Genomic DNA, 42,700 nt, shown 5'->3' with positions numbered 1-42,700 from the left:
CGACCCCCACAACTACCCCCACAGAGCAGCGTCTAAGTCCAGTGTTGAAGCTATTACTGGGTTTCCGGGAGGTTTTTATAGACCAAACAGGTCCCTCTCGGAGACACCCATGACTGCAACCACATTCAACGCACCCACCGGCCTGGTCACCCATGATGCTGAAGGGCATGAGAATGTTTATGCCAAAGAGCCCCCTATCCAAATTGCTGAAGCGGAGGCTGGCTGGGGCTTCCACCAGCGAGCCGAACAGCTGAACGGCAGATGCGCCATGCTTGGATTCATGGCCGCAATCGTGACAGAGCTGGCAACAGGCGAAGGACTACTTCACCTGATCGGACTGTAATCCCAAGCAGACCATTCTAGGTGGTGGCCACTCCACCACCTCCGCCGAAGCCGAGAGCTCAAGCTGAATTGATATCTGTCTCTAATCTGCCAAAACCACGTACTCACCCTCCCAGCCAAAAGCCCGCCCAGCCAACCGAGCTGAGCGGGCTTGTCAGACTTAGACAAACTTACGGGGATAGGGAGTATTACCTGCGAGTTCCACGTTAATTTCCCGGCAAATATTCATGAAGGCACCGAGGCCAAAATCGGGGCCATGAGGTCCATCAATGAAATCCTGAAACTGCTCATCAGTGATTCCCTCCTGCACTTCCCAGATACAAAAAGCGGGGCCTTCCGGAGCAATGGGATTGAATGAATGATTAAAAAAACCAGCCTGCAGATTCTTCGATACGGCTTCATCCCAACCTCCACCTGGAGCCATCGCTTTCTGAGCAGCATCCCACCACTGCTGACTCTTACCAGCTCGAAACTCGTGCTGGACATGAAAGAAGCGGGAGGCCATGGAAAAGAAGCAAAGAAACACCAGAGCGAACTTAGCTCTAATTTCTTCACTGAGCACACACAACAGCTCCACTCCACTGCAAAACAACAAGACACTGTTTGCCTTCGATTCCTTAGGGATTTCACTCCGTCCCTTACCAAGTGGAAACAGCAGTGTTTGAGCTGATCCTGTACAATCAAAAAATCGTTGGCCTGCAATGTGCAGGTGCAGTTCGATTCAGGCCAAGCAACGGGGGCCTGAACGCTGTGGAGACGACTGATGTCCCCCCTCTCATTGATCCAGAAGCAGCTGCAACGTGAGCAATTACGTGATGCAGCGAAGCGGCACAACGCCATGCAGCCTGTCTCGGCCGACTACACCTCGGCCCACCAGGCGCCTCGCATCGGCTCGCCCACAAGGTCTTGCACCTACCGCGGAGTGACCTACACCCGCTAACGCGCTTGATCCAGCACCCTCCAAGATCTGGCCCCAATCCGGGGCGTTTGTCTTAGGTGGAACACCCATTGACCTCGCCACCATCCGGCGAGGTCATCGACACACCATTCCAGGCATCACCCGTCACAGACGCAGCGTTCATCGATCAGCGAGCAAACAATCATTGCTGTAGCTTTTCTCTCCGCGTCGAACGACAGTGTTTTCAGCTCAAGGGGGGCGCCTCTTGGGTCTCTTCGGGAGTACAGGGAGAGGGGCTGCCAGCGTCTTCTCTCTGTACCTCTCCATCGGTGTTGGGCTGGTGAGGGCTTGGAAAGTGATTCACCAGCACAACCACTGAACAGAATTCCCCAACAGATCAATCAAGATCGAGGCCAAAGGCAATAAGGACGGCCCTGAAGCAAATAATCAAGCTCTACCAATCCGGCTGAACCCGAACTCGCCCAGAGGAATTGGGCGTTGCATCAACTGAATCAAGGGCAGCAGCATCCGTAACATGCGGACAGCAGCTCTCGGCACCCGGCTGCGGATCATTCTCTTAAGAGCACCGCCACACAATCGATGAAAGTAATGGGGACTCGGAAGAGACGCTGAGTCGATCCGGTCAGCAGAGAAGGGTTCCGTTTCTCCCTTTTCTGCTTTCCCCGGGCAATGGGGTTGTCCTGGTGCTCCACGGGAGGAGTCACCAGCGCAACTTCCAGATGTGCACCTTGCCGCAAAGAGCCTCCTCGGCTTGAGGGAATGTGTGTTATCGGCACAACCTTGACCTGTTCAACACGAGGGGACGAAAGGCCTGAACAAGTTGAGTGAATGGAGTGAGTACTCAACCCGAAGGCGGCACAAGGCTTCGGCATCTCCAACGCCAATCGGTAGCAAGCTGACCCATCGATTCCATGAACACCTCAATCCAAAGACTGTCGCTTTGGCTTCAGACGTTCGGCTTGCAGCCTGAAGAGCGGTGCTCAAAATCATTTGCCACACAGCAGCCTGGCCTCGTGGGTTATGCCTGTGCGGTGTAGTGCAGTAAGAGGCACCCGTGACAGAGCCAAAAATTCTCAAGAGGTTGCAACTTTTGGATTACATCAATAGCTCCGGAGATGAGCTAGTTGGTCTTTCTGTGGAAATGGCCGAAGACCCCAAAGGCGGGGTGCAAGTACGAGTCCTGATGGATGCCAATGTCGTCAGTGGCGTCAGCGTGTTCCCGCTGCAACAGGGTGACAACTGTGCTTGACCAGATCACATCCCGGCGACCTTAAGGGGGCGCAGGGATGCAAAATCTCTGCACGAGAAGGGCTCAGAGGTGTTCCGTCAGACCCGATCACATTGATCTCTCAAACCCATCCAGGCTTCAAGCCAGCATTTCAGCTGTGGCTTGCCGAAAATCAAATCCAGGATTGGGGATGGGTGATGACTTTCGGGGTGAAATAGCTGTGAATTCAAGCAAAGAGAAAACAACATCACGAGCCAGCCGCCCACTCCCATCAGCCAATGCATAAGCCACACCGATCACACAGGTCGGCTCTCCTGATCTTGCTTGCCAAAGGCCACCATTCCTGAATAGTTTAATTTCAGGAAAATGCTTCGAGCTGTCACGAGGGGTGATGGCTCTTTTTTTTGAGAGTTCTTCCCAGCTCAGGCTGGCCACAGACACTGCAGCTCCGATCGGAAGCGACAGCCTGGCTTGGATGAACAACCATCCATTCAGAGCCCATCAAACACGAGCAAGCTTGAGATCAGGTGGTTGTGCTGGTGAAATCCATCCCTAGTCCTCACCAGCTCAACCCCGTTACCCGGGGAAAGTAGAGAAGGGGCGCGGTTCCCCTCCTCTACTCACCGGATCAACTCAAATGCCGTCAGCCACCTGAGTCGACCTCACTCTCAGGCTTAGACCGCTGCCAGTACCTGAGGAATGATGCTCTGCCATGTGCTGAGAGATGCCACTCCCATGTTTCAGATGCTGCGCACAAATCAGGCCATCAGCGCGAGCTCATGCGGGGAGAGGTCCATTGAGCATGCATCGAGGACACGAGCTGCGACCCAGGCAACAGGCACGACTCAGCGCACTCATCAGTGCCCAGGCATGGCCACGATCGAAATGCAAGCCTGCGCTGCCGAGCAGCGGAATCAATCCCTGAAAGCGCTGAAACATAAACTGCCGACACCCGATCTGGCGCAGTGGGAAGCGATCACCTCGAAGGTTTGCAAACAAGCTTTCACACCATCTAAAAATGGTTCGATCTACTCCCAGCTAGTAGTTGTCTGCACAGATCAATTCAATCGATCCTCACTCGATCAGTTCACGCCACTGGGAGATTCATCGCCAACACCCCCCTGATTAGGAAGAAGGTGATCGCCTCCCATCACCACAACCAAGTTTCAGATTTTGCACGATCAAGACCTACGCTGACACAACCATGCTGCCAGCAGCATCAAGCAACAAAAAACCTGAATGAATGTGTGCTAATAGGACACAAGGAATAAATGCATCAAAACTTGCCAATACAAGAGTGTGGCTGACAGATTTCTTCGTTAATCAAGGGGTTCGCCTGGATCAAAGCCCTGGCTCCAGAGCAAAATGGGGGCTAATACCTATCGCGCAAAGCAAGGTGGACTTCTTAGAACAACAGTGATCCAGGCATCCCAATGAAACTCGACAGTTCCAACGCGCAACCGATGGGAAGCCTTGTCCATGATGGGAGTCATGCCCCCTTCCATGCCTTGGCTTGTCCACTGAATCCACGAACCATTCGCATCGGCAAGAAAAAGTAAGTGTCTCCACAAACACCCGCAGCGCCTTGATCCAAGCAGGAGTCACTGGGATGACTGAAGTGTTACGACCCACAGACGGGATGACTCTCCAGTGACTCTCCACAGGCCGACAGCCCTGGACAGGAAGACGGGGAGCCTGCCAACAACTCCGCGTCCATCGAGAACTGAAACAGGCTGCTAGCTGATCAAAGCTTCTCCTCGCCCCCGCGAAGTCTCCGCGAAGATGCTGAGCCAAGACCGATTACCGCCAAAGGAGCATGGATCATTGGGACCCCGAACCGCGATGGGTGGTGATGGCACCAACGGACACGGAAGGGATCTACCGAGAAGTGGCGATGTTTGCCTCTGAGGAGGATGCAATCGAGTTCTGCGATCAGGAAGGTGAGCCTGAGTGGCAGGTCTTGGATGCAAGCGACATGGATGTTGAGTAGCTGCAGAGTGACACGGTTTCAATTGGCCTGAAGAGGAAATCGATCAACCCTCCACTTCACTGACTGGCCTATTTTTCCCTAAGGGATTTTGCATGGCTTTCAGAGATTAAGAATCAAGCTCCCCGGCATTCGCTCAATGTCAGATCATCCCAATGAACTGCATTGAATAGCAGCTATCACGACCTTGGAGTCATCTCGACCAAGGCATGAGGTCGATGAAAGCAATGAGTCCGCCAGGAAGCTGAGTGGCTTGTTGCGCGCGTTGCCCCCTCACTCCGATGCACACACCATCTACCGCATTCGATGTGCGACCTGATGGCTTGGCTCAAGCGTGCCTGTGGCCTTGTTCGCAAGCACCAAAACTCTTGTGAACCCTATTGCCAACAAGCTGGATCTAGAAACACAACCCTTCCAGAGCGGACAAGAGACGTTCAGACGTTGCAGCACTCAATCCCAGCGGACAGCGGGCTCGAACGCTGCTATGACGATTCAAATCAAGCCTGAAGAAAGCGCGGCCACGATGTCTTCGAATAAAATCTCCCAGCTGATTGCGCTCATGGTTTTGTTCATGGCCGCGACGGGCCCAGGCTTCGCCAACATCAAGGATGAGTTTGAAAGATCTCAAGCTTGCTCGTATTTCGATGCAGAGTTTGTGAGCGATGTCGGAGTCTTCGACGATATCAAGGTTCGATTCTGCATCAGTGATGACAAAACCGAAGTCATCTATGTTTTAGACAATGGCACATCTTGGGTTGTGCCATTCGAGCGAGAATATAGAGAAAATGGTGTACTTAGCCTGAACACTCTGGAAGATGGGGAGCTGATCCGGTATCAAAAGAGCAAAGGCGTCGTGAAGCGCAAAGTGCTCGGCCGAAAACGTTCATTCCAGGCCGATCAAACGATCGAGGATTTCACCCGAAATTGATCAAGTTTTGACATCGCCTCTCCCTGCCCCCATCCAGAACCCCGATCAAGTGGGTTCGGTGGGGAACAACTTCCATTCACTATCTTCTGGGATCACGGGTGGTTGATTGAGATCCTGAGGCTCCTCAAACACCACACGCCAATCCGGACAGCGACAAGGCACGTAATCACTGTGCTCAATCCTGATTCCACCGAGAACAGAGGGAGCTCCATACCAGCCCCCCCGCCAATGGGACGGCTCATTCAAGCCTCCCTTGAACCAAACCCAGCAACGGGCATTCGGTTGCGTTGTGGACTTAGCAGCCATGGATCAGTTGTTCAGGCTCCGTTTGTAGCACCACAGCTAGCGGGGAGAGAACCGTGCTTGCCCTAGGCAATGTTTCCACGACCGTTGATCCAGACCATGATCTTGACCAAAGACAGCCGGCAGCAACGGCTTCGGATTAGGCGTTGTGTTCAGCTTCGTCGTAACCGTCATCGACCACATCATTGAAACGGGCAACACCAGCCTCCTTAAACGTGAAGACTCGATGGGGCTTCTCCGCTCTCTCCTTGGTGTCGCACCAGCCCTCGCGATAGTCCTGATCATCGTTCCAATCGACCACAATGACCCATCGATCCTCAGAGACAACCTAACGCTGGTACATCGAAGGGCGTTGAGACCATCGATAGCGGAGATGGAGATCAATCGCTGCTGCCCCAACAGTGACGATCACTTGATCAGATTCATACCCAAGAATCCCTTGCCAAGCCCCCAACTAGGCCGTTTGTCCTGGAGGAAGGTGATGGCCACCTCCACATCCAACAGTCCCGCTTGATCCAACACCTCAAGAGGTACTTTTCCCACACTGCTGCGTTCGTAATTGCAGTGGATATCGTCTTTGCGAGCCCCAAGGAAACTCACCACTTCCTGGAGCAAGAAATCCCTCCACTCATCCTTCTGCAGCTGCGAAACAGCCATCATTCCCATCTCCAAGGAGCCTGGTCAACGCTAATGGGGCTCGAGCAATCCTCTGAAACTCAGTTCCAGAGTTCACGTCTGGTTGCCCCCCAGCATGTCTTCATATCCCTCATAAGGATCGTATTCAGCCCAACCTGGACTGGCCTGATCCATCAGACCGTATTCCCCATCAATCATGTTCATACGGGTGTTGCCATAGGGAACGGTGTTGCAGGTGATGCCGCCGCCAGAAATCGGCTGACAATCATCGAAACGAACCTGGGCCCTAACCGGACCGATCCCCCCGACCAACGCGATCAGCACACCAGCCGTCCAAGGAAGGACAGGGGACGTCTTTACTGCTCCCATGCTGCTGCTCCTGACCGTGAGATGCCTCGCGCTCAAGCTAGAGACCTCTGCAGCGTTGACGCACCGCATTGAGAGTTTCATAAGCAAGCTTGCCCCTCCCGGCCTGCAGCTGCACCATCACCACCTCGGCCTGCACTCCCAGCACCATGCTCTGGCAGGGGTAGCGATCTTGGTCAGCGGCTCGCTGCTGCAGAGCCTCAGATTGCAAGAGCGCTTGCTCACAGGCGCTCGGCCTCTGGGTTGAGAAGCAGTCCTGAACCAGGGGAATCAGACGCCCAACGCTACTGGCCAAAACAGGGGCTAGCGGCACGAAAGCAGCCATGGGCAAAAACAGAGCAACGGCAGAACTCACTGCTGCCAAACGCATGACTCAGGATCAAAGAACAACATGGTCATCACCAACCCAAGCATCGTGCTTGAAAGCCGATCAGAAAAGCGACAATTCGACGCGACAGAGAACCTGAGCAATCGCGTCCGCGGCCGAAATGAGCTGGTCCACTGTTGACAATCTCCGTCAAGTGGAGTGGTGAGAGACCAACATCAGCGCTCAGCTGAGATGATGCACTTGCTTTGTTTGTTTGCGGATGTACACCGACTGGACCGCTGTCGCCTTACTGCTGTTCACCACCGTGCCCCTGCTGGCGGTGGTTGTCACCGCAGTCTTTTTCATCTGGCAGCAAAGGAAGAAGCAGCTGCGCTGACCTGAACGGCCCGATCCGGATCGGATCTTGGCGTTTCCGGCTCTGGACTCACAGAGCCGGAAACAAGAATCACACCCTGTCCCAGACAGTCCTGACAGGTGCGGAAACGTTGATCAGCAACCCGCTGAATACCGCTCCCGCCGCAACGTGGACAGATCATCGGCCCTCCCTCAAACTCCCCATCGCCAGTGTGGGGCGTCTAAACGGCAGCAATCCCGAAGTTTTTACAAAGAATCAGGCCTCGAGCACAGCCTCGAGGCCTTCTGGATTGCTTCGCACACTCTCCAAAAGCTCCTGAAGCGACAGCACTGTGGATTGAGGAACAAGATCCAGTTGCTCTGCGAGGAGACCAATCACCTGCTCTGCGCGAGCCCCTCTCTCCCGCCATGCCGCAAGGCCTTCACTGGCTTCTCGCTTCGACAGTTTCTCGCCTGAGCCATCCAAAAGCAGGGGAACATGGCAATAGCGCGGTGCCCCCTGATCCAAGGCGGCCATCACCGCCATCTGGGCCGCTCGGGCTGGAGCCAGATCGGCCCCTCGCACCACCTCAGTGATCCCGCAGACCAATTCATCCACAGCCGTCGCGAGGTGATAAGCGATGAATCCATCTGCTCGGCGCACCACCACATCCCCGCAGGTCTGAGAGGCAGCAGCCGCAACTCGCAATCTCCACGCAGGTAATCGCTGCTGTTCCCAGCCCCAACCATGGGTCTTGTCGCGGCAGGTGCCTGGATAAATCCGACTCGCAGCGAGCTCACGCCGGCTGCAGCGACAAGGGAAGAGGTCTCCTTGACGACGCAAGTGGGATAGCACTCCGCTATAGATCCCTCGCCGATGGCTCTGAAACAGCACTGGTCCATCCCAGTCGAGACCCAACCAGCGCAGATCTTCCAAAACAGAGGCGATGGAACCTGATCGAATCCGTGGAGTATCGAGATCATCGATTCGCAACAGCCAGCGACCGCCAGCCCGCCTGGCCACCAACCAAGACATCAAGGCTGTGCGCAGATTGCCAAGATGCAGTGGCCCGGAAGGAGTGGGTGCAAAACGGCCCCTGTAGCCCTGCCGCCGAAGATCATCACCCAGAGCAAATCGCTTCTGGAGATGATCAGGCAAGCCGTTAGGAGCTAAGAAGCGGCGCATGAGCCTGGCAAAAGAAAAGGTGGCCCAAACGGACCACCCAGTAGCTACCGCCGTTGAGAGGCGGAGCAATGATCATCTGAATCAGCCCTGGACGCGATCCTTGAACATCTTGCCGGCTGTGAAAGCAGGCACGCGTTTCGCGGGGATCTTGATCTTTTCGCCGGTCTTGGGGTTCAGGCCCTGACGAGCAGAGCGCTCGCGAGGCTCAAACGAACCGAAGCCGAGGATCGACACCTTTTTGCCTTCAACGACGGAATCGATGATGGTCTCAATGGCGGCATCCACCACTAGGGAGACATCGGTCTTGGTGAGCTCAGTGCGAGCAGCGACGAGATTGACGAGGTCAGCTTTGTTCATGGAAAGGGAGTGAGTTGCGGAAGCGGCTGATTGACGATGCGGAGGTCGACATCCGCTAGGGCTTCCCTGAGCGCGCCAATCGTATGGAGGCTGAGCCGTTGGGGCAAGCGAAATGTCTGATGCAGCAATGCTTTACGTCGGAGTCTCCTGATGGGGCGCTTGATGAAAGCCATCAGCCCATGCGCTCCAAGGCGCCAAGCGCTCACCACGAAGCGCGCCAAGCCCTGCGCCAGAAGCCAGTGATGGCAATGGATCTGAGCCAACCCAATCACGTAGACGTTCCAGGCTGCGCTGCTGGCGAGGCCAGTGAAATGTGCGTCGATGCTGCAATCCGGCCAGAACCCCTACTGCCACAGGCACCAGCAGACGTCCGCAGAACAACACGTTCCAAGGGGCCGGTGCATGCACCACACAGCTGCCCGGAGTGGGCCCTGGCGTCCAGAGCAGACGAAGGCCCGAGGCCGTGCGGTGGGTCTGTGCAAATGTTTCCAAGGGATCAACCCCAGGCAGCAAATAGGCCTCCTGCTCCTGCACCAGCACTGGCCAGCCCAGGCGTTCCTGCAAGCGCCGCACCCGGCCATGCCCTTCCCTGTTCGTGAGCAACAGCCTGGGGATCCTTCCAGCGGCAAGCCTCTCCAGCGCTTGAAGCGTCGCCTCAGTCAGGGGAGGGCAATCGATCAGAACCGGTTCCGGTACACAGTCAAGCCACCAAGAGGACCCTCCAAGGCAGTCGCGGTTTGGCGGAAACAGCCAAAGATCCTCTCGAATCTGTTGAGGCGGTCGGCCTTGTTCCAAAGAAGAAGTCAGTGTCATGACATGGTCACTGGGGCCGCAACCTTCAGTGTGGGCACCCCTCTAGCTTGTGGACAGTTCGTCCTGCGTTCCGCGGGCAGGATCATTGGCCACGATCCACCGCGGTACCCCCTGGCCGATGGGCAGTTCGATCACGCCAAGGGGCGTGAACTTCTCACTGGCCGCACCGACCGCCAACCGGGTGGAGCTGCTGCTCTTCACCGATGCTGATGCTGCTCAAGCTGAGCGGATTATCGAGCTTGACAGCAACCATCGTTCTGGTGACTACTGGCACGTGGAGGTGGAAGGACTCGAAGCCGGATGTTGCTATGGCTATCGCGTGTTTGGCCCCCTACAGCCAGGGGGGCATGGATTTCTGCCCGCAAAGGTCCTGCTCGACCCCTGTGCCCGAGCGATCGCCGGATGGAACGTGTACCGGCGTGGTGCAGCCACAGGCGCCTCCCCTAATACGGATGCCTGCCTAAAGGCTGTGGTGTGCGAACGCGACAGGTTCGATTTTGACGCCCACCCCCGGCCCCGCCACAGCTGGACCAGCAGCGTCATCTACGAGCTGCATGTGGGAAGCTTCACGCGCCGGGACGACTCAGGCGTTGAGCCCTCACAGAGGGGCACCCTGCGCGGGCTGATCACCAAGCTCCCCTACCTAGCGAATCTGGGGGTCACAGCGATCGAACTCCTGCCGATCCAGGCCTTTGATCTCCAGGACGCGCCACCAGGCCGAGACAACGTTTGGGGATATAGCCCCCTGAGCTGGTTTGCACCACATCAAGGTTTCATCGAAGGCGATGATCCGCTCTCGGCCCGGCTCCAGGTACGCGAACTGGTAGCCGCCTGCCATGACGCCGGCATTGAAGTGCTACTTGACGTCGTCTACAACCACACCACCGAAGGCAACCATCAAGGCCCGACCTTGAGCTGGCGCGGAATTGCCGACAAGCTCTACTACCACCAAAGTGCCAAAGGCGACTATCAGGATGTCAGCGGCTGTGGCAACAGCATTGCCGCCAATCGCCCCTTGGTGCGACAGCTCATCCTGGAATCAATGCGTTGCTGGGCCCTTGAGCTAGGCATCGATGGATTCCGATTCGATCTGGGCATTGCCCTCAGCCGCGGCGAGAACCTCAAACCACTCGACCGTCCGCCTCTGTTTGAAGCCATTGATGCCGATCCGCACCTGAGCGACTTGAAGCTCGTGAGCGAACCCTGGGACTGCGGCGGGCTTTATCGCCTCAGTGATTTTCCTGCCAAGCGGATCGGAGCCTGGAACGGCCGTTTTCGAGACGACCTGCGCGGCTTCTGGAAAGGCGATGAGAACAGCACTTGGAAGCTGGGTCAGCGCCTGCGCGGCAGCCCAGATCTCAACGACGGTAAGCCGCTCAAACTTGATCGCTCTGTGAATTTCATCACCGCCCACGACGGCTTCACCCTGGCAGACCTGGTCAGCTTCAACCGAAAACACAACCTGGCCAATGGCGAAGACAACCGCGACGGAGAGAACCACAACAGCAGCTGGAACCATGGAGTAGAGGGGCCCTGCACCGACCTGGCCGTTCAGGCCCTGCGCCGTCGGCAGCAACGCAACCTGCTCACAAGCCTGCTGCTCAGCCGTGGCGTCCCGATGCTCCTGATGGGCGACGAAGTGGGACGCAGCCAAGGCGGCAACAACAACACCTGGTGCCAGGACAGCCCACTGAGTTGGATGACCTGGCGGCAGGATCAATGTGATCAAGACCTGTTCTGCTTCCTTCAGCGGCTGCTGCACGCGAGACGGGAACTGACAGACCTCCTCAACTCAGAAACAGCCATCAGCGAAATTGCGCCGAAGTGCGGAGAGGAACCAGATCGACTCTGGCGCCAGTGGCATGGGGTGGAACTGCAAAAACCCGACTGGGCCAGCTGGTCACACTGCCTGGCCACCAGCCTTCATCAAGGCGAACGGGGTGCGGTGCTGTGGGTGGGCTTCAACAGCTATTTCAAGGCCATGCATTTCGACCTGCCACCAGCCGCCTCAGCCTGGCATCGCCTGATCGACACTGCCCTTCCCCCAGGTCAAGACCTACCCGAACACCCTGAACCTTGGAGCCCGAACAGCGTGCCCCTCGAAAGCCGCAGCATGGTGGTGATGGTGGCAAAGGAATGGCTGCCCAACTGATCGGCATTGGGCCAGATGCCAGTGTTCATTTCCAATCAGGCAGTTCGGCACCCGATCCAAGGCGCAATCTTTAAAAGGAGCCTTTGGAAGCGGGCGGCGGGAATCGAACCCGCATCATCAGCTTGGAAGGCTGAGGTTTTACCACTAAACTACGCCCGCACTGGTACAAACCAACTGGTCAGAAGTTGACCCAGTTGACTGAGTACCAAAGCATTATGACCATGCGCCGTCCACTGTTCGCCGCTTGACCCGCTCTGACACGCTTCCCGGAGGCAGTCGCCGCCGTCTGATGGTGGCCTACGGCCTCGGCGATGCCGGCACAGGGCTTGCCGCCACCGTGCTTGGCTTCTATCTCTTTCCGTTCTTCACTTGTGCTGCTGGGCTACCAGCCTTGATCGCTGGCTCTCTGTTCACGGTGATCAAGGTCTGGGATGCGATCAACGATCCTCTGATTGGCTGGATGAGTGATCACACCCGCAGCCGTTGGGGTCCTCGTTTGCCCTGGATGCTCGGAGCAGCATTGCCGCTCGGCATCAGCCTTGCAGCGATGTGGTGGGTACCGGAAGGAAGCGTCAGCGAGCGCACCATCTACTACGTGGTGATGGCCATCCTGCTCATGACCACTTACACCAGTGTCAACCTGCCCTATGCAGCGCTGTCCACTGAGTTAACACCCGATACAGCGATCCGCACCCGGCTCAATGCAGCCCGTTTCACCGGCTCGATTATTGCCGGCCTCAGCGGGCTCATAGTCGGTGCCATGGTACTCAGCAACGGCTCTGAGGGTTACCTGGTCATGGGGCGCATCACCGGATCAGTAGCCGCCACCGCCACCCTGGCCTGCTGCTGGGGCCTTGCCCCCTTCGCCAAACGAGCCCAGCGACCAAGCGGCGATAGCGAACCAGTCCTGCAACAACTGGGGCGAATTCGCTCCAATCCACGCTTCCTGATGGTGCTCGGGCTCTACCTACTGCTCTGGTTTGCCCTTCAACTGATGCAAGTGGTGGCCCTGATGTGGCTGGTACAGGTGATTCACGTACCCTCCGGAATCGCCACCTGGATTTTGCTTCCCTTCCAGATCAGTGCCCTAGTAGGTCTTCAGGTCTGGAGCCTGGTCTCGAACCGGCGCGGCCGCTTGGTCGCCCTGCGATGGGGAGGGGGGATCTGGATTGCCGCCTGTCTGCTTTCGATGCTGTTTTCGCCTTTGGCCGCCGGCATCAGCGGCCTTGGTCTGGCCCCACTGATCGGATTGATCATGCTGGTGGGCTTCGGCGCCTCGACGGCCTACCTGATCCCCTGGTCGCTTCTGCCCGACGCCATCGATGCCGACCCTTCACACCCTGCCGGCATGTACACCGCTTGGATGGTGCTGGTCCAAAAGCTGATCATCGGTCTAAGCATGTCGTTGTTCGGCGGACTTCTCGCCCTGACTGGCTACATCTCCAGCCAGGAATGCAACAGTGCCCTCACGTTCATCGAACAACCAGAGACAGCCCTGCTTGCCATCCGTCTCTGCATGGGCTTGATTCCAGCTGTAATGGTGGCTCTTGGCCTCGTCCTGATGCGACGCTGGCCTGACAGAGGCGCCCACCTCCAGTACCCGTGACACGCGGCCACCACCGATGAGAGCCCCCCGCTGGTTACGACGCTTGGGCAGCAGCTTGCTGATCGGTGGTCAGGCCGTTTCCGCCACCGCTCGCGGCCGGATCAACACAATCGACCTGTTTGATCAGCTGATGGAGGCCGGTCCTGGCAGCTTTTTAATCGTGCTGATCACTGGAGTAGCCGCAGGCTCGGTCTTCAATATTCAGGTCGCCGCCGAACTCAGCAGCATGGGGGCAGGCTCGACCGTGGGTGGTGTGCTGGCGATCGGCCTGGCGCGGGAGATCGCACCCCTGCTCACCGCCACGCTGCTCACCGGAAAAGTAGCCACCGCCTACGCAGCCCAGCTCGGCACGATGAAGGTGACCGAACAGATCGATGCGATCACCATGTTGCGGACCGACCCAGTGGAATACCTGGTGGTTCCCCGCTTGATCGCCATGGTGGTGATGGCCCCCGTGCAGTGCCTGCTGTTCTTCGCGGTTGCTGTCTGGAGCGGCCAAGTCACCAGCACAGAGTTTTACAGCATTCCTCCGGAAGTGTTCTGGAACTCGGTGCGCACTTGGCTGCAGCCAGATGACCTCCCTTTCATGCTGATCAAAGCTGTTGTATTCGGCCTGCAAATCGCTGTGCTGTCTTGTGGCTGGGGCCTCACGACGTCTGGTGGACCGAAGGAAGTCGGCACCAGCACCACTGGCTCAGTGGTGATGATCCTCGTCACGGTGGCCCTGATGGATGTGCTGCTCACCCAACTCCTTTTCGGTTGACGCGAACGCGTCATTTGTCTGATCCATGCCCAACCCAAGCCCCGACCAAACCAGCGGCGTGAGCATTGCTCCGAGCCCGCGTCTACCGCTAGTCATTCTGCTGCTCGGTCCAGGCCTACTACCCCTGCCGCTCCACCCCTGGCCCACCCTGATCAACAGCCTGATTGGCCTGGCCCTGCTTGTGCAGAGCTACAGCCTGCGCCTGGATTTTCAAGACAGTGCTCTGATCGTGTGGCGGGGTGAACAGCAACTTCGCAACTTCCCATATGAAGACTGGATCAGCTGGCGAGTGTTCTGGCCGGGATTCCCCACCGTTCTTTATTTCCGGGAATCCAAAAGCCCACATCTGATCCCAGTGATCTTTAACGCCGAGCAACTACAGGAGCAATTACGCACGCGAGTTGGCAATCTGGAACACAACGCCCCCCCAAGCAGCGATCCGTCCTGAACCGTTCCATGGCTGACGAACTCCAGAGCAAGGGCATCGGCGACAGCAACGACGCCGCGCCGGGCAACACCTCCGAAACAGCTGCAGCTGAGAGCACTGCAGCGGAAAACACCGCCGATGAAAGCACTGCCGCTGAATCTGCTCGATCCGAGAGCAACAAAGACGCCGGTTCCAATCCAGCATCCCCTGCCTCGGGAGGGTCGAGTCAGACGGTTCCAGGACCCGAATCCCCTAGTTGGCAGACGCTCGCCACCGCAGAGCTCGTCGAGCGACGCGACACGCTCCAGAAAGAGATCCAGGAATTAAGCCAACGCAAGCAGCAGTTAGAGCAAGACCTGCGCCAGTCCTTCGCTGGACAGTCGGATGCAATCGCACGACGGGTGAAAGGGTTCCAGGAGTATCTGGGCGGTGCCCTTCAGGACTTGGCCCAATCGGTGGAAAGTCTGGAGCTGGTCGTGCAACCGATGGTGGTACAGCCGTCCCCTCTCGATCATCAGAACAGCAACAGCAATGAACCATCTGTTGAGAACGTTCCAACCCCAGCCATTGCCGACACGTTCAAACCCGATGAAGAGCTGATCCGTGCAAGCCTGCAGGGCTTCCTTGAGCAGCCTGACTTCTACGCAGGTCCCTGGAAACTTCGGCGCAGCCTCGATAGCAGCGATGTGGCCCTACTCGAAGACTGGTTCTTCAACCAGGGAGGTCGAGGTGCCCAAGCCAGCAGAGGCAGTCGTCCCCGCAATGTTCTTTTGGCCTCCGGTCTGATCGCGATCATCGGTGAGCTCTATGGCGATCAGTTTCAGACCCTGGTCCTGGCTGGACAGCCAGAACGACTCGGGGACTGGCGACGTGGTCTGCAGGATTGCCTCGGGCTCGGCCGCGAGGACTTCGGTCCTAACAGTGGCATCGTGCTGTTCGATCGCGCTGATGCCCTGGTGGAACGGGCCGATCGCCTGGAAGAACGCGGTGAGGTGCCCCTGATCCTGATCGATGCCGCAGAACGCGCTGTGGACATCCCTGTGCTTCAGTTCCCCCTCTGGCTGGCCTTCGCTGCCCAGCCAGAGGAATTACTCATCGACGACGACCTGCTCTGATGGCCCTCCTCTCCCTGCTTCTGGGCTACCTGCTTGGCTCGATTCCCAGCGGCTATCTGGCCGGACGCTGGTGCAAGGGTCTGGACCTACGTGAACTCGGCTCCGGCTCCACGGGTGCCACCAATGTGCTTCGCCAGGTCGGTAAAGGTCCTGCCCTGGTGGTGTTTGTGATTGATGTGGGCAAAGGCGCCGCCGCTGTGGTTCTGGCCAGCGCGATCACCCAAGGCCATACGTTTGGCGACTGGGTGGAGGTGATGGCGGGGCTGACGGCACTAACAGGTCATATCTGGCCGGTGTGGCTTGGCTTCAAAGGTGGCAAAGCAGTGGCCACAGGCTTCGGGATGTTCCTTGGACTGGCCTGGCCAGTGGGCCTGGCCTGTTTCGGGGTCTTCCTTGCGACCTTGTCGCTTTCCAGGATGGTGTCGCTCTCCAGTGTGGTCGGAGCCATCAGTCTGCCGCTACTGATGGCAGCCGGTGATGGCAGCAACGCTGATCTAACGGTGGCACTTCTGGCGATGGCCCTGGTGATCTGGCGTCACCGCAGCAACCTGCAGCGAATCATGGCTGGCACCGAGCCACGCCTGGGCCAGAAAGACTGACGCCTCGAGAAGAGGGCCTGCTGCGCGCAAACCGCAGCAGCGATACCGCCGGTCCACGCGGTTGACAGCCAAGATCTTGGGATTGCCGTCCTCACCAATGCGCGTGACAACCCCGTGATTGATCCTGAGATCTCGCAAGCTCCAGAGAGTTTGACCAGGTCACGGATCGGCAGCGAACACCACTGGCTAACGGCTCGGCTGCCGAGGGAAGGCTCAGGCCGCCAGTTCCTGGCAGCAATGCGCGAATGCTGCGTTGGGATCGGCCGCCTTGGTGATTGGCCGGCCAATCACCAGCTGGGAGGATCCCGCAGCCATTGCCTCGGCAGGCCCCATCACCCGGGCCTGATCACCGGAGACGCTGCCCGCTGGACGGATCCCAGGCGTGACCAACGCAAATGGCTCAGCGTGCGCGGCACGCAAGCTGGCCACCTCCAGAGGGGAGCACACACAACCGCCGATACCGGCTGCCTCTGCGAGCTGAGCCAAGGACGACACTCGCTCATCCATGCACTGGGTCAGAGCGAGTTCTCGTTGCATTCGCCACTCCTCCCAACTGGTGAGCACCGTCACTGCAAGCAGCGTTGGCTTTCGCCGACCGGCACTTTCAGCACCCTCTGACACCGCATCCTGCGCGGCTTGCAAGGCCACACTGCCAGCGCAGGCATGCACAGTGATCAACTCCGCTCCAAGCGCGGAGGCGCGTCGACAGGCACCGGCCATCGTTGCCGGGATGTCGTGGAACTTCAGATCCAAGAACACCCGCAGCCCCTGGTCGCACAACTGTGTCACCACCTCCGGCCCCGCCTGTACAAACAGCTCCAGACCTACCTTCACCCAGCGCAGCCCTTTCACCTGCCGACTCAAGGCGGTGGCCTGCTCGAGGCTCATGCCATCAAGGGCAACAATGATCCGATCGGCAGGATCAGCGGAGAGCAACGGGGCCAAGGCAACGCAGCGATCTCTCCCCATCCTGAAGGGTTCCCGTCAGACCACTAGTGCCCTGCCTTCGTTGATCGCAAGTGCCCCAGAGAATGCGACAGAACCTCGACCGCTCCAGGACTCTGCAGCAACCCTCACTCCAACAGGTGAACAGATGGAACATCGATCGACTCGCGATCCCATCACTCACAGGCCAAAGCCAGCATTAACCATGGGCCGCAAGACCCAAGAACAAAGGGTCTTGGTATCCGGCAACTGTGCCGGGAAATGTTCAATCAGTCACCCCATCATTCGAGGATAAAGTGTTCGAACCGGTGGTGAGTCTGAGACGAGATCAGAGCGAAGAACAGGCAGCCACCCTGTCAAGCGAGAGTCGCTTTGGCCTCGGCGCAGCCATCGTCACAGCGAACATTCGCAAGGCTCGCAACCTTGCAGAACAGAGAATTAAACCGGATCAAGGGCAATCAATACTTTCGTGAGAAGGAATCCACCTATTCCCTTCGATGGCTGAGAAGAGAGTGGCTTCAGCCGTGAACTTGGCGCACTAGGCATTCACGAATCACAAAAGCATTGTGTTTCCAACTTAAGCCTCGTTACCCAACCAAACGCCGGAACGTTTTCTTGCCGAGCTGCAACACCTTTCCTTCCAGCTCAGCGGCAGAAGCGAATTCTTGATTGGGGTCAGTGAGCTTCTCGCCCTCCAGGCGCGCGGCACCGCCTTTGATCTGGCGTCGGGCCTCGCTGCTACTGGCACAAATGCCCACAGCACTCAGCAAATAAAATGCTTTAGCGGGGAAATTCACCTCCGCCAACGACGCCTCAGGGACATCAGCACCGGCATCGCCGCCGCCACCCACCAGAGTGGCTGCATCCGCCTGAGCCTTCAGGGCAACCGCTTGGCCATAGCGACTGGCAGTCACGGCCAGAGCCATCACCTTTTGCTTCTCGCGCGGATTCTCCGGCAACGTCTCCAGATCCAGGTCCGTCAACAAGGTCACGTAGTCGTTGATGGCGGCATCGCCAACCTTCTCAAGCTTGGAATACATCGAGAGCGGGTCTTCTTCAAGACCGACGGTGTTGGCGAGGCTCTTGCTCATCTTCTGCACCCCATCAAGGCCGACGAGAATCGGAAGCAACATTCCGAACTGAGTGCGCTGATCGAAATGGCGCTGCAGATCACGCCCCATCGCCACATTGAATTTCTGATCGGTTCCTCCCAGCTCCACATCGGCATCAACCGCCACTGAGTCGTAACCCTGCAACAACGGATAGAGGAACTCATGCAGCGCAATCGGTGACCCGCTGCCATAGCGCTTCGAGAAGTCGTCTTTCGCCAACATCTGACCCACGGTGGCCGTACCCAGAAGAGCAATCACCTGAGGGAGGTCCAGCTCCTCCAGCCATTCACTGTTCCGACGGACTTCCAACCGTCCAGGGGTTTCAAAATCCAAGAGTGCACTGTCCTTGGGCTGCCCCTGACCAAGCTGCTTGAGATAGGTGGTGGCGTTCGCTTCCACCTGCTCCTTGGTGAGCTGAACTCGAGTGGTGCTTTTGCCGGTGGGATCTCCGATCCGCGCCGTGAAATCGCCGATGATCAGAACTGCCGTATGACCAGCATCCTGGAAGGCCCTCAACTTGCGGAACAGGATGCTGTGGCCGAGATGAATGTCGCTACCTGTGGGATCGATGCCCAACTTGATGCGCAACGGCCGATTGTGCTGCTCAGCATCCGCCAACCTGGCGGCTAAAGCCTGATCGGCATCAGCAGGGTCGCCTGCAGGGAACAGATCCGCCATGCCGCGGACCAGCCAGCTCGGCAGGGAATGCGGCGAAGACGACATAGGGGCCGGATCAGCGACGTGCAGTGCGGATCGTACGGGGGCCGCCGTCAGTCTTGGTTCAGGAAGGCGTTTGATCCAGCTGGCTCTTCATGCGCTCCAGCGTCTGATTCATCTGCTCAAACATCTGTTCAGGCGTGATCCCGAACTGGCCCAGCTGAGTGCGTAATTGCTCAACAGTGAGCTTGGCCTGGAAATCTTCCGACAGTTCGAAGCGCTTCATGAACACGCGGTAACGACTCATGAGCTCCTCCATGGTGTGGATGAACTTCTTTTTGCCCTCACGATCGAACTTGCCGTAGTCGGACCCGAGCTGCATCAGCTGCTGATAGTCGCTGAACAAGCGCTTGGCTTCCTCCTGGACGATTTCAGACTCAAAGAAAGCCATCGGTGCTCATGCGGCTTGAACAAATTCTGACCAATTCGACCGATCCTTAACAGTGCGGATCCACGCCCTCCCATCGCAGCCAAGATGCAGGGGGCCGTTCAATTGCTTGCGGTGCCGTGGACTTCACCAGCCAAATCCCACTGCTGCAGGAACGTCGTCGTCAAGGCCATGGTCTGCTGCGCAGAAGCCGCACCCTGATCGGCAGTCGAGATCGCGTCTTGCTGGCGTCTCTAGTGGGATGGATGGAGGGGGTGTCTCCCTTGGTGGGAGCAGCCACCACTGAAACTGAACTGCTGCTTCACGTCCGCCAGCACCATCCAGACCTTCTCATCTGCACCGACGGCCTGGAACAGGGTTCAGGTGTCAGCCTTCTGCGTCAAGCGCGTCATGAGCACCCCGCGATCAAGACCCTGCTGCTGGTGCAACGACCTCTCGTCCGCACGATCCTTGATGCCATTGACAGCGGCTGCGACGGTATCTGCGCCGCCGAACTCACCGGCAATGGTTCAGTGCACGCAGCACTCAACGCCATGGAAAGCGACAACCAATACATCGACCGTGTGGCAGCAGGCGTCCTCAGTCATGGCCGACTACGACGGAGCGCCAGCGGAGCCCCCCCAGGCTCCGCCACAGAACAGGCCACCGCAACCGGGCTGGCGCCCCTCAGCCTGCGTGAGGAAGACGTGCTCCATGGCCTCTGCAAGGGAATGACCAATCAAGACATTGCTGACGCGCTCACGGTCTCAATCGACACCGTGAAAAGCCATGTGAGCAGCGTGCTGCGCAAGTTGGATGTGAACGATCGCACCCAGGCCGTCGTGATGGCATTCCAGACAGGCCTGGTTGATCTACCCAGCAGTCCTCCTGCCTGGACCAACTGAGAGAGTGGCGCCTACGCGGGGGTTCGGCAATCAATGGTGGCTTTCGCAAGGGTGATGCAGAGCAGGCTCCCAGTGATGCTCGCTTCCCTGATCGTGATCAGCAGCGGCCCCAGCACAGCCCAGGGCGATCCCGATCCCAGCACGGTGCTGGTCACCGTGGCCCAAGCCAATGCCATCTGCCTAATCGAAACCGAGACCCTCCCCGCCGAGCAAGCCATGGCGATCGCCAAAGCCTTTCTCACCCAGCAAGGGATCACAGCCACCCGCAGCAATGCAGTGCAGCGCAACGAAGACTTCAACACCTTGATGCTGACTTATATCCAGCAGCGCGGCGGCTGCGAGCAGCTGGTCCAAGAGCTCAAACAGTGACGCCTGCCGGCTGCAGTCGTTAATGTCAGCCCACCCACATGAGCGTGATGGCCCGCGGTCACTGGTTGGATCCACTGGCCCGGAAAGTCCTCCAGGCAGTCGGAGAGTTACCACCCGACCCTCCGAATCAGGGGGCGAGCCCCAGCCCGGCACCGGTGACGCCATCGGTTCCGAGCTGGGTGATTGATGTGAATCGAGCCACCGCGGAGCATTGGCGGCAGCTACCTGGATGCAGTGAGGAGATGATCGATCTCTTGCTACGGCTCCAGCGGGGCGGCGTTCAGTTCAGCCAAGCCGACGATCTCTTTCAGTTGCTCGACCTGCCCGCCCATAAGGCTGAAGAGTGGCGACCCCATCTGATTTTTCACTGGTATGGCGATGCACCACCCCTCCCAGAGACCACCAACCTCGATCTGAATGCTGCCTCCGCCCAGGAACTCGAACAAAGCCTCGATTGGCCTGAACAACGCCTCACCCTGTTACTGAAGGAACGCATTCGCCGGCCTTTTCACAACCTGGCCGATCTACAAGAGCGGCTTTGCCTTCCCCCAGAAACCGTTGAACAACTGCTAGGCAAAGTACGGTTTGGCGACCGCCGCCCGGGTCCAAGCTTGCCTCCACGGCACTAAGCATGTCCGCACGCCAAGGTGATCTCTTTAGCGGAAGCGACGCCGCTGATCCGACGAATGATGGACACGGCCGTAAGGCGCAGCTCCCAGATCAACTGATCATCAGTGCCGTGGTTCTGCGCGACTGGCAGACGCGAATCCATCGACATCAGGCCCCCCTATTTGAACCCGGTCAAGCCAGAGCCGAGCAAGCGAGGCTTGTAGGGCTTTCGCACAAGACCAGCCGCGAACACAGCGCCTCTGATGACCCGCTCAGGCGCTTGAAGCCCCTGGTTTTGCGGCCCTTGCCCCTGAGCTTCTGGCGCTGGCCCAATAGCCCCCATCAGGGGGCGGCGATCTATTTAGTGATGGACCGACCCGCTCACCTATCGACGCCGATCCTGCTTTATGTGGGGGAGACCATCGCCGCTGACCGTCGATGGAAAGGCGAACACGACTGCAAGGCCTACCTGTCCGCCTATGGCGAAGCTCTCAGCAACGCCGGCCTCAGCTCCAGCCCCAGTATTCGCTTCTGGGGGGATGTCCCCAAGGCCACCATGGCCAGGCGAAGACTGGAACAGCAACTGATCCAGACGTGGCTGCCACCCTTCAACAAGGAGACCCGCGAACGTTGGGCTACGCCCTTCAATGCCGACTGACTTGAATGCCGACTGATGCGTTGTTCGCTCCGTAGCATCAGGGCCAAGACAATCCGATGTGATGAAGTTTTCCCATTCGCCAGCAACGTTGCAGACGTGGACAGGAAGCGTGTTGGCCGTGGGCGTGTTGGAAGGCGATCCCCAGGGTGTCGTGGCCCAGCTAGAAACCCGCTTTGAACGGAAGATCACCCCCTGGCTGGAGCAACGCAAATTCAGGGGTAAGACCGGTGAGGTCGCCAGCCTTCAGCTGCTCACCTCAGGCCTCTCAAGCCTTGTGATCGTGGGGGTAGGAGCCGCTGATGGCGTGAGCCTGCCTGTTCTGCGCCTTGCAGCCGCTAGTGCCACCAAGGCAAGCCTTGGCAATGGGGACAGCCTTGGCATGATCCTGCCCTGGGGTGAGCTTGGAGTCGCGGGTGCCACCGCCGTGGCAGAGGCCGTACGCCTTGCCTCGTTCAAAGATCAGCGCTTCCGCAGTGAACAGGAATCCCAAGAACTGCCCGAACGTGTGGAGCTGCTTGGCGCACTGCCGGCCGAGACCAACTCGGCATTAGCCACCGTGGCACCCGTCTGCGCTGGCGTGGAACTCGCCAGGGAGCTCGTGGCCGCCCCACCCAACAAGCTGACGCCAGAAGTGATGGCGGCCACTGCATCAACCATGGCCCAAGAGCATGGTCTTGAACTCCAGGTGCTGGAGCGCAGTGACTGCGAAGCTCTCAACATGGGTGCGTATCTGGCCGTCAGCCAGGGCTCGGACCTCGCCCCCAAGTTCATCCATCTCACCTACCGCGGAGAAGGGCCAATCCAGCGGCGGCTGGTCCTGGTAGGCAAGGGGCTCACCTTCGATTCAGGCGGCTACAACCTCAAGGTGGGTGCTGCCCAGATCCACATGATGAAGTACGACATGGGAGGCAGCGCCGCCGTGTTGGGGGCCATGCGCAGCATTGCCGAGCTGAAGCCCAAGGGCGTGGAGGTGCACATGATTGTGGCCTCCTGCGAAAACATGGTGAATGGATCCGCCGTTCACCCCGGAGACATTGTCACCGCCTCCAACGGCACCACAATCGAGATCAACAACACCGACGCGGAAGGGCGCTTAACCCTGGCTGATGCCCTCGTCTACGCCAGCAAACTCAAACCAGACGCAATCGTCGATCTCGCCACTCTCACCGGTGCCTGTGTGATCGCGCTCGGCGAGGAAATCGCGGGTTTATGGAGCCCTGACGACCAGCTGGCAACAGACCTCTGCAACGCTGCCGAACAGGCTGGAGAAGGCCTCTGGCGGATGCCCCTACAGAGCAGTTATCGCGAAGGGCTCAAATCGCTGCTGGCGGATCTCAAGAACACAGGGCCACGCCCCGGAGGCTCGATCACCGCTGCGCTGTTCTTAAAGGAGTTCGTCGATGCAGGCCTCCCCTGGGCCCATCTCGACATCGCGGGCACAGTCTGGAGCGACAAGGGACGTGGCTTTGACCCAGCCGGTGCAACTGGTTACGGGGTGCGGACGCTGGTGAATTGGATTGTGAGCAACGCCACAACCACCGCCAACTAAATTTCAGCAACAACGAAGCAAGCCCCCATGTCATCCAGCCCCTTCCGCTGGTACGTGAGAGCCCAACTAGGCATTCTTCTTCTTCCTGCTGGGCTGTGCCTGTTTGGAGAGGCTGTGAGCCGCCGGACTCTGCAGCTTGTAGGTGGCGATGGCGGCCCTTGGTGGTGGTACGGCACGCTCAGCCTGATCTTGATCAACGCCGGGGTAGGCCTGATGATCGAGAGTGGGCTTCTACGTGGCTATCCAAGCCGAAGACTGGATCAAGACCGGCCCTGAAATCAAGACGCAGCGGCCGTCATTGAACGTTGATCCGATTCGAGCCCCTGGGCAAAACGAAGATCACCAGGGCATTCCAACGAATGAATCTGCCAGCGTGCACGGTCAGTACAGGACGCGAGCACCCGATCGAGATCATCGGAAGCTTGCTTTGGAGATGGGTATGGCCCAACGTGCCGTGTCACCAGACCATCTCGAATGGTCAGCAGATACATACATCTCTCCCTCAATTCACATCATGATGGTAATAAACACCTCTGAGGGCAAAAAAGGGGGGAAACCCGCATCTTCACTGAGAAGTCACTGAGCAGGAGCCCATCGAGCCCTTCAGGTTTTCCTCATATTCTCCAATAAGAGCCCTGCATCAGTAGGTGATCGCTCACCTCCAGGGACTCCCCTGCCGGGCATTGTCGTTCCAAACCGCATCCAATCTGCGATCGCGGCCGCAGGCCCAGCGGTAGTAGTTGTACTGAATCGGATTGCGATCAGCGTAATTCTGGTGATAAGGCTCGGCGGACCAGAAACGCACAGCAGGACGGATCTGGACCTTGACCTTTTCGATCGAAACACCCAATTCCTTTGCGGCAGCCAAAGCGCTGACCTTGGCCTCCTCCTCCTGCGCTGGCCCAGCCGTGAAGATCACCGGTCGATAGGAATCACCCCGATCGCAAAACTGCCCTTCACCATCGAGAGGGTCGATATTGCGCCAGTACTGCCGCAAAAGCGTGGCATACGTGATCTGTCCGGGATCGAAGCGCACACGCACTGTCTCCTGGTGACCTGTGGTCTCGCCACTGACCTGCTGATAGGTGGGGTTGTTGACATGACCGCCGCTGTAACCGCTTTCAGCGGAGATCACACCGGGGAGCGTCTCCAAGTCATGCTCCAAACACCAAAAGCACCCGCCTGAAAGCACAGCCTCCTGTGTGGATCCGGCCCAGGCAGCAGGCACCGGCGCCAACAGGCCCACAAGCAGCAGAGCTCCTATCAGCACTCGCGACAGGAACACAGCAAACACTCTGGTCATTGCTGAATCGAATCGAGGATGGCCGATGCAGCCCGATCCGTCACTCCAGGGGTACCAAGCGTCTGCCTCAGCCGCCGATACCCATCAAGCATGCACTGACGGCACTGGTGATCTTCCAGCAAGGGCACGGCCTGAGCCATGAACTCGTCCACCGTGAACGAATCCTGCAGCAGCTCCGGGACTAGCCGTTCATCGAGCAGCAGATTCACGGGGGAGATGTGATCCACCTGAAAGCTCAGCAGATGGCGAGCCACCCAAGCCGTTAGGCGACTGACCTTGTAGCCCACCACTTGGGGCACCCCGTGCAAAGCCAACTCAATATTGACCGTGCCGGACTTACCGAGAGCCAGATCCGCGGCAGCAAACAGAGAGGGTTTCAGACCATCCGCCTCGGCCGCTGGAATCACACGCCCGCGCACTCCAGCGGCCTGCAGGGCATCAGCAAGGGGTTGCTCAAAGCGCTGAAGACCTGCCGGCACCATCACCGAAAGGGATGGATCCCTGGCCTGCAAGCGCGCAGCCACTTGAGCCAGGACCGGCATCAGGTAGCGAAGCTCCTGCGGCCGCGAGGCGGGCAGCAGCAACAGCAGACGTCCATCAGGATCCAACCCCAGGTGTCGACAAGCCTCGGTGCGATCAGGACGGGAAGCTGTCAGATCCAGCAGAGGGTGGCCAACCCACGTGACATCAGCGCCATGGGAGGCATAGAAGGACGCCTCCTCAGGGAAGATCGCCAAAATACGATCAGTGAACTGAAGCAGGCTGCTGGTGCCGTCGTCGTTCATGCGCCAGGCCCATTCCTGGGGGGCGATGTAATACGTGATCGGCACCTGGGGCAGCTTCCTACGCAGACGCTGTCCCAGGCGCACATTGGCCCCCATGTAATCAATCAGCACAACCGCATCTGGTGGACGTTCAAGCAGCTCACGGTTCACCCTGGCCTGCAGCTTCAGCGTCGGGATCACCAAAGGCAACGCTTCCCAAAGCCCGATAGCGCCCATCGGTGCAGTGTCCGCTAAAAGCTCCGCACCAGCAGCACGCATGCGTGGCCCTCCAAGGGCCAAGACCTCCAGCGATAGTCCTCGCAGAGCGGCCTGTCGGTGCAGAGCCTCTACGAGCAAGCCGCCCTGTAAATCACCGGAGACCTCGCCGGTGCTGATCAGCAGGCGCACCATCAGCGGCCTGCTGGTGGCATCGGGCCCCTGCGACCTTTGGAGATCGAACCCTCAAGGAACGTGCAGAGGTGGTCAGAAGCGGGCAACAGCTCATGGGCCTGAGCCAACCTCAATCCCTCTGAAATCACATGGTCAGAGCGATAGATCAACGACCAGATCTCCTGCAGCTGCTGCAGCTCACGGCCCTCATGCTGCTCTGCAAGTCCACTACGACGCAGGCCGACCCGGTTCAAACCCCTCACTCTGCCGGGATGGCCCTCCACCAGACAGTAAGGAGGCACATCGCGATCCACTCTGGTCATGCCGCCCACCATGGCCATGCGCCCGATATGCACGAACTGGTGAATGCCAAGGCAGCCACCGATCACTGCCCGGTCTTCAATCACCACATGGCCAGCCACCTGAATTGCATTCGACATCACAATCCCATTCCCAAGAATGCAGTGATGGCCAAGATGGCAATAGGCCATCAAAAGATTGCCATTACCAATCCTTGTCACCTCCCCCTCATCGGTTCCACGGTTGATGGTGACGCACTCCCGGATGGTGTTGTTGTCGCCGATGGCCACCTCCGTGAGGGCCCCTTTGTATTTGAGATCCTGAGGTTCCTGACCCAGGCAAGCGCCGGGGAAAATGCGGTTATGCCGTCCGATGGTCACCTTGCCGTCCAGCACGACATTCGGACCAATCCAGGTATGGGCACCAATGCATACCTGCGGACCCACCACCGCACCTGGACTGATGACCACTCCCTCAGCCAGCTCAGCCTTGGGGTCGACACAAGCAAGGGGATGGATCTGCACAGATCGGTCGTTAATGGTCGCTGGTGCTGCGTTCTCACTCATGGCCCTCAGTCCATCATCGAGAACATCAGGTCACCGGAACAGACCAGCTGACCATCCACCGTTGCTTCAGCCTTCACCTTGCCGAAACGCTTCCTCTTAATGCTCACCAACTCGCAGCTGATCCTTAACTGATCACCGGGAACCACCGGCCGGCGAAATCGCACACCATCGATGCCGGCAAACACGAAGAGCCCCTTGGGGAGATCAGGCATCTGTTTCACGATTAGACCACCCACCTGGGCCATCGCTTCAACGATCAGGACCCCAGGCATCAATGGCCGCTCCGGGAAATGTCCCTGGAACTGGGGCTCATTCAGGGTGATGTTCTTGATCGCCACCGCGCGCAACCCTGGCTCGTGCTCTAGCACGCGATCCACCAAGGCAAAGGGATAACGGTGCGGAAGCAGGCCCATGATCTGCTCACTGTTGAGCATCGGTTCCGCGGGGGCAGTGGAGTCCAGGGTCAAGGGAGGTTCAGCTTGGGGAGTGAGGGGAGTCGACAAGGGCCGAGGCCAGATCGGTATGAAGCCCATGGGAGCCTCGATAGACCAGCACCTGCGCCGTAGGGAAACCAACCAAAGCCAGATCCCCAATCAGGTCCAAGAGCTTATGGCGCACCGGTTCATCATCAAACCTCAGGGGCGGATTCAGCCAGTGATCCCCATCACAGACCAGAGCGTTGTCGAGGGCACCGCCCTGGATCAGCCCTGCTTCGCGCAGCTGTTCCACCTGATCACGGAAACCGAAGGTTCGAGCCGGAGCAATCTCCTTGACGAACAGCTCGGGAGTAAGCGTGAGAGACAGTTGCTGACGACCGATCGCACCCTGGGGAAAATCAATCACACCGACCAGACTGAAATGCTCTGCAGGAACGGCAGTAATCACGCTGCTGCCTCGATGCCTGACCAAGGGCTGATCCAAGTGCGGGCGTGGGGGACGAGCAGTCGACGCAGGGGAGAGACCGACTTCGCCGATCGCCTCAACCCATCCTTGGGCAGACCCATCGAGAAGCGGTACTTCGACACCACTGGCTCGGATTTCAGCATGGGTGATCCCTGTACCAGCAAGAGCTGCCAACAGATGTTCCACGGTCTTGAGACGACGCCCAGCACCAAACTCCAGGGTGGTGCAGAGCGGACTGTCACGAACCTGACTGGGATGCAGCTCCACTAGCTCTGAATCAGCAGAGCAGTCGTGCCACGACACCCAGAAGCCGGCTCGATCGCATGGAAGAAGGGTGACGGAGACGGACTCACCGCTGTGAAGGCCCACACCGGAACGTGTCACGGGCCCGGCAAGAGTCCAAGCCCCCTCATAATCCGCCGGCCAGGACGTCATCAGAACTTCCAGCCCACACCCAGATTGAAACGCCAGTCACCAGTGAAGTCTTGGCTTGCCACCTCCAGGCGAAGGGGACCGACGGGAGTGGTAACAATCACACCAGTACCCACCGAGAAACCGGAGCCCGGCTTGTCCAGCAGCTGACCAGGTTTACCGGGCACATTCGCCTGAGATCCAAAGTCGGTGCCGGCATCAGCAAAGATTTCACCCGCGAAGATGCTGATGATCGGGAAGCGATATTCGATCGTGGCTTCACCAAAGCTCCGTCCGACTGCAAGATCACAGTCGTACCAGCCACGCACGGAATTGGAGCCCCCCAGGCAGAACGCTTCATAGGGAGGGAGCTGACCAAGCACAGTGCCGGCCTTGAGCTGAATACCAATGGCCTGAGGGCAATTGGCCTTTTCTCCGGGCTTAGGGCGGCAGCCCTTAGCCAGCTTGAGGAAATTGACAGGAATGAAGTGGGTATAACTCGCTCTCACCCGGTTGAAGGTCGGAGAGTTCTCACCAACGGAGACGAACTGCTCGGTTCCAAAACTGAAGAAGTTGCCTGATGTGGGATTGCGAGGATCGTTGAGATTGCTGTAAGTAGCAGCAAAGCGCAGGCCAGCAAGATTGTTCTCGGTGGCGCAGTTAAAGGCGATGCAGATGACGTCGTCATTCGGAATCCGGTGATCCTTAATCCGGTCATTCGGCAAGGCATAGGAACGGGTGTCGCCAGCGAAGTTGATCGGCCGAACATTTTGAACATTGAGACCAACAAGCACGTTCCACGGAACGAACTTGTAAGGATCACCACCATTGAGAGGTCGGGCGAAAATGACGTTGCCGCCAACGCGCTGCAAGGCCACCGAATCACCTTCGTATTCAAACCAACTGGTGTTTGGGAACTCCTTGCTGGCCTGGCCGACACTCTTGAAATTGTCTGTATTAAACGAGCTGGGGGGATTGTTGATCGAATAGGCGTAGCCACCGCCGTTGTCGTCGTAATCACTCAGCGTCAGGATGTTGCCATTGTTCTGGCTCTGGAACACCTGGGGCACTTCCCGACTGAGGAAGAGCGAGGTACGGAAGGAGGTGCGGTGCTTGTCACCCTTGATCCAAGGGTCTGTGAAGGTGAAATTAGCCAGTCCGCCGTACTGGCCATAGGTGAGGTTCAGAGCAAGATTCCAAGCCCGTCCAAACAGGTTGCTGTCGGAGAGCTGCACCTGACCGAAAACACCCTGACTCTGGCTGTAGCCCAGACCACCGGAGAGGGAACCGGTGGACTGTTCGACGATGCCCAGGATGATGGTGACGTTGCCGGGTTCCCCAGCCACCGGCTTCAGCGTGACCTTGACATCACTGAAGAGAGAAGTGCCATAAAGCCTCTTGAGATCTCCCTCGAGCTGGGTCCGATTGAAAGGCTCTCCTGCCTGGATTGAAATCTCTCGGGTCACCACCCAGGGACGGGTCTTGCCTTTGATGGGTTCGCCCTTGTCGTTTGTCGTTTCACCATCCTTATTGAGGAACTGAACCTCAACGCCGGCGACGGTGCCGATCACCACCTTGAGTTGCACCACACCGTCGGGACTCACCCGGCTTGGCCCTGAGACCCGCGCCAGGGAATAACCCTCCTTGCTGTACCAGCCCTGCAACTCCTTCATGCGCAGCTGCAGCTCGCTGAGATTCAGCGTGCGGCCGTAATCGGAGCTGAAGGTGTCGGCGATCACACTGTCAGGGATCTTGGAGTCCGAAGGCTCAAGCTCCACCTTGGTGAGCACGGGGTTGGGCACCACCTGCACCACAAGCTGCACACCCAGGGGGCCGTTGACCGGCTCGATGCGCACATCTGAGAACCATCCAGATGCATAAATCGCATCCAGATCCAGCTTGAGTTCATCGCGGGTGACGCGACTCCCTGGCCTCACCGCCATCGCGTCATAGGCGGCCAGTTCAAGCCGCTCCTGTTCGGGATGACCGGCAATCCCTTCGATCACCACCTCGCTGATCAAAACCCGAGGCTGTTGAGGCTGCTGGTCCTCAATCGGTTGGCTGATAGGCACTGGATTGGTTGCTGGTGCCTGCTCAACGTCAATCGTCTCCACCTCAGAGGCTTCAACCTCCAACTCCTCGACCTCACCCGTCTCTGTCGTGCCTTCCAGCACATCCACGGTGACAGCCTCGGTCTCTGAGACAGTCTCCGTCTGCGCTCTTGCAGGAACAGTGGTGAGAAGCGGGAGGGCCAGTGCAAGGCCTAGCGCCCCCTGCCGAACGGCGTCCTTGGTCCGGCTGGAGGTGAAGTTGACCATGGAGGGGCAGCAATCGGCCCAATGGCCGCAGAATCACCGAGACCTTACCGGTAGTTGCGGGGGTTCGGGCAGGCCCCTTGGACCCGTTTGCAGACCTCCCCGTAGGCCTCGATCAAACCGCCGAGGTCCTGACGGAACCGATCCTTGTCGAGAATGCGCTGCTTGGGATCAGTGGTACGCAGATCCCAGAGCCTGCAAGTGTCAGGGCTGATCTCATCAGCCACCAGCAATTCTCCGGATGGATTACATCCCAACTCCAGCTTGAAATCCACCAGCTGCAGATCTAGACCGCGGAAAAAAGGCACCAAAACGGCGTTCACACGTCGGGCAAGAACTTCAATGGCCTGACGCTGCTCAGCACTCACCAGCTGAAGCAATTCCAAGCGTGATTCGGTGAGGAGCGGATCACCAAAAGCATCATCCTTGTAATAGAGGTCAAGCAGTGCTGGCTCCAGGCTGGTGCCCTGAACGATCGGAGTCTGTTTGCAAAGCGAGCCCGTGGCCACATTGCGCAGCACGACCTCCAAGGGAATGACCTGCACTTTCTGAACCGCCATCCAGGTCTCATCCACCAGACCGAGGAAATGAGTCGGAATGCCCTCCTGTTCAAGGAGCTCAAACAACCGCGCTGAGATCTGACAATTCAAACGTCCCTTATCGGCGATCTGTTCGCGTTTGAGGGCATTGAACGCCGTGGCATCGTTTTTGTACTCGACCAAGACCCAGTCGTCCTGATCAGCGGCATAAACACGCTTGGCCTTGCCTTCATACAGCAGGGGACCGTGGGAATTGGTCATGAAATCGCAATCGAGACGAGGGCGAACGGCCCTTCCTAATCCGATTCTCCCAGGGAGGAGCTCCCCCCAAGTCCCCGAGGAGATCTGAGTTGTCGTTCCAGCTCCAAGCGCCTTTCCTCAATCGCCGTTCTGTCTGAATCCTCCCGAATCAGTTGCCAGAGGGTGTAGCGATCATCCAGACGAGTGGCCAGACGCTCAAGCCTGGCTCGAGGCCTGGCGCCATCACCCCCCGCTTTCCGTTCCAGCCTCAGCTGGATCTTGAGCAAATCCTCCGCCAACGACCAGGCCTCGGCCGCCGCTGCTTGATCGAGGGCTGTTTCCAAGAGGTTGGTCGCGTCGTTCTGACCCAACTCCTCAAGCCAGAGCGCGGCCCGAGCAAGACGAGCGGCCCCCTCACGACCAAAACTTGGGGCCGACAGTGCCACTGCTGCAGCACGGTCAATCCGTCCGGCCGCCGCCTCGTGTTCCGCCAACTGATCCAGAGCGAGACGGGTGATGGTTAAACCGGTAGCTGTTTCAACCAGCGGTAACTGCACCCTCTCCAGTCGCGAGAGATCACCCTCTGCCAGACGTCGAAGGGCAAGAATCGCGCGCTGGTGATCGAGAGCCGCGGCCGCCGCACGCCATGACAGCACCAGCCACTCCTGGCGCTCCAGAGCCGAGCCAGGTCCATACCGACTGAGCACCCTCTGAGCACTCTCTGGTGCCTTACAAGCCAAAAGGGCGCTGGTATTGGCGGTCACCACAGCAAAGGGCTGGGGCGCTGGTGCGACCAGCATCAGGCGATCGCGCAAGTCCTGCAGCCGTTGCTTCAACCCAAAGCGAGCCGCATCACGACAAGCCTGCTGCAACTGGGCAAGGTCATCGCTTTGCAGCATCCGTAGGTAGTGAACCTCGGCGATCGGCTCGGCATCGACAGGGGAAGAGACCGGTTGCACCGCCAAGGGAGTGGCCGCCAGCAGCAGGGAGAGAGAGAGGGAGGAAATCCCCATGGGGCAGCCGTTCAACAAAAATGGACGCAGATCGACCGTGGCGATCCGCCTCACGATCCGTTCAAACCTAAGGGCCCTGCCCCGCAAGTTCCGCTGCCATGGCCAACTCAGCTTCCGGTCTTCAGTCGCTTCCCCCTCTGCAGAGAGTGCTTGTGGTGGGGAGTGGCGGGCGGGAACATTCTCTCGGTTGGGCCCTCAGCCGTTGCCCTGGGATCGAGCAGGTCTGGGTTAGTCCAGGGAACGGTGGCATTCCAGAACGGACGGAAGGACAAACGCAGACCTTCAGCAAACTGCCTCTGAGTGAAGGAGATCGAGACGGTCTGCTCCAGCATTGCCGCAGCGCATCGGTGGACCTTGTGGTGGTCGGTCCGGAGGCACCTCTCGCTGCAGGGCTGGCGGATCACCTTCGGGCCGCCGGGCTCGCCGTGTTTGGCCCCGGTGCCGATGGCGCCCAACTTGAAGCCAGCAAAGCCTGGGCCAAACAGCTGATGGATGAGGCAGGTATCCCGACTGCAGGTCACTGGGCAATCAGCAGTGCAAACGAGGGGCTGGCCCTGCTTGAGCAACTGCAGCGGCCGCTTGTGGTGAAAGCCGATGGACTGGCCGCTGGCAAGGGCGTCACCGTTGCCACCAGCGTTACGGACACTGCAAGCGCGATCCGTGAGGCCTTCGGGGGGCGCTTCGGCAGCGCTGGTGATCGGGTGGTTCTAGAGGAATGTCTGCAGGGGCCCGAGGTCTCAATCTTCGCCCTCTCTGATGGCGAACGGATGGTGATCCTTCCCCCGGCTCAGGATCACAAACGGCTGCTAGAGGGTGACGCAGGGCCGAACACGGGTGGCATGGGTGCCTATGCCCCCGCTCCCCTACTGGATGCCGAAGGACTTGAAACCGTTCGTCGGCAGATCCTTGAGCCGACACTCCAGGCACTACGAGACAGGGAGATCGACTACCGCGGCGTGATCTATGCCGGACTCATGCTGACGGCGAATGGTCCACAAGTGATCGAATTCAACTGCCGGTTCGGAGATCCGGAATGTCAGACCCTGATGCCCCTGATGGGGCCCCAGCTCGCCCAGGTGCTGCAGGCCTGTGCCATCGGGCGGCTTGATTTAGCACCGGCGTTGACCATCCGCTCAGACTGCAGTGTCTGTGTGGTGGTAGCCGCGGCAGGGTATCCGGATGCTCCCCGCAAGGGAGATCCGATTACGAGCCAGCTCGAGGCTGGAGCCAGCCATCAACTCTTCCATGCCGGAACCCGATTGAACGAGCAGGGCATCCTGGTGAGCTCTGGCGGTCGTGTGCTCACCATGAGCGCTCAAGGATCCGATTTCGACCAGGCCTTCGCTGCCGCCTATGAAGCTCTTGCGAAGGTGACCTTTGAAGGGATGCAGTATCGCCGCGACATCGGACATCAAGTGCGACGGGCCTAGGCTCATCGTCACGCTGTTCGGCGCGATGGCCACCAGCACCCCTACCGCTCCAGACCCGGCGTCCTCGGACACCGCTGCAACCTGGTGGCAACAGCTCACAAGCTGGTGGGCGGAATTCAGCCTTCAGACCAAGCTGCTGGCGATCGCCACGCTGGTGGTGAGCCTGATGATGACAGGCATCACATTCTTTGCACTCAACGGAATTCAGCGCGACGCCGTCATGAATGACACGCGCTATGCCCGGGATCTTGGCCTGTTGCTGGCCGGCAATGTCAGCGAGTTGGTGGAGAAGGGCCATGACAGGGAACTCGCCAACGTGGCTGAAAAATTCTGGCGCTCCAGCACCAGCCTCCGCTACATCTTTTTTGCCGATCCTGAGGGAGTCGTCTACCTGGGAATTCCCATCAGCGGCACTGCAGCAAATGGGAGTACTGACCTGCGCCTGAGCCGTCGGCTTGAATTACCTGCCGAACTGCAGACGCGACCGCAGAATCCCCTGGTGCGTCAGCACCTCACCCCCCAGGGCAAAGTCACCGATGTGTTTGTGCCACTGGTGCGCAATGGTCGCTATCTGGGTGTTCTTGCCCTTGGGGTAAACCCAAGCGAAACCGGACTGGCCAGCGCCGCCCTCACCCGTGAGGTCACGGTGGCGGTGTTCATCTCCATCTGGGTGCTGGTGATTCTCGGCGCAGTGTTCAACGCACTGACCATTACGCGACCGGTGAAGGAACTGCTGCGGGGGGTGCGCCGGATCGCCACCGGTGATTTCCAGGCCAGGATCGGCCTACCCGTGGGCGGTGAACTCGGGGAACTGCTGGATGGCTTCAATGCCATGGCCTCCCAACTCCAGGCCTATGACGCCGCCAACATTGAGGAGTTAACCGCTGCTCAGGTGAAGCAGGCCTCCTTGATCGCCACGATGGCTGATGGCGCCGTGCTGCTTGATGAACGGGGCCGGATCGTGCTGGCGAACCCAACGGCACGACGCTTGTTCCGCTGGGAAGGCCGCAAACTGGAAGGACAGGATTTTCTTGGAGAACTGCCCGAACTCCTGGCCATTGAGCTCCACAATCCCCTGGATGCTGTACTGAGCAATGTCTCCGACAGCAATGAGCTAAGACGCAGTGTCGGCGAACCACCCCGAACTTTGCGGGTTGTATTTCAGGCGGTGCGAGATGCCAGTGGAGAAAGCCTGAAGGGCATCGCCGTGACCATTCAGGACCTCAGCCGAGAGGTGGAACTGAATGCAGCCCAGAGCCGGTTTATCAGCAATGTCTCCCACGAGCTGCGCACACCGCTGTTCAACATCAAGAGCTACGTGGAAACTCTCTATGACATGGGGGATCAACTGACTGACGAAGAGAAACAAGAATTTCTCGGAGTTGCCAACGCTGAAACCGATCGCCTCACACGTTTGGTGAATGACGTGCTCGACCTATCGAGGCTGGAATCGGAACGAACAGTGCAATTCAGTCCAATCGAACTGAGACCGGCCATGGAGCAAACGTTGCGCAGCTACCAGCTCAATGCCACCGATAAGGATGTGACGCTGGAACTCGATGCAGCACTTGAAACGCCAGAGGTCTTGGGCAACTGGGATCTGCTGCTGCAAGTGCTCGACAATCTGGTGGGCAATGCTCTCAAATTCAGCCGCCCAGGTGGAGTGCTCCGAATCACTGCCTACACCTGGCCTGACCTCTGCGCGATGACATCGCCCGCGGACGGCCCCCCAGCAGCCAACAACGCCCCCTTCTGTGAAATGGTTTCACCCATGCCTCGGCTACGGGTGGAAGTTGCCGATACCGGATGTGGCATCAGCGAAGCCGATCAGCAGCGCATCTTCGATCGGTTCTACCGGGTGGAAAACGCGGTTCATACCGAGGTGGGAACTGGCCTCGGGCTATCGATCGTGCGAGGCATCATTGAAAAACACGGGAGCACGATCAGGATGAGCAGCGAGCTAGACGTGGGGACCACCTTCTGGTTCGACCTGCCTCTAGCTGCAGCTGATCAGGACGAACTGGAACTGCAGGCCGAGCGACAGAGCCGCCAGCAGCAACTCGAGCTAGCAGAGGAACTGAGCGTCTGAGTCGAGAGCGCTAAGCCTTCTCGTGCCCTAAAACTCAATCTTCAGGTGAGACACCGCGGACAATCCGTGAGAGCTCACTGCGCTCATCGGTGGTCACGCGATGGGGAACACCACTGATGATTCTTTCGAAATTGGAGAAGGAATCTTTGATCTCCGGACCATTGCCTGTGATCACAAACTCGCGAATGCCCTTGTCATGCCATGAACCACGCATCTTGAAGACATTGAGCGCGCGGGCCATCTCGCCATGAATTTCCACATACTGCAGCAGCAGAATCGTGTCAGTAATCGTGGAGATATGGGAATCAGTGATCGAGTGACTTCCCATGAACTCTTCAGAAGTGTTCGTAAAGAAGCCCGCAATTTCTTCCTGCTTGGCGTAACCGGTCACACCAATCACAAACTGGCGGAAGGCGTTGTGACTGACGCCTCTGGCAAGGGCCGATAAGGAATCGATCGCCATCCGCGACGGCTTGAACTGACTGATCTCTGTCTTAATGATCTGCAGGTGGTCTTCGAGACCAGTAGATTCGGGGTAGGCACAGATGATCTTGAGTACTCCATCCTGCTCCATTTGCTCAAAATCAATTCCCCAGCTGGTGGCATTGCGCAGCAACTGGGCGCGTGATTCCTCGTAGGCGAACAAGATTGCTCTTTCCTTGTTGCGGCATGCATCCTCAATAAACTTCGACACCAACAGGGTCTTACCCGTTCCAGTAGCGCCGGTCGCAAGGATGATCGAGTCCTTAAAGAAGCCGCCACCGCACATCTCATCGAGACGCGGCACACCAGAACTAATGCGCACATTGGACGAGCGCTGAGTGAGGCGCATCGCTCCCAAAGGAAAGATGCTGATGCCGTGCGCACCCATCGTGAACGGGAACTCCCCCTTCATATGGGTGGTGCCGCGCAACTTGAGAATCTCAACGGTGCGGCGTCGGCGCTCACCCTCAAGAACATTTCTGAGAATAACTACATTATCGGAGACAAATTCTTCAACCCCGTAACGAGCAATTGGGCCATATTCATCAATGCGCTCTGTGGTCATGACCGTAGTAACGCCAATCTCTTTCAAGCGCGCAATCAGACGAAAGATCTCCCGACGCACCACAAAAACAGCATCGTACTGTTGGAAAACAGCAGTGATCGAATCGATCGCAACTCGCTTGGCCTTGTATTTGCGGATCGCATAATTGATCCGCTCAATCAGACCAGAGAGATCAAAACTGCCAGCTACATCCTGACCATCTGGATCTGGGGATGCATCCAAAATGAAGAGCTTATCTTGCTCCACCATCTCCTGAAGATTCCAGCCAAAACTGGCTGCATTGCGAAGAATATCGAGTGGCGACTCTTCAAAGGTGACAAAAATCCCGGGCTCGTCGAAGTGAGCAATGCCGTTGTGCAGAAAATGCAGTGAAAACACAGTCTTACCTGTGCCCGAGGTGCCGCTGATCAGGGTGCTGCGGCCAATCGGGAGACCGCCATGACAGACATCATCAAAGCCCTCAATCCCCGTTGGGAGCTTCTGGACCTGCATCTGAGGTGAGCCCGTGGAACCTGAGATCTGCATGACAAATGAGGGTTATTCAGACGCTAATCACGAATGGAGGCAAAGGCGATAGATCAGGGCCCTGCTTAAGGTTCTGTGGGCACTTCGTCAGCATCCTCCAATGCGTCCATCAAGGATGAGCCCAGGCCAGCATCAGTGAGCTCGTCATAGAGGAGATCGAGACCGATCAGCACCCGCTCTCGATCCGAAAGATCCCCGATAATGCGTCTCACCGGAGGCGGAAGAATCTTGGAGAGCGTTGGGGTCGCCAAGATCTTGTCCTCTTCTGCCAACTGAGGATTCTTGAGCACATCAATCACCTTCAGGGCGTAAACCCCCTTAAATTCAGTCTCAAGAATGTTGCGGAGCGTTTTCAGGGCCCGCATTGAGTTGGGGGTGTTCCCCGCCACATAGAGCTTGAGGATGTAAGTCTTGCGAGGACTCATGAGGACAGCTCCCGACGCGCTTCAGACGATGCAGCCACGGATAACGATCCTGGCGAAGCGCCGGTTCCCGCCAGCGGCGCTTCGGTTGGGATCGAGCGGCGATACATCTCACAGAGATGGGCCATCACATCAAGAAGAGCCAAGCGGTAGTCCTGCAGGAAATCGTTCTTGTGCCCTTCAAGTCTGAGCTTCTTCCAGAAGTCGTCAATCAAGTTCATGTGGATTTCAACAGCACGGGTGATCGGAAGATCTGCAAAAAATGCCGTATTCACAAAGCTTTCCAGGGCCTGATTTGCCGCTGCCGGATCGCGGAAATAACTCAAAAGCAAGTCTCGGTAGGTCCGCTCCAAAGACTTCAGCAGCTCCTCCTGCTCATCAGGAGGAAGATTGCTGAGCGAACGCGATGGATCGCGCTTGTAGAAGACGCCGAGGTAACCAAGACGTTCCTGAAGCCGGCTGGTGAGACGCCAAGCACTGCTCTCGACCGCGACTCCCCCCTGCACGTTCAGGGCCTGGCCTTCTTCCTGACGCTCCTCCTTCTGGCCTTGACGCAGAAATCGCGAAATCGCAGCATCAACGTTGTATCCCAGCTGCTCAATTTGATCGACAGGCAGGTGGACCTCTTCAGGGTGGTAGTCCACCCGACCCATCACCTCCCCCACCACCACAGCAGGGAAGAGGAGGCCGGCATCGAGCAGCGACTGCCGCAATTCGGGTTCGAGCAGTGATTGCTCAATCACCACAGCATCAACCGCTTCACGTTTCTGCTCGAGAGCCGCCTGAAAATCCTTGACGTCGGCTGTCAATCCCAAATCCACAGTCGTGTAGCGGTTGCTGGGCAACCATGAACGGCACGCCGTCACCAGGTCCTGCGTCTTCACAAGCAGTGCGATGGAGAGGGCCGGACCATTCATCCTTCGCAGGATTGCTCTGACTTGATCTTGACGAAAGGGGAACCAAAGGTGGAGGATCTTTGTTTGTCTTTCGATTGCGGTTCAGGCCGAATCGAAGCCGAGGGCCTCGGAGCTTTGCTCCGACATGTCATTGCTTCGAGCCTGTCCGCGTCGCCTTCTCTCCATGGCAGACCCAAGTACCGAGACCTACGCGATCGTGGAGGCTTCAGGCCAGCAGTTCTGGCTGCAGCCCAACCGTTATTACGACCTGGACCGCCTCCAGGCCGGAGTTGACGAAACCATCACCCTGGACAACGTGCTTCTGGTGAAGGACGGCAAGGGCACCACGCTCGGCCAGCCATATATCAAAGACGCCACCGTTGAGCTCAAGGTGATGGATCACCGCCGTGGACCGAAGGTGATCGTCTACAAGATGCGCCCTAAGAAGAAGACACGTCGCAAGAATGGACATCGCCAGGAGCTGACCCGTGTGATGGTTCAGGCCATCAAGGTCGGCGGCACGGCCATCAGCTGACACTCTCCACACCACCCCCTCACTTTTCAGGCATCACTCATGGCACATAAGAAAGGCACAGGCTCCACACGTAACGGACGCGACTCAAATTCCAAGCGCCTTGGGGTGAAGGCGTACGGCGGAGAAAGCGTCACGGCCGGTTCGATCCTCATCCGCCAACGCGGCACCTCTGTGCTCCCAGGCCTGAATGTGGGTCATGGCAAGGACGACACCTTGTTCGCGCTCACAGACGGCATCGTGACCTTTGAGAGTATTCGCAGGGGCCTGCGCAACCGCAAGCGCATCAGCGTGAAGGCCGCCGGCTAAGCCTCACCCCTTTTTAAGCTGACGCAGGGTCAAGACGAACCCCAGCATGGCTGAGCCCCAGCAGCACAACATTGTTGGGGCTTTTTAATGCCTTAATGCCGAGCGATCCGCTCGAGGAACAGGCTTGCTTGCGCTTCACCCATCTCAGCGCCTGCTCTGCCGCTCAAGACGAAGCGATCAACACTTCAGAGCTCGTTCTCAAAGGGGTCGGTAGGCACGAGTGGTGATCAAAAAGGGATGGAACAGCTCAAGGAAACGACTCTGCAAGGTGCGAAAGAAACGCTCCACAAGTGCCGGATCATCGAAATGGAAGGGGTACTCACCGTTGTCCCCCTTGAAGAAATACCAGTTGAGCAGAGCGGTGCCACCGGGGGCCATGGCCGCATGAAAGAGGTCCAGCTGGGCAGAGGGATCTGGCAAATGTTCCAGGACATCGAGGCAGACCACAGCATCGAAGCGCTGATCAGAGCAGCTCTGCAAATCACGATGCACCGACAGCTTGTGACCAAGCCCAAGGGAAGCCGACCTCTGGGTCACAAAGTCGCGGTTATGCGGATTGAGATCCACAAACCACACATGCTCCACCTGCGGCAAAGCCGCCGCCGCCAAAGCATGGGTTCCAATGCCACCGCCAAAGTCGAGCACCTGGCCTTTGGCGAACTGCTGCTGCAGCCGCAAGGTATCAGCGATGTAGTCAGAACTGGTCAGATGCCAGGCCGCAAGCTCCAGTAAATGTCCTGTACCGACGGTGTCTTCGTAGAAACCAGTGGCATCGTCAGGTTGAAAAGCCCCTGGATGGAGAGCAGCAAGGTCGTCTGTGGCACGTTTCAGCCGCAGCTCCACCTCATCCAGAGGCAGGTTCAGATAAGCACTGAGATGGGCTTTCACCGCCAGGCCGTCTTTAAGAAAAGCCGCCACGTCCACAGTGCGGTCCCGGAGCTCTTGCATGGGCCGATCTCACGCCGCGGCCAACCTACCGGGCCACTTGAACTGCCACAGTCCTCTCAGGTTTGTGCATCTGGCGGTCGTGGGTCCCTTTGGCTTTGTGGTAATCGACAAGCCCGCAGGCCTCACCTCCCACAGTTGTGTCAGTCGCCTGAGACGCTGCTTTGGACTGAAAAGGGTCGGCCATGGCGGCACCCTGGATCCTGCTGTCACTGGCGTGCTTCCGATCGCACTCGGTGCCGCGACGCGTCTGCTGCCTTATCTGCCTGGGGACAAGACCTACCGCGGCAGCATTCAACTCGGCAGAACCACCAACAGCGATGACCTCGAAGGCGAGGTCCTGACGAATCAGAGCTGGCCAGCTCTCTCAGCCAACGACCTCGAAGCAGCCCTGCACACCTTCCGTGGACCGATTCAACAACGACCGCCCCAGGTCTCCGCAGTGCACGTGGACGGAGTACGCGCCCACGAAAGGGCTCGACGCGGCGAACACATGCATCTACCGCCGCGACCCGTCACCATCCACCGCCTGGAGATGCAGGGCTGGGATCCCAACAACGGCAGACTGGATTTAGAGGTGCACTGCTCCGCTGGCACCTATATCCGATCACTGGCCCGCGACCTTGGGGAACAGATTGGCTGCGGCGGATGTCTCGCAAGCCTGCGGCGTATTCAAGCCCTCGGATTCCAGATCGAGCAGGCTTCCCCCCTGCCTGAGTGGCCGGATGAGAGCGACGCAACGAGCCAGCGCCTTCCCCCGGTTCTGCCACCCCAACAGGCCCTGAAGCATCTGGCCGCACACGAGGCGTCCGATACCGACAGGGAGAACTGGCGTTGTGGACGACGACTGCACATTGCCAACGGACTGGGGTCCGTCGGAGAGACCCTGATGGTGGTGCACCACTCTGGCCAGATGCTGGGTCTTGGCTTGATCGAGGCCGACAGCCAGCTGCGACCCAAGGTCGTGTTCGATGCTCGCGGCTGAATCCTGGCCAGCAGCCAACCGGTAGCCTGCCCTGAAGCGGAAGGGCGCTCGCGATTCGATGGCTGGCCACAGCAAATGGGCCCAGATCAAACGCACGAAGGCGGTGGTCGACGCCAGGCGAGGTGCCGTGTTCACCCGGATCGGTCGCGAGATCACGGTGGCTGCTCGGTGTGGTGGCGATCCAACCGGGAACTTTCAACTGCGCACCGCCATCGCCAAAGCCAAAGCCGCTGGCGTTCCTGCCGCCAATATCGAGCGGGCGATCGCCAAAGGGTCCGGTCAGGGCGGCGACGGAATCAATCAACTGGAAATGATCCGCTATGAAGGCTATGCCCCAGGTGGGGTGGCGGTTCTTGTGGATGCCCTCACGGACAACCGCAATCGCACAGCGGCCGATATTCGCCTGGCCTTCAGCAAGAACGGCGGCAACCTGGGCGAAAGCGGCTGCGTCAGCTATTTGTTTGAACACCGAAGTGAGGTGCGCATCCGTCACGGCGCAGCGGGGCAGCGGGGCACCACAGCAGCTGACAGCGTCCAAGAGGAGGCACTTTTAGAAACCCTGCTGGATCTTGATGCCGACAGCTATGAGCTGGGCGACGACGGCTCTGCCCTCGTGCATGGCCGCTTCGAGGCCCTGGAACAGTTGCAGAGTGGACTGAGGGACAGTGGCTGGTCCGTGCAGGAGTGGGGACACTGCTGGCATCCGCTCACCAGCGTCACCCTCACCGATCCGGCCACCGCTAGCGAGTGCCTCAAACTTCTCGAGGTGCTCGATGAACTGGACGATGTCAGCAGCGTCAGCGCCAACCTCGATCTCGCCGAAGGGCTACAGATCGACTGACATGACTGGTTTTTAGAGCGAAAGTGACTGCCTTCAAATCGGCAATGGATCGAATCATGCTTCGACATCTGGTAGCGAGAGGGTGGGTGCGGTGTCAGCCAAGGTGGTGACTGAGATCTGAGCCGTTCACCAGAGTTTCACCAGATGTTGGCTTGATTCGCACTAGAGGCATGCACTGGGGGGCACCAGAAGGACTGTGACCTTGAAGGAGTCGAGGGGGCAACACCCCCCCATCTGAAATCACCCCTCCAAGTCAATGGCCAACACCACTCGCTCCACATTCACGCCTTCCGCTCAGTTCATCGAAGCCGGAGA

Annotated in this window: 50 protein-coding genes, 1 tRNA gene and 1 pseudogene; 25 read left to right on the top strand and 27 right to left on the bottom strand. The window is 58.4% G+C overall.

Annotation, left to right across the window (positions count from 1 at the left end):
• Positions 1–109 precede the first annotated feature (109 nt).
• Positions 110–343 carry a chlorophyll a/b-binding protein gene (locus DXY16_RS12200; RefSeq protein WP_115121437.1) on the top strand — a complete coding sequence of 78 codons (234 nt, stop codon included), beginning with the start codon at positions 110–112 and terminating at the stop codon, positions 341–343.
• Positions 344–502: 159 nt separating this feature from the next.
• Here the strand turns inward: DXY16_RS12200 and DXY16_RS12195 are convergent, their stop codons facing one another.
• A complete protein-coding gene (locus DXY16_RS12195; protein WP_115121449.1) occupies positions 503–847 on the bottom strand; it encodes a hypothetical protein in 345 nt (114 codons plus the stop codon).
• 258 nt (positions 848–1,105) lie between these two features.
• Here DXY16_RS12195 and DXY16_RS14885 point away from each other — a divergent pair, with 258 nt between their 5' ends.
• Both DXY16_RS14885 and DXY16_RS14460 read left to right on the top strand, forming a co-directional pair.
• Entirely contained in the window at positions 1,106–1,282 is a 177-nt protein-coding gene (locus tag DXY16_RS14885; protein ID WP_170953954.1) for a hypothetical protein, read from the top strand.
• A gap of 1,033 nt (positions 1,283–2,315) precedes the next feature.
• A complete protein-coding gene (locus tag DXY16_RS14460) occupies positions 2,316–2,510 on the top strand; it encodes a hypothetical protein (protein ID WP_137007096.1) in 195 nt (64 codons plus the stop codon).
• 117 nt (positions 2,511–2,627) lie between these two features.
• Here DXY16_RS14460 and DXY16_RS12190 read toward each other — a convergent pair whose 3' ends face one another.
• The gene (locus tag DXY16_RS12190; protein WP_137007095.1) at positions 2,628–2,924 is read right to left on the bottom strand and encodes a hypothetical protein; all 297 of its coding nucleotides are present in this window, start codon (positions 2,922–2,924) and stop codon (positions 2,628–2,630) included.
• Positions 2,925–3,359: 435 nt separating this feature from the next.
• Between DXY16_RS12190 and DXY16_RS14455 the strand changes: the two genes are divergently transcribed.
• From DXY16_RS14455 to DXY16_RS15215, 3 genes are all read left to right on the top strand, one after another.
• Complete coding sequence (locus tag DXY16_RS14455) at positions 3,360–3,614, top strand: DUF1311 domain-containing protein (RefSeq protein WP_137007094.1); 255 nt, start codon at positions 3,360–3,362, stop codon at positions 3,612–3,614.
• Positions 3,615–4,305: 691 nt separating this feature from the next.
• Positions 4,306–4,479: a hypothetical protein gene (locus DXY16_RS14880; RefSeq protein ID WP_170953953.1), complete on the top strand. Its 174-nt coding sequence runs from the start codon at positions 4,306–4,308 to the stop codon at positions 4,477–4,479.
• Positions 4,480–4,810: 331 nt separating this feature from the next.
• The gene (locus DXY16_RS15215) at positions 4,811–5,404 is read left to right on the top strand and encodes a hypothetical protein (RefSeq protein ID WP_244281677.1); all 594 of its coding nucleotides are present in this window, start codon (positions 4,811–4,813) and stop codon (positions 5,402–5,404) included.
• Positions 5,405–5,449: 45 nt separating this feature from the next.
• Here the strand turns inward: DXY16_RS15215 and DXY16_RS12175 are convergent, their stop codons facing one another.
• The 8 genes from DXY16_RS12175 to DXY16_RS12145 all read right to left on the bottom strand — a co-directional run bounded on the left by DXY16_RS12175 (position 5,450) and on the right by DXY16_RS12145 (position 9,726).
• Positions 5,450–5,710 carry a hypothetical protein gene (locus DXY16_RS12175; RefSeq protein ID WP_170953952.1) on the bottom strand — a complete coding sequence of 87 codons (261 nt, stop codon included), beginning with the start codon at positions 5,708–5,710 and terminating at the stop codon, positions 5,450–5,452.
• A 136-nt stretch (positions 5,711–5,846) separates the two neighbouring features.
• Positions 5,847–6,008, bottom strand: a complete 162-nt coding sequence (locus DXY16_RS14875; RefSeq protein WP_170953951.1) for a hypothetical protein — start codon at positions 6,006–6,008, stop codon at positions 5,847–5,849.
• Positions 6,009–6,115: 107 nt separating this feature from the next.
• Positions 6,116–6,364: a hypothetical protein gene (locus DXY16_RS12170; RefSeq protein ID WP_115121446.1), complete on the bottom strand. Its 249-nt coding sequence runs from the start codon at positions 6,362–6,364 to the stop codon at positions 6,116–6,118.
• A gap of 72 nt (positions 6,365–6,436) precedes the next feature.
• Positions 6,437–6,712 (bottom strand): lactate dehydrogenase, encoded by a 276-nt coding sequence (locus DXY16_RS12165; protein ID WP_244281676.1) that lies wholly within the window; start codon positions 6,710–6,712, stop codon positions 6,437–6,439.
• Between the two features lie 37 nt (positions 6,713–6,749).
• A complete protein-coding gene (locus DXY16_RS12160) occupies positions 6,750–7,079 on the bottom strand; it encodes a hypothetical protein (RefSeq protein WP_244281675.1) in 330 nt (109 codons plus the stop codon).
• Between the two features lie 568 nt (positions 7,080–7,647).
• Positions 7,648–8,556, bottom strand: a complete 909-nt coding sequence (gene gluQRS, locus DXY16_RS12155) for a tRNA glutamyl-Q(34) synthetase GluQRS (RefSeq protein ID WP_115121434.1) — start codon at positions 8,554–8,556, stop codon at positions 7,648–7,650.
• 81 nt (positions 8,557–8,637) lie between these two features.
• Entirely contained in the window at positions 8,638–8,913 is a 276-nt protein-coding gene (locus DXY16_RS12150) for an HU family DNA-binding protein (RefSeq protein ID WP_006043393.1), read from the bottom strand.
• Between the two features lie 132 nt (positions 8,914–9,045).
• Entirely contained in the window at positions 9,046–9,726 is a 681-nt protein-coding gene (locus DXY16_RS12145) for an MBL fold metallo-hydrolase (protein ID WP_115121433.1), read from the bottom strand.
• 118 nt (positions 9,727–9,844) lie between these two features.
• On the opposite strand from DXY16_RS12145, the gene DXY16_RS12140 reads away from it, so the two are divergent.
• Positions 9,845–11,878, top strand: a complete 2,034-nt coding sequence (locus DXY16_RS12140) for a glycogen-debranching protein (RefSeq protein ID WP_115121432.1) — start codon at positions 9,845–9,847, stop codon at positions 11,876–11,878.
• 88 nt (positions 11,879–11,966) lie between these two features.
• Here DXY16_RS12140 and DXY16_RS12135 read toward each other — a convergent pair.
• Positions 11,967–12,037: transfer RNA gene (locus DXY16_RS12135), tRNA-Gly, on the bottom strand.
• 130 nt (positions 12,038–12,167) lie between these two features.
• On the opposite strand from DXY16_RS12135, the gene DXY16_RS12130 reads away from it, so the two are divergent.
• From DXY16_RS12130 to plsY, 5 genes are read left to right on the top strand one after another with little or no spacing between them, the layout of a single operon-like run.
• A complete protein-coding gene (locus DXY16_RS12130) occupies positions 12,168–13,484 on the top strand; it encodes an MFS transporter (RefSeq protein WP_115121443.1) in 1,317 nt (438 codons plus the stop codon).
• A 16-nt stretch (positions 13,485–13,500) separates the two neighbouring features.
• Entirely contained in the window at positions 13,501–14,247 is a 747-nt protein-coding gene (locus tag DXY16_RS12125; RefSeq protein WP_115121431.1) for an ABC transporter permease, read from the top strand.
• A gap of 25 nt (positions 14,248–14,272) precedes the next feature.
• Positions 14,273–14,695 (top strand): DUF3119 family protein, encoded by a 423-nt coding sequence (locus DXY16_RS12120; RefSeq protein WP_115121430.1) that lies wholly within the window; start codon positions 14,273–14,275, stop codon positions 14,693–14,695.
• A gap of 8 nt (positions 14,696–14,703) precedes the next feature.
• Entirely contained in the window at positions 14,704–15,789 is a 1,086-nt protein-coding gene (locus DXY16_RS12115; protein WP_115121429.1) for a DUF3086 domain-containing protein, read from the top strand.
• Positions 15,789–16,388 carry a glycerol-3-phosphate 1-O-acyltransferase PlsY gene (gene plsY, locus DXY16_RS12110; protein WP_115121428.1) on the top strand — a complete coding sequence of 200 codons (600 nt, stop codon included), beginning with the start codon at positions 15,789–15,791 and terminating at the stop codon, positions 16,386–16,388. Before DXY16_RS12115 ends, plsY begins: the two co-directional genes overlap by 1 nt.
• Before the next feature lie 213 nt (positions 16,389–16,601).
• On the opposite strand, the gene pyrF is transcribed toward plsY, so the two are convergent.
• Positions 16,602–17,333 carry an orotidine-5'-phosphate decarboxylase gene (gene pyrF / locus DXY16_RS12105; RefSeq protein ID WP_115121442.1) on the bottom strand — a complete coding sequence of 244 codons (732 nt, stop codon included), beginning with the start codon at positions 17,331–17,333 and terminating at the stop codon, positions 16,602–16,604.
• Between the two features lie 230 nt (positions 17,334–17,563).
• On the opposite strand from pyrF, the pseudogene DXY16_RS15390 reads away from it, so the two are divergent.
• Positions 17,564–17,806 (top strand): annotated as a pseudogene (locus DXY16_RS15390) (aldehyde dehydrogenase family protein); the annotation flags it as partial.
• Positions 17,807–17,920: 114 nt separating this feature from the next.
• On the opposite strand, the gene tyrS reads toward DXY16_RS15390, so the two are convergent.
• Both tyrS and DXY16_RS12090 read right to left on the bottom strand, forming a co-directional pair.
• Positions 17,921–19,168, bottom strand: coding sequence for a tyrosine--tRNA ligase (gene tyrS / locus DXY16_RS12095; protein WP_115121426.1), 1,248 nt, complete (start codon positions 19,166–19,168; stop codon positions 17,921–17,923).
• Between the two features lie 58 nt (positions 19,169–19,226).
• On the bottom strand, positions 19,227–19,553 hold the full coding sequence (locus DXY16_RS12090; protein ID WP_115019452.1) for a DUF1825 family protein: 327 nt from the start codon (positions 19,551–19,553) through the stop codon (positions 19,227–19,229).
• A 116-nt stretch (positions 19,554–19,669) separates the two neighbouring features.
• Here DXY16_RS12090 and DXY16_RS12085 point away from each other — a divergent pair, with 116 nt between their 5' ends.
• From DXY16_RS12085 to DXY16_RS12060, 6 genes are all read left to right on the top strand, one after another.
• Positions 19,670–20,434 carry a response regulator transcription factor gene (locus tag DXY16_RS12085; protein WP_115121425.1) on the top strand — a complete coding sequence of 255 codons (765 nt, stop codon included), beginning with the start codon at positions 19,670–19,672 and terminating at the stop codon, positions 20,432–20,434.
• A gap of 75 nt (positions 20,435–20,509) precedes the next feature.
• Positions 20,510–20,803, top strand: a complete 294-nt coding sequence (locus DXY16_RS12080) for a hypothetical protein (RefSeq protein ID WP_137007093.1) — start codon at positions 20,510–20,512, stop codon at positions 20,801–20,803.
• Positions 20,804–20,850: 47 nt separating this feature from the next.
• Entirely contained in the window at positions 20,851–21,432 is a 582-nt protein-coding gene (locus tag DXY16_RS12075) for a hypothetical protein (protein ID WP_115121441.1), read from the top strand.
• A 2-nt stretch (positions 21,433–21,434) separates the two neighbouring features.
• Complete coding sequence (locus tag DXY16_RS12070) at positions 21,435–22,070, top strand: GIY-YIG nuclease family protein (RefSeq protein ID WP_170953950.1); 636 nt, start codon at positions 21,435–21,437, stop codon at positions 22,068–22,070.
• Positions 22,071–22,131: 61 nt separating this feature from the next.
• Complete coding sequence (locus DXY16_RS12065; protein ID WP_115121423.1) at positions 22,132–23,619, top strand: leucyl aminopeptidase; 1,488 nt, start codon at positions 22,132–22,134, stop codon at positions 23,617–23,619.
• A 27-nt stretch (positions 23,620–23,646) separates the two neighbouring features.
• The gene (locus DXY16_RS12060; protein ID WP_115121422.1) at positions 23,647–23,895 is read left to right on the top strand and encodes a hypothetical protein; all 249 of its coding nucleotides are present in this window, start codon (positions 23,647–23,649) and stop codon (positions 23,893–23,895) included.
• 2 nt (positions 23,896–23,897) lie between these two features.
• Here DXY16_RS12060 and DXY16_RS15210 read toward each other — a convergent pair whose 3' ends face one another.
• From DXY16_RS15210 to DXY16_RS12015, 9 genes are all read right to left on the bottom strand, one after another.
• Complete coding sequence (locus DXY16_RS15210; RefSeq protein WP_115121421.1) at positions 23,898–24,110, bottom strand: hypothetical protein; 213 nt, start codon at positions 24,108–24,110, stop codon at positions 23,898–23,900.
• 164 nt (positions 24,111–24,274) lie between these two features.
• Entirely contained in the window at positions 24,275–24,922 is a 648-nt protein-coding gene (msrA, locus tag DXY16_RS12050; RefSeq protein WP_115121420.1) for a peptide-methionine (S)-S-oxide reductase MsrA, read from the bottom strand.
• Positions 24,919–26,097 (bottom strand): lipid-A-disaccharide synthase, encoded by a 1,179-nt coding sequence (gene lpxB / locus DXY16_RS12045; RefSeq protein ID WP_115121419.1) that lies wholly within the window; start codon positions 26,095–26,097, stop codon positions 24,919–24,921. The genes msrA and lpxB overlap by 4 nt, the downstream gene beginning before the upstream one ends.
• Positions 26,097–26,942 (bottom strand): acyl-ACP--UDP-N-acetylglucosamine O-acyltransferase, encoded by an 846-nt coding sequence (gene lpxA / locus DXY16_RS12040; protein WP_115121418.1) that lies wholly within the window; start codon positions 26,940–26,942, stop codon positions 26,097–26,099. The genes lpxB and lpxA overlap by 1 nt, the downstream gene beginning before the upstream one ends.
• Before the next feature lie 5 nt (positions 26,943–26,947).
• Entirely contained in the window at positions 26,948–27,376 is a 429-nt protein-coding gene (gene fabZ, locus DXY16_RS12035; protein ID WP_115121439.1) for a 3-hydroxyacyl-ACP dehydratase FabZ, read from the bottom strand.
• A gap of 40 nt (positions 27,377–27,416) precedes the next feature.
• Complete coding sequence (lpxC, locus tag DXY16_RS12030; RefSeq protein WP_115121417.1) at positions 27,417–28,280, bottom strand: UDP-3-O-acyl-N-acetylglucosamine deacetylase; 864 nt, start codon at positions 28,278–28,280, stop codon at positions 27,417–27,419.
• Positions 28,280–30,574 carry a BamA/TamA family outer membrane protein gene (locus tag DXY16_RS12025; protein WP_115121416.1) on the bottom strand — a complete coding sequence of 765 codons (2,295 nt, stop codon included), beginning with the start codon at positions 30,572–30,574 and terminating at the stop codon, positions 28,280–28,282. Before DXY16_RS12025 ends, lpxC begins: the two co-directional genes overlap by 1 nt.
• 44 nt (positions 30,575–30,618) lie before the next feature.
• Complete coding sequence (purC, locus tag DXY16_RS12020) at positions 30,619–31,371, bottom strand: phosphoribosylaminoimidazolesuccinocarboxamide synthase (protein WP_115121415.1); 753 nt, start codon at positions 31,369–31,371, stop codon at positions 30,619–30,621.
• A 35-nt stretch (positions 31,372–31,406) separates the two neighbouring features.
• Positions 31,407–32,363, bottom strand: a complete 957-nt coding sequence (locus tag DXY16_RS12015; RefSeq protein ID WP_115121438.1) for a hypothetical protein — start codon at positions 32,361–32,363, stop codon at positions 31,407–31,409.
• A gap of 98 nt (positions 32,364–32,461) precedes the next feature.
• On the opposite strand from DXY16_RS12015, the gene purD reads away from it, so the two are divergent.
• Complete coding sequence (gene purD / locus DXY16_RS12010; RefSeq protein ID WP_115121414.1) at positions 32,462–33,793, top strand: phosphoribosylamine--glycine ligase; 1,332 nt, start codon at positions 32,462–32,464, stop codon at positions 33,791–33,793.
• Between the two features lie 25 nt (positions 33,794–33,818).
• Positions 33,819–35,882 carry an ATP-binding protein gene (locus tag DXY16_RS12005; protein ID WP_115121413.1) on the top strand — a complete coding sequence of 688 codons (2,064 nt, stop codon included), beginning with the start codon at positions 33,819–33,821 and terminating at the stop codon, positions 35,880–35,882.
• Positions 35,883–35,916: 34 nt separating this feature from the next.
• Here the strand turns inward: DXY16_RS12005 and kaiC are convergent, their stop codons facing one another.
• The 3 genes from kaiC to DXY16_RS11990 all read right to left on the bottom strand — a co-directional run bounded on the left by kaiC (position 35,917) and on the right by DXY16_RS11990 (position 38,794).
• Entirely contained in the window at positions 35,917–37,455 is a 1,539-nt protein-coding gene (gene kaiC, locus DXY16_RS12000; protein ID WP_115121412.1) for a circadian clock protein KaiC, read from the bottom strand.
• Between the two features lie 65 nt (positions 37,456–37,520).
• Positions 37,521–37,880 carry a circadian clock protein KaiB gene (kaiB, locus tag DXY16_RS11995; RefSeq protein ID WP_115121411.1) on the bottom strand — a complete coding sequence of 120 codons (360 nt, stop codon included), beginning with the start codon at positions 37,878–37,880 and terminating at the stop codon, positions 37,521–37,523.
• Positions 37,877–38,794, bottom strand: a complete 918-nt coding sequence (locus tag DXY16_RS11990) for a circadian clock protein KaiA (protein ID WP_115121410.1) — start codon at positions 38,792–38,794, stop codon at positions 37,877–37,879. Before DXY16_RS11990 ends, kaiB begins: the two co-directional genes overlap by 4 nt.
• Before the next feature lie 163 nt (positions 38,795–38,957).
• Here DXY16_RS11990 and rplU point away from each other — a divergent pair, with 163 nt between their 5' ends.
• The gene (gene rplU / locus DXY16_RS11985; protein ID WP_115121409.1) at positions 38,958–39,308 is read left to right on the top strand and encodes a 50S ribosomal protein L21; all 351 of its coding nucleotides are present in this window, start codon (positions 38,958–38,960) and stop codon (positions 39,306–39,308) included.
• Positions 39,309–39,347: 39 nt separating this feature from the next.
• Positions 39,348–39,614, top strand: a complete 267-nt coding sequence (gene rpmA / locus DXY16_RS11980) for a 50S ribosomal protein L27 (protein WP_115121408.1) — start codon at positions 39,348–39,350, stop codon at positions 39,612–39,614.
• A 198-nt stretch (positions 39,615–39,812) separates the two neighbouring features.
• On the opposite strand, the gene DXY16_RS11975 is transcribed toward rpmA, so the two are convergent.
• Entirely contained in the window at positions 39,813–40,562 is a 750-nt protein-coding gene (locus tag DXY16_RS11975) for a bifunctional 2-polyprenyl-6-hydroxyphenol methylase/3-demethylubiquinol 3-O-methyltransferase UbiG (protein ID WP_115121407.1), read from the bottom strand.
• Here DXY16_RS11975 and truB point away from each other — a divergent pair.
• On the top strand, positions 40,561–41,544 hold the full coding sequence (gene truB / locus DXY16_RS11970) for a tRNA pseudouridine(55) synthase TruB (protein WP_115121406.1): 984 nt from the start codon (positions 40,561–40,563) through the stop codon (positions 41,542–41,544). The genes DXY16_RS11975 and truB overlap by 2 nt on opposite strands.
• Before the next feature lie 58 nt (positions 41,545–41,602).
• The gene (locus DXY16_RS11965; protein ID WP_115121405.1) at positions 41,603–42,385 is read left to right on the top strand and encodes a YebC/PmpR family DNA-binding transcriptional regulator; all 783 of its coding nucleotides are present in this window, start codon (positions 41,603–41,605) and stop codon (positions 42,383–42,385) included.
• Positions 42,386–42,700: the final 315 nt, after the last annotated feature.

Source organism: Synechococcus sp. UW105 (assembly GCF_900473935.1).
Lineage (GTDB): Bacteria > Cyanobacteriota > Cyanobacteriia > PCC-6307 > Cyanobiaceae > Synechococcus_C.
This window is presented reverse-complemented; position numbering and strand designations above follow the sequence as displayed.

Bases quoted from the DNA above. Each gene is read 5' to 3' on its own strand.
- DXY16_RS12200 (WP_115121437.1), top strand. From the start codon at position 110: ATGACTGCAACCACATTCAACGCACCCACCGGCCTGGTCACCCATGAT.
- DXY16_RS12195 (WP_115121449.1), bottom strand. From the start codon at position 847: ATGGCCTCCCGCTTCTTTCATGTCCAGCACGAGTTTCGAGCTGGTAAG.
- DXY16_RS14885 (WP_170953954.1), top strand. From the start codon at position 1,106: ATGTCCCCCCTCTCATTGATCCAGAAGCAGCTGCAACGTGAGCAATTA.
- DXY16_RS14455 (WP_137007094.1), top strand. From the start codon at position 3,360: ATGGCCACGATCGAAATGCAAGCCTGCGCTGCCGAGCAGCGGAATCAA.
- DXY16_RS14880 (WP_170953953.1), top strand. From the start codon at position 4,306: ATGGATCATTGGGACCCCGAACCGCGATGGGTGGTGATGGCACCAACG.
- DXY16_RS12175 (WP_170953952.1), bottom strand. From the start codon at position 5,710: ATGGCTGCTAAGTCCACAACGCAACCGAATGCCCGTTGCTGGGTTTGG.
- DXY16_RS12170 (WP_115121446.1), bottom strand. From the start codon at position 6,364: ATGGCTGTTTCGCAGCTGCAGAAGGATGAGTGGAGGGATTTCTTGCTC.
- DXY16_RS12165 (WP_244281676.1), bottom strand. From the start codon at position 6,712: ATGGGAGCAGTAAAGACGTCCCCTGTCCTTCCTTGGACGGCTGGTGTG.
- DXY16_RS12160 (WP_244281675.1), bottom strand. From the start codon at position 7,079: ATGCGTTTGGCAGCAGTGAGTTCTGCCGTTGCTCTGTTTTTGCCCATG.
- gluQRS (WP_115121434.1), bottom strand. From the start codon at position 8,556: ATGCGCCGCTTCTTAGCTCCTAACGGCTTGCCTGATCATCTCCAGAAG.
- DXY16_RS12150 (WP_006043393.1), bottom strand. From the start codon at position 8,913: ATGAACAAAGCTGACCTCGTCAATCTCGTCGCTGCTCGCACTGAGCTC.
- DXY16_RS12145 (WP_115121433.1), bottom strand. From the start codon at position 9,726: ATGACACTGACTTCTTCTTTGGAACAAGGCCGACCGCCTCAACAGATT.
- DXY16_RS12140 (WP_115121432.1), top strand. From the start codon at position 9,845: ATGGGCAGTTCGATCACGCCAAGGGGCGTGAACTTCTCACTGGCCGCA.
- DXY16_RS12130 (WP_115121443.1), top strand. From the start codon at position 12,168: ATGGTGGCCTACGGCCTCGGCGATGCCGGCACAGGGCTTGCCGCCACC.
- DXY16_RS12125 (WP_115121431.1), top strand. From the start codon at position 13,501: ATGAGAGCCCCCCGCTGGTTACGACGCTTGGGCAGCAGCTTGCTGATC.
- DXY16_RS12120 (WP_115121430.1), top strand. From the start codon at position 14,273: ATGCCCAACCCAAGCCCCGACCAAACCAGCGGCGTGAGCATTGCTCCG.
- DXY16_RS12115 (WP_115121429.1), top strand. From the start codon at position 14,704: ATGGCTGACGAACTCCAGAGCAAGGGCATCGGCGACAGCAACGACGCC.
- plsY (WP_115121428.1), top strand. From the start codon at position 15,789: ATGGCCCTCCTCTCCCTGCTTCTGGGCTACCTGCTTGGCTCGATTCCC.
- tyrS (WP_115121426.1), bottom strand. From the start codon at position 19,168: ATGTCGTCTTCGCCGCATTCCCTGCCGAGCTGGCTGGTCCGCGGCATG.
- DXY16_RS12090 (WP_115019452.1), bottom strand. From the start codon at position 19,553: ATGGCTTTCTTTGAGTCTGAAATCGTCCAGGAGGAAGCCAAGCGCTTG.
- DXY16_RS12080 (WP_137007093.1), top strand. From the start codon at position 20,510: ATGCTCGCTTCCCTGATCGTGATCAGCAGCGGCCCCAGCACAGCCCAG.
- DXY16_RS12075 (WP_115121441.1), top strand. From the start codon at position 20,851: ATGGCCCGCGGTCACTGGTTGGATCCACTGGCCCGGAAAGTCCTCCAG.
- DXY16_RS12070 (WP_170953950.1), top strand. From the start codon at position 21,435: ATGTCCGCACGCCAAGGTGATCTCTTTAGCGGAAGCGACGCCGCTGAT.
- DXY16_RS12065 (WP_115121423.1), top strand. From the start codon at position 22,132: ATGAAGTTTTCCCATTCGCCAGCAACGTTGCAGACGTGGACAGGAAGC.
- DXY16_RS12060 (WP_115121422.1), top strand. From the start codon at position 23,647: ATGTCATCCAGCCCCTTCCGCTGGTACGTGAGAGCCCAACTAGGCATT.
- DXY16_RS15210 (WP_115121421.1), bottom strand. From the start codon at position 24,110: ATGTATCTGCTGACCATTCGAGATGGTCTGGTGACACGGCACGTTGGG.
- msrA (WP_115121420.1), bottom strand. From the start codon at position 24,922: ATGACCAGAGTGTTTGCTGTGTTCCTGTCGCGAGTGCTGATAGGAGCT.
- lpxB (WP_115121419.1), bottom strand. From the start codon at position 26,097: ATGGTGCGCCTGCTGATCAGCACCGGCGAGGTCTCCGGTGATTTACAG.
- lpxA (WP_115121418.1), bottom strand. From the start codon at position 26,942: ATGAGTGAGAACGCAGCACCAGCGACCATTAACGACCGATCTGTGCAG.
- fabZ (WP_115121439.1), bottom strand. From the start codon at position 27,376: ATGCTCAACAGTGAGCAGATCATGGGCCTGCTTCCGCACCGTTATCCC.
- lpxC (WP_115121417.1), bottom strand. From the start codon at position 28,280: ATGACGTCCTGGCCGGCGGATTATGAGGGGGCTTGGACTCTTGCCGGG.
- DXY16_RS12025 (WP_115121416.1), bottom strand. From the start codon at position 30,574: ATGGTCAACTTCACCTCCAGCCGGACCAAGGACGCCGTTCGGCAGGGG.
- purC (WP_115121415.1), bottom strand. From the start codon at position 31,371: ATGACCAATTCCCACGGTCCCCTGCTGTATGAAGGCAAGGCCAAGCGT.
- DXY16_RS12015 (WP_115121438.1), bottom strand. From the start codon at position 32,363: ATGGGGATTTCCTCCCTCTCTCTCTCCCTGCTGCTGGCGGCCACTCCC.
- purD (WP_115121414.1), top strand. From the start codon at position 32,462: ATGGCCAACTCAGCTTCCGGTCTTCAGTCGCTTCCCCCTCTGCAGAGA.
- DXY16_RS12005 (WP_115121413.1), top strand. From the start codon at position 33,819: ATGGCCACCAGCACCCCTACCGCTCCAGACCCGGCGTCCTCGGACACC.
- kaiC (WP_115121412.1), bottom strand. From the start codon at position 37,455: ATGCAGATCTCAGGTTCCACGGGCTCACCTCAGATGCAGGTCCAGAAG.
- kaiB (WP_115121411.1), bottom strand. From the start codon at position 37,880: ATGAGTCCTCGCAAGACTTACATCCTCAAGCTCTATGTGGCGGGGAAC.
- DXY16_RS11990 (WP_115121410.1), bottom strand. From the start codon at position 38,794: ATGAATGGTCCGGCCCTCTCCATCGCACTGCTTGTGAAGACGCAGGAC.
- rplU (WP_115121409.1), top strand. From the start codon at position 38,958: ATGGCAGACCCAAGTACCGAGACCTACGCGATCGTGGAGGCTTCAGGC.
- rpmA (WP_115121408.1), top strand. From the start codon at position 39,348: ATGGCACATAAGAAAGGCACAGGCTCCACACGTAACGGACGCGACTCA.
- truB (WP_115121406.1), top strand. From the start codon at position 40,561: ATGGGCCGATCTCACGCCGCGGCCAACCTACCGGGCCACTTGAACTGC.
- DXY16_RS11975 (WP_115121407.1), bottom strand. From the start codon at position 40,562: ATGCAAGAGCTCCGGGACCGCACTGTGGACGTGGCGGCTTTTCTTAAA.
- DXY16_RS11965 (WP_115121405.1), top strand. From the start codon at position 41,603: ATGGCTGGCCACAGCAAATGGGCCCAGATCAAACGCACGAAGGCGGTG.